A 50,057-nucleotide genomic window follows, 5' to 3' on the forward strand; every position below is an offset into this window, starting at 1 on the left:
CTCGCCCCGGAGCCGAGGCTGTGCTCGCCACCCAGCTGGGAGGCGTCGAGCTTCATCCAGCTCTTGCCGTCCATCTGCTCGGTCATCGACTCACCGCCGATGTACAGCGTCTTGCCGACCAGGCGCATCTCCACCGGGCCGGTCATCTCCGGGTCGTCGGGCACGGTGATCTTCATGCTCATGGCCTGCGGCTTCATGCTCATCGCCGCCTCGGCCTCGACCCGGCCGTCGCCGGGGACCTCGCCCTTCATCCGGTAGCGGAGGGAGGTGATGTCCTCCGTCTTCTCCGCCGCCCTGGCGACAGCCGCGGCGGGCGTCATGGCCGGCGCCTGCTCGGTACCACAGCCGACCGCACCGCCGAGGACCAGTGCCGCGAGCCCGGCTCCCGCCACCCCGCCCCGCGTACGTACAGAAAGACCCATCGATTCCCCCCAAGGAACACATGGCCGATTCTCAACAGGGCTGGAGCCTATCCCAGGGGCCCCGGGAGGTCCCCCGAATTCCCTGGGCCACAGGAGGGCTCACCCGGGCTTCAGCAGGTCCTTGACGTCCTGGGTGTCGGCGGCCGGGGGTTCCTCGGCGGTGACCTCGGCGCCGTAGTCGCTGTAGTAGGCGGTCTGGGTGAGCTCGCCGCTCGTCATGCGGCCCTTCTCGACCTTCTTGACCAGCAGGTCCCGGTCGTTGACCCATATGTCGACGGTCTGTGTGGTGACACCGGCGTCGCCGACGTCGACCGTGCCGGAGTAGTGCGTGGTGCGCTCGCCACGTATCCGTTCCTCGCCGACCGTGCGCACGTCGTCCGATTCCAGCAGCAGCCGTACCGACTCGTCGGGGGTGGTCTGCCGCAGCTGCTTCTCGAGGTACGCGCCGGAGCTGCCGGCCAGCTGCTCCAGGTCGTCGTACGCGTACTTCAGCCAGTGTCTGCCGCCCGCCTGCGCGGCGAACTCGTCGCCCATGCGGGCGTAGTAGGCGTCGGGCAGATAGCGGGCCTCCATCGACGCGCTGCCGAGGCGGCGCATCGTGTCGGCCATCGTGCCGCCGGTGTAGGTGATCGTCAGGGTGCCGGTGATGTCGTCGCCCCAGCCGAGGACGCCGTCGGCGGTCATGGACATCATCGTGCCCATGGTCGTGGTGGACTCGACGCGGGCGGAGTCGGCCCGGTCGGTGGACCGCTCGGCGGAGCGCAGCTCGGCCATCGGGCGGGCCTGGGCGACACCGGTCGCGCTGTCGCGGGTCGGGCTGTCGTCCGGGGCGGGGCGGCCGGCGGGGTCCGTTGAGGTGCAGGCAGCCATGCCGGTCAGCGCGGTCGCCGCCGCGATCGCGAGGGCCACGCGGCGCACGCCGGTGCGCAGGCTGGTGCTCGTCATTCGTCCCCCCTGTGCGAGATGCGAGTCCCGTCCAAGAACGCTAACCCAGGGCACTGACAGCCGTGCCCGGTAGCGGAAAGGGAACGGGCCCCGCACCTCGGAAGGTGCGGGGCCCGTGACCGGTTGGGGTGAGCCTGAGGGCTCAGACCGCAGCCGGGTCCTCCTCGACGAGGAGGTTGCGGGTGCGGTTCGGGTCGACCGGGATGCCGGGGCCCATCGTGGTGGTGATGGCGGCCTTCTTGATGTAGCGACCCTTGGCGGCGGACGGCTTCAGACGGAGGATCTCCTCCAGCGCGGCGCCGTAGTTCTCCACCAGCTTGGTGTCGTCGAACGACGCCTTGCCGATGATGAAGTGCAGGTTCGAGTGCTTGTCGACGCGGAACTCGATCTTGCCGCCCTTGATCTCGGTCACGGCCTTGGCCACGTCCGGGGTCACGGTGCCGGTCTTCGGGTTCGGCATCAGACCACGCGGGCCGAGGACACGGCCGAGGCGGCCGACCTTGCCCATGAGGTCCGGGGTGGCGACGACGGCGTCGAAGTCCAGACGGCCCTTCGACACCTCGTCGATCAGCTCGTCGGCGCCGACGATGTCGGCGCCCGCGGCACGAGCGGCCTCGGCACGGTCACCGGTCGCGAAGACCAGGACCCGGGCGGTCTTACCGGTGCCGTGCGGGAGGTTCACGGTGCCACGGACCATCTGGTCGGCCTTGCGCGGGTCGACACCCAGACGGAAGGCGACCTCGACGGTGCCGTCGAACTTGGTCGTGGAGGTCTCCTTGGCGAGACGGACGGCCTCGAGCGGGGCGTACAGCTTTTCCCGGTCGACCTTGGCGTCCGCAGCGCGGAGAGACTTGCTGCGCTTGCTCACTACTGCTCCTGGGGATTCTTAGGAGTCGTGGTCCGGGCCGAGCAGGCCCTGCCACTTCTGCTTCGGGGAGGTTGGGGCTCAGCCCTCGACCGTGACGCCCATGGAACGGGCGGTGCCGGCGATGATCTTCTCGGCGGCGTCCAGGTCGTTGGCGTTGAGGTCGGGCATCTTGGTGGTGGCGATCTCGCGGACCTGGTCGCGGGTGATCTTCGCGACCTTGGTCTTGTGCGGCTCGCCGGAGCCCTTCTCCACACCCGCGGCCTTGAGGATCATCTTGGCGGCCGGCGGGGTCTTGGTCACGAAGGTGAAGGAACGGTCCTCGTAGACCGTGATCTCCACCGGGATGACCCAGCCACGCTGCGACTCGGTCGCGGCGTTGTAGGCCTTGCAGAACTCCATGATGTTGACGCCGTGCTGACCCAGCGCGGGGCCGACCGGCGGAGCCGGGTTGGCGGCACCGGCCTGGATCTGGAGCTTGATGAGCCCCGTGACCTTCTTCTTCTTGGGAGGCATGCTCTCTCCGGGTCCTTAGTGAGAGTTTTTCAGCCGTCCGGTCCGGATCATCCGGATGGAGGCATACCGCACAACGATAACGGGTCGGTGTGCAGGTTCTGAAATCGATCAGGTCACAGGGGGTTCGGCGGCCCTCGCGCGACGCAGTTTGACCGTCCAGGCGACGGCGCCGGACAGCGAGGTCAACGCCAGGAGGCCGGTGAAGACGGCCTGGTAGCGGGTCTCGCGGACGCTCACCTGGTGCGCGAGCACGACACGCTGCGGATCGTCGGCACGGTAGACGATGTCGACGCGCTCGCCGTCGAGCCGGCGCCTGGCACTCGTACCGACCGGCAGCGAGGCCACGACCCGCTCCCCGCCGGCCTGGAACTCCACCCGGCAGTTGCCCGGCCTGCACGAGCCCGAACCGGTGCGGAGCGTGCCGACGCCCTGCGTCCCGTTCGCCGCCAGGTCGGCGACCAGCCGGCTCATGGGCAGCATCACGAACACGGTCACCGCACCGAAGACCAGCGCGAACAGCAGACACACAACCCGGAACACACGGGCCTGGGTGGTAGGCCGCATGGGTTCCGGGTTGCCCGCCAGCCATTCCGCACCGGACGGTACGGCCGGCACAGAGGTCAGTTCTTCTGGATCTGGTCGAAGGAGAGCTCGACCGGGGTCTCCCGGCCGAAGATCTCCACCAGGCCCTTGACCTTCTTGGAGTCGGCGTTGATCTCGTTGATCGTGGCCTGGAGCGTGGCGAACGGGCCGTCGGTGACGGTGACCGAGTCGCCGACCTCGAAGTCCAGCACCTGGACCTCGACCTTGCGCTGCGGCGCCGGCTTGCCCTCGGCCTCGGCGGCCTCGCGGGCGGCCTTCTCCTCCGCCTCCGGGGCGAGCATCTTGACGATCTCGTCCAGGGTCAGCGGGTACGGGTCATAGGCGTTGCCGACGAAGCCGGTGACGCCCGGCGTGTTGCGGACGACGCCCCAGGACTCGTTCGTCAGGTCCATGCGCACCAGGACGTACCCGGGGAGCTTGTTCTGGCGGATGGTCTTGCGGTCGCCGTTCTTGATCTGGACGACCTCTTCCTGCGGCACCTCGGCCTGGAAGATGTAGTCCTCGACGTTCAGCGAGACGGCGCGCTGCTCCAGGTTGGTCTTCACGCGGTTCTCGTAGCCGGCGTAGGTGTGGATGACGTACCACTCGCCGGGCAGGGTGCGCAGTTCCTCGCGGAGCTTCTCCACGGGGTCGAGCTCGGACTCGGGCTCCCCCTCGCCCTCCTCGGAGGGCTCCTCCTCGACGTGCACGGCGGCTTCCTCCGCGGGCTCGTCCGCGGCGGCGTCGGCAGCCTCAGCCTCATCCAGGTCCTCGTCCGCACCCTCGACGATGTCGAGCTCGTCTTCCACGGACTCGACCGGCTCGATGGCGTCGTTCACGTTCGGGTCAGACACGGTGGCTGCTTCTTCCTGGATACATAGGGGTGGAACGCGCGAAAGGGGCGCCCGTGACGGCGCCCTTCGCTCTTGGCTCAGCCGAAGACGTACTTGGCGGCGTGGTCGAGCCCATAGTCAATCACGGTCACCAGGCCGATCATGATGACGACGAAGATGATCACGACGGTCGTGTACGTCGTCAGCTGGTTGCGCGAGGGCCAGACGACCTTGCGGAGCTCCGCGACGATCTGCCGGTAGAAGAGCGCAAGGCGCTTCAGCGGGCCCTTCTTGGCGCGCTTGCCGCCCTTACGGGTCTTCTTCTGGGACTCCGGCGCCTCGTCCTGGGCATCAGGCGTGTCGAGGGAGCCCACGGCGTCCGTCATTCGTCCTCACCTGATCCCGGGTCGTGGCCGTGCCGCGCCCGGTCTGAGCCGCACGGCGGTGCATTGCTGTACGTACCTGCGCACACATCCTGGCGGTGTGTGTAGCAGGGCCGGAGGGACTTGAACCCCCAACCGCTGGTTTTGGAGACCAGTGCTCTACCAATTGAGCTACGACCCTTTGTCTGCCCACCAACGTACCGCATACGACCGGGTGCTCGGTGTGCACCTGGTGTGTGCGGGCTGCTGTGGGCCAACGAGGTGAGAGTGTACGTGGTCCTGAGCCGGTCGTCGAACAGAAAGTGCCCGTAGGGGGCTTGGCGGATGGAAGACGGGTGGCAGAAGGGTGGTGGACGGCCGGAAGATCTCCGGCGGGGTCGGCCGGAGATCGCCGGTGGATCCTCCAAGGTCAGGCGCCCCGGGCCGGCCGGGCTCCGGAAGATCGCCCAGGCCATCCCACCCGTCCGCACTGTTGTTCAGGTGTTGACCCCCTGCCGTTCAGTCCGTGAAACCCATGTGCCGGGCTCGTTTCCGGTCTGGAACGATGAGGTACATGAGCGCTGCAACCCCTCCCACCGAGCGCCGGGTCTCCGCCCGCATCGGCGCGATCTCCGAGTCCGCCACCCTCGCCGTGGACGCCAAGGCCAAGGCCCTGAAGGCCGCCGGGCGTCCGGTGATCGGCTTCGGCGCCGGCGAGCCCGACTTCCCGACTCCGGGCTACATCGTCGAGGCCGCGATCGAGGCCTGCAAGAACCCCAAGTACCACCGCTACACACCGGCCGGCGGCCTGCCCGAGCTGAAGGCCGCGATCGCCGTGAAGACGCTGCGCGACTCGGGCTACGAGGTCGACGCCTCGCAGATCCTCGTCACCAACGGCGGCAAGCAGGCCATCTACGAGGCGTTCGCCGCGATCCTCGACCCGGGTGACGAGGTCATCGTCCCGGCGCCGTACTGGACGACGTACCCGGAGTCGATCCGGCTGGCCGGCGGTGTCCCGGTCGAGGTCGTCGCCGATGAGACGACCGGCTACCGCGTCAGCGTGGAGCAGCTGGAGGCGGCCCGCACCGAGAAGACCAAGGTCGTGCTGTTCGTCTCCCCGTCGAACCCGACGGGCGCCGTGTACAGCGAGGCCGAGACCGAGGCGATCGGCCGCTGGGCCGTCGAGCACGGTCTGTGGGTGCTGACCGACGAGATCTACGAGCACCTGGTCTACGGCGACGCGACCTCCGCGTCGCTGCCGGCGGTCCTGCCGGAGCTGCGCGACAAGTGCATCGTGGTCAACGGCGTCGCGAAGACGTACGCGATGACGGGCTGGCGCGTGGGCTGGATCATCGGCCCGAAGGACGTGGTCAAGGCCGCGACGAACCTCCAGTCGCACGCCACGTCGAACGTCTCGAACGTGGCGCAGGTGGCCGCGCTGGCCGCCGTCTCCGGCGATCTGGACGCCGTGGCGAAGATGCGCGAGGCCTTCGACCGGCGCCGCAGGACCATCGTGCGGATGCTGAACGAGATCGACGGTGTGGTGTGCCCGGAGCCCGAGGGCGCCTTCTACGCCTACCCGTCGGTGAAGGCGCTGCTCGGCAAGGAGATCCGCGGCAAGCGTCCGCAGGACACGGTCGAGCTGGCCGCGCTGATCCTGGAGGAGGCCGAGGTCGCGGTGGTTCCGGGCGAGGCCTTCGGCACGCCGGGCTATCTGCGGCTGTCGTACGCCCTGGGTGACGAGGACCTCGTCGAGGGCGTGAGCCGGATCCAGAAGCTGCTGGCAGAGGCGCGCGACTGACGTTACCGGGCTTCATGCGCGCGTGGCGGGCCGTTTCCCCTGTGGGGAGGCGGCCCGTTTCTTCGTGCGAGCAAGACCACTCAAGGGGAAAGCGCTACCGGGACGGCAGGGCCGTACGGCAGGATCCTGGGATGGAACGTGTACGTGATGTCTCCGCCCTCCCGAAGGCCCATCTGCACCTGCACTTCACCGGGTCGATGCGATCCGCCACTCTGCTGGAACTCGCCGACAAGCACGGGGTGCGACTGCCCGACGTGCTGACCGAGGCCCTGGTCAGCGGGGAGCCGCCGAAGCTGCGGGCGACGGACGAGCGGGGCTGGTTCCGCTTCCAGCGGTTGTACGACGCGGCCCGCTCGTGCCTCAGGGAGCCGGAGGACATCCAGCGGCTGGTGCGGGAGGCGGCGGAGGAGGACCTGAAGGACGGCTCGGGCTGGCTGGAAATCCAGGTGGATCCGACGTCGTACGCCCCCCGTCTGGGTGGTCTGATCCCCGCGCTGGAGGTCATCCTGGACGCGGTGGACACGGCGGTGCGGGAGACCGGGCTCGGCATGCGGGTCCTGGTGGCCGCGAACCGTATGAAGCACCCGCTGGACGCCCGTACGCTGGCCCGGCTGGCGGTCCGCTATGCCGACCGGGGCGTGGTCGGCTTCGGCCTCTCGAACGACGAACGGCGGGGCATGGCACGGGACTTCGACCGGGCCTTCGCCATCGCCCGGGACGGCGGTCTGCTCTCGGCCCCGCACGGTGGCGAGCTGACGGGCCCGGCCTCGGTCCGCGACTGCCTGGACGACCTGCACGCCAACCGGGTGGGTCACGGCGTGCGGGCGGCCGAGGATCCACGGCTCCTGAAGCGCCTGGCCGACCGGGGCGTCACCTGTGAGGTGTGTCCGGCGTCGAACGTGGCGCTCGGCGTGTACGACAAACCGGAGGACGTCCCGCTGCGCACCCTTTTCGAGGCGGGCGTACCCATGGCGCTGGGCGCCGACGACCCTCTGCTCTTCGGCTCCCGTCTGGCGGCGCAGTACGAGCTCGCCCGGGAACATCACGGCTTCAGCGACGCGGAGCTGGCGGAACTGGCACGCCAGTCGGTACGGGCTTCGGCGGCACCGGAGGACGTGCAGGCGAAGCTGCTGGCGGGCGTGGACGACTGGCTGACCGCCTGAGCTTGTTCCGCAGGCGCGAACGGGCCGGCGCTCAGCCCGCGATCCCGGCTTCCCGCAACCGGGCCGCCCTAGAGGCTGACGCCGACCGTCACCGGTTCGTTGACCAGCGTGATGCCGAACGCCTCATGGACTCCGGCGACGACCTCGCGGGCCAGCGCCAGCAGATCCTCCGTGGTGGCGTCGCCTCGGTTGGTGAGAGCGAGGGTGTGCTTGGTGGAGATACGGGCCGGGCCCGCGCCGTAGCCCTTGGTGAAGCCCGCCTTGTCGATCAGCCAGGCCGCGGAGGTCTTGGTGTGCCCCTCCCCCGCCGGATAGGCGGGCGGCTCGACACCGTCGCCGAGCCGCTCCCGCACGCGCGCGTGGAACGCGGCGAACCCCGCGTCGGTCAGGATCGGGTTGGTGAAGAAGGAGCCGGCCGACCAGGTGTCGTGGTCCTCGGGGTCCAGGACCATGCCCTTTCCGGCGCGCAGCTTCAGCACGGCCTCGCGGGCGTCGCCGAGCGGGACGCGGTCGCCGGGCTCGACGCCCAGGACGCGTGCGGTCTCGGCGTACTTCAGCGGCGCCGACAGCCCGCCCGCGTCCTCCAGCTCGAAGCGGACGCGCAGGACGACGTACCGCTCGGGGTCGGCCTTGAAGCGGCTGTGCCGGTAGGAGAAGGCGCACTCGGCGTTGGTCAGGGTGACCGTCTCGCCCGCCCGGCGGTCGTAGGCGATGACCTCGGTGATCGTCGAGGAAACCTCCTGGCCGTACGCCCCGACGTTCTGGATCGGCGTCGCGCCCGCCGAGCCGGGGATGCCGGCCAGGCACTCGATGCCCGCGAGTCCGGCCTCGACCGTGCGGGCAACGGCGTCGGTCCACACCTCGCCGGCGGCGAGCTCCAGCCGCGTGCCGGTGAGTTCGAAGCCGCGCGTGGCGATGCGCAGGGCGGTGCCGTCGAACCCCTTGTCCGAGATGACCAGGTTCGAACCGCCGCCGATGAGCAGCAGCGGCGTACCCGCGGAGTCGGCCTCGCGGACGGCGTCGATCACTTCGGCGTCCGTCGTCGCGGTGACCAGCCGGGTCGCGGGGCCGCCCAGCCGGAGGGTGGTCAGCGGGGCGAGAGGGGCGTCGTGGAGTTCCTGCACGCGCTCAAGACTACGAGACGGCACTGACAGCCCGGCGCCCCTGCCTCTCGCCTCGCCCGCCCCGCTCAGGCCAGCCGCACGACCGCCCGCGACATCCCGAGCACCTTCTGCCCGTCGCTGGTGGCCGTCAGGTCCACCCGTACGGTGCTGTCGTCGAGCTTGGCCGCGACCTTGCCCGAGACCTCGATCACGGCCCCCTTGTCGTCGTTCGGGACGACGACGGGCTTGGTGAAGCGGACGCCGTACTCGACGACCGCTCCCGGATCACCGGTCCAGTCGGTGACCACGCGGATCGCCTCGGCCATGGTGAACATGCCGTGCGCGATGACGTCCGGCAGTCCGACTTCCTTGGCGAACTTCTCGTTCCAGTGGATCGGGTTGAAGTCCCCGGAGGCCCCCGCGTACTGGACGAGGGTGGCGCGCGTCACGGGGAAGCTCTGCGCGGGCAGTTCGGTGCCGACCTCGACGTCGGCGTATGCGATCTTGGCGGTCATCTGCTCACGCCTCCTCGGCCGCGCGGGCCACCAGCTTGGTCCAGGCGGTGACGACGTGCTCGCCGGCCTCGTCGTGCACCTCGCCGCGGATCTCCAGGACGTCGTTCCCCGCGAGGGACTTGATCGACTCGATGGTCGAGGTGACCGTCAGCCGGTCACCGGCCCGCACCGGACGGCCGTAGGCGAACTTCTGGTCGCCGTGCACGACCCGGCTGTAGTCCAGGCCGAGCTGCGGGTCGGCGACGACCTGGCCCGCAGCCTTGAAGCTGATCGCGAACACAAAGGTCGGCGGGGCGATCACATCGGGGTAACCGAGGGCCTTGGCGGCCTCCGGGTCCGTGTAGGCCGGGTTGGCGTCACCCACCGCCTCCGCGAACTCACGGATCTTCTCCCGGCCCACCTCATAGGGCTCGGTGGGCGGGTAGGTCCGCCCCACGAAGGACTGGTCGAGCGCCATGGCTCGGCACCTCCTGGTGTCTGCTGTGGTTGACCGGTGGACGACGGCCTTCTTACGGCGTCCGCTTGCGGGCACCGTGCCCGGTCAACCGTATAAAAGGGGGCTGTGCCCGATTGCGCTCGACGCCACGCTGGCCGAAAGGGTGACCGAAAAGCCGCGAGGCCACCCCCTCGAACTGCGGGGTGGCCTCGTGGCAAAGATCTGAAAGATCTGAATCTTCGAGATGTACGAGCCTGGTCAGCGCGTCTCGCGGTGCGCCGTGTGCGCGTTGCAGCGCGGGCAGTGCTTCTTCATCTCGAGACGGTCCGGGTTGTTACGCCGGTTCTTCTTGGTGATGTAGTTCCGCTCCTTGCACTCCACGCAGGCCAGCGTGATCTTCGGGCGGACGTCGGTGGCAGCCACGTGAGTGCTCCTTGACGAACGGGTAGGTTAGTTCAACGCAAGAAAGAGTAGCCGATCGAAGGACCGACCCCGCAATCGGCTACTGTCAGTAGCGGTGACCGGACTTGAACCGGTGACACAGCGATTATGAGCCGCTTGCTCTACCGACTGAGCTACACCGCTGCGGTGTGATCAGGCCCCGTCTTGCGACGGGAACCCCTCACACCAGAGCCCCAAAACGGAATCGAACCGTTGACCTTCTCCTTACCATGGAGACGCTCTGCCGACTGAGCTATTGGGGCGAGCGATGAAGACATTACACGCTCGGCCGCCGTTCACCCAAATCCGTTTCCCGGCCCCAGCCCCGCCGCGAAAACGGATCTCTCAGCAGCCCAGCGAGCCCTCTCCCGCACTGCTCAGGTTCGGCGGGCCACACCGGTACGACTTTTACGCTCCTCCCCGCCGGGGACCGACCGCCGTCCTAGGCTCGACTCACTCTGCGTGATCTTGGCCACATACGCACCCCGTGCCGCACATCACGAGCCCTGATCCCCTGAGCCCCCCGAGCCCCCCGAGCCCCTGGAACGCGATGCCCGACAGCCAGCCGCAGCCGCCCGACCCCTCGTCGTCCCCGTCGGACCCGGGGCAGCACGCCGCGGCCTCCCTGCTGCTGTGCGGGGCGCGGCTCACCGACGGCCGGACCGTGGACGTCCGGGTGGGCGGCGGGCGGATCGAGGCGGTCGGTACGGCCGGCAGCCTGGGCAGTGCCCGCGGCCGCTGTGCGCGCGTGGACCTCGGCGGGTATCTCCTCCTGCCTGCCCCGGCCGAACCCCACGCTCACGCGGACACCGCGCTGTCCGCCGACGGCGGCCCGGTCTCGTACGAACCCGAGGACATCCAGCGCCGGGCCACGGAGGCCGCCCTGCTGCAACTCGGGCACGGGGCGACCGCGCTGCGGGCACATGTGCGTGTGGGCGACGTTCAGGGGCTCGGCGCACTGACCGCCGTCCTTCAGGCACGTCGTTCACTGCGCGGGCTCGCCGCGCTGGCGGCGGTCGCGGTGCCGCGGGTGCTGACCGGGGTGGCCGGGGCCGACGGGCTCGCCATGATGCGGGACGCAGTGAAGATGGGGGCCTCTGTGGTGGGGGGTTGCCCGGATCTCGATCCCGATCCGACGGGCTATGTCGAGACGGTCCTGGAGCTCGCCTCCGAACACGGCTGCCCTGTCGACCTGCACACCGACGCCACCGACCCGGCACGCCTCGCCCGCCTCGCCGCGATGGCCGGCGGGCTGCGCCCCGGCGTGACGATCGGCCCGTGCGGCGGCCTCGGCCGACTGTCCGCCGACGTGGCCGCGCGCACCGCCGACCAGTTGGCGGCGGCCGGAGTGACCGTCGTGTGCCTGCCACAGGGCGGCTGCGGCAGCGTCGACCGACGCGACACGGCTCCCGTGCGACTACTGCGCGCCGCCGGCGTTCGCGTCGCCGCCGGCAGCGGCGCCCTGCGGGACGTGTCCAACCCGGTGGGCCGAGGCGACCCACTGGAGGCCGCCTACCTGCTGGCCTCCCGTTACGGGCTGCGCCCCGAGGACGCCTACGACGCGGTGAGCGCCTCGGCGCGGGCTGTCCTAGGCCTGCCCGAGGTGCGCGTGGAGGCGGGCTTCCCGGCCGAACTGCTGGCGGTACGAGGGGATCAGCTCGCGGGTGCGCTGTCGCTGGCGTACAGCCGGATCGTGGTGCACCGGGGGCGCGTGGTGGCGCGGACGAGCTCCGTGCGGGAGTACTGCAACTGGGAGGCCACGGAGGCGGGGGCGGCTGCGGCGGAGCTGGGGTTGCCTCGGCAGGGGCGGAAGGAGCTGTCGTAAGTGGGTGAGGGGGAGGCGCGGGCGGGTGCGGGGCGCGTCGGTGGTGCAGGAGCGCGTTCGGGGGCGCGTATGTATGGAGGCGTATGCGCCCCGGCGCACACGCCCGCGCATCTGCTTCCGGAGCGCGCGCCGTGGGGTGGAGCTCGGGTCGTGGGGCGCACGCGGCCGTCCGGGCGTACGGTCGGAAACATGCGCATTGTCATCGCTGGTGGTCATGGTCAGATCGCGTTGCGGCTGGAGCGGCTGCTCACCGCGCGCGGTTACGAGGTGGCGGGCATCATCCGCCGCTCGGAACAGGGCGACGATCTGCGGGAGGCGGGTGCCGAGCCCGTCCTGCTGGACCTGGAGTCGGCCACGGTCGAGGAGGTCGCGGCGCATCTTCAGGGCGCGGACGCAGCCGTGTTCGCGGCCGGCGCCGGCCCGGGGAGCGGGGCGGCACGCAAGGACACCGTGGACAAGGGTGCGGCGATCCTGTTCGCGGACGCCGCGGTCCGGGCGGGCGTACGGCGCTTCCTGGTCGTGTCGTCGATAGGCGCGGACGCGAAGCACGAGGGCAACGAGGTCTTCGACGTCTACCTGCGCGCCAAGGGCGAGGCGGACAAGTACGTCCGCGGTCTGGACGCCCTGGACTCGACGATCCTGCGCCCCGGTTCGCTGACGGACGACCCCGGCACCGGCCTCGTACGCCTGGAGGCGCACACGGGCCGCGGTACGGTCCCGCGCGACGACGTGGCCGCGGTACTGGCCGAACTGCTGGAGACCCCGGCGACGGCCGGCCTGACCCTGGAGCTGGTCAGCGGGTCCGCTCCGGTGTCGGTGTCGGTGAAGTCGGTGGCCGGTAACTGAGGATCCGGGGCAGGAGACGAGCCGGGTCCCTGCCGCAACAGGAAAACCCCCTCCGCACCGCGTTTCCGCAGGTGGGGAGAGGGTCTTCCTCAGTGTGGCGGCGCCAGGATTCGAACCTGGGAAGGCTGAGCCGGCAGATTTACAGTCTGCTCCCTTTGGCCGCTCGGGCACACCGCCGGGTTTGCCGCCATTCGAACCCGCTTTCGGCGGAGCTCGCTGGCAACGACGTAAACAATACCCGATAGGCAGGGGTGCTTCGCACCCGACTATTCGGCGCTCGTGGGACGAGGGATGGCTAGGCTTGTCCGGATGCGGCCCGGGGCCGAGCCGGGCTCGGCTGTCGCCCTGCGTATGCCGCCCCGCACCGATACGCACCCGGATACAAGGAGCCACAGCACATGGCCGACTCCAGTTTCGACATCGTCTCGAAGGTCGAGCGGCAGGAGGTCGACAACGCCCTCAACCAGGCCGCCAAGGAGATCTCGCAGCGCTACGACTTCAAGGGCGTGGGTGCCTCGATCTCGTGGTCCGGCGACAAGATCCTGATGGAGGCGAACTCCGAGGACCGTGTGAAGGCCGTCCTCGACGTCTTCCAGTCCAAGCTGATCAAGCGCGGCATCTCGCTGAAGGCTCTGGACGCGGGCGAGCCCCAGCTCTCCGGCAAGGAGTACAAGATCTTCGCGTCGATCAAGGAGGGCATCTCTCAGGAGAACGCGAAGAAGGTGGCGAAGATCATCCGCGACGAGGGCCCCAAGGGCGTCAAGGCCCAGGTACAGGGTGAAGAGCTGCGGGTCAGCTCCAAGAGCCGGGACGACCTGCAGGCTGTGATCGCCCTTCTGAAGGGCCAGGACTTCGACTTCGCAATGCAGTTCGTGAACTACCGCTAGTCGGTCACCGTCCGGCATCGCGGCGCCGTGCGTGCAGCGCGTAGGGGTGGGCATCTGATGCCCCCTACGCGCTGCACGCACGTGTGTTCCTGGTCTGTTGTCGGCCAGGACGGGCTGTGTGCACGGGTCGGTTGCACTGGTCAGTAGGGTGCGGTACATGACACAGGCCGGTTCGGAACTGCGGCGCACCCTCGGCGTGGGCGACGCCGTGATCATCGGCTTGGGCTCCATGGTCGGGGCCGGGATCTTCGCCGCTCTGGGGCCCGCGGCCGAAGCGGCCGGTTCCGGCCTGCTGGTCGGGCTCGCCGTCGCCGCGGTGGTCGCGTACTGCAACGCCATGTCGTCCGCGCGGCTGGCGGCTCGGTACCCGGCCTCGGGCGGAACGTATGTGTACGGTCGCGAGCGGCTCGGGGAGTTCTGGGGGTATCTCGCGGGCTGGTCGTTCGTGGTCGGGAAGACGGCTTCCTGCGCGGCGATGGCACTCACTGTGGGCACGTACGTCTGGCCGGAGCAGGCGCACGCGATGGCCGTCGCGGCCGTGGTGGCGCTGACCGCGGTGAACTACGGCGGTGTCCAGAAGTCGGCCTGGCTGACGCGGTCGATCGTGGCCGTGGTCCTGGCTGTCCTCGCTTTCGTGGTGGTGGCGTGTCTGGGCTCCGAGGCGTCGGACGCGGGACGCCTCGACATCGGCGCCTCGGGTGGCGCGGGGGGCGTGCTGCAGGCGGCTGGTCTGCTCTTCTTCGCGTTCGCCGGGTACGCGCGGATCGCGACCCTCGGTGAGGAGGTACGGGATCCCGCGCGCACGATTCCCCGCGCGATCCCGCTGGCCCTCGGTATCGCGCTGGCGGTCTACGCGTGTGTGGCGGTGGCCGTCCTTTCCGTGCTCGGGTCGGAGGGTCTGGGGCAGGCGGGCGCGCCGCTGGCCGACGCGGTGCGGTCAGCCGGCGTGCCGGGGTTGGTGCCTGTGGTGCGGGTGGGCGCCGCGGTGGCCGCGCTGGGCTCGCTGCTCGCCCTGATCCTCGGCGTCTCCCGGACCACGCTGGCCATGGCGAGGGACCGGCATCTGCCGGGCGCGCTGTCCGCCGTGCATCCGCGTTTCCAGGTGCCGCACCGGGCTGAGCTGGCCGTCGGCGTGGTGGTTGCCGCCCTGGCTGCCACGGTGGATGTGCGGGGCGCCATCGGTTTCTCCTCCTTCGGTGTGCTGGCCTACTACGCGGTGGCCAATGCCTCGGCCTGGACGCTCGACGCGGCTCCCGCGAGGCGCGTGGTGCCTGCGGTGGGGTTGCTCGGCTGTGTCGTGCTGGCGTTCTCACTGCCGGGGACATCGGTGGTGGCCGGCGCGGGTGTGCTGGCGGTGGGAGTGGTCGCGTATGGCATACGGCACCGGATGGCTGCGCGGTAGGGGCGCCTCGGCGTCGCATGGCCGTGCATCGGCCAGCGCGTCGGATCGCCCCTCCCCATCAGGACGAACTGCGAGATCGTCCCGAAACGTTCCCGATCGCGCTACAAGGATGCTGCGGCCCTGCCTGAACGGCGTGACCGGCTGATACTTGTCTCGGCAGGCAGTTCCGGCAGCGACCTGGAAGGTGCCGATCATGAAGTTGTTCAACCTGCTGTTGAACATCCTGTGGCTGATCTTCTGCGGGATCTGGATGGCGATCGGCTATACCGTCGCCGCCCTGGTGTGCTTCATCCTGATCGTCACCATCCCGTTCGGCATTGCGTCGCTGCGTATCGCGGGCTTCGTGCTGTGGCCGTTCGGCAGGACGACCGTGGAGCGGCGGGATGCGGGGGCGCCGTCGTTCGTCGGGAACGTGATCTGGGTGATCTTCGCGGGCTGGTGGCTGGCCCTGGGGCACCTGATCACCAGCATCCCGCTGTTCGTGTCGATCATCGGGATCCCGTTCGGGTGGGCCAATCTGAAGCTGATCCCGATCTCGCTCATGCCGTTGGGTCGTGAGGTTGTTCCGACGGACCAGAGGTTCGGCGGTCGCTGAGCTCCGCCGGTCAGCCCATGACGGTCGGGGCCGTCCTCACGGGCGGCGGCCTGCCATCTGCTCGAGCCGGGTGATGCGCTCCGCCATGGGCGGGTGCGTGGAGAACATCCTGGACAGTCCCTGGCCCGGACGGAACGGGTTCGCGATCATCATGTGGCTGGCGGTCTCGATCCGGGGCTCGGGAGGCAGCGGAAGCTGCTTGGTGCCGGCCTCGAGCTTGCGCAGGGCACTGGCCAGGGCGAGCGGGTCGCCGGTCAGCTGGGCGCCGGACGCGTCGGCCTCGTACTCCCGGGAGCGGCTGATGGCCATCTGGATCAGGCCGGCCGCGAGGGGGCCCAGGATCATGATCAGCAGCATGCCGAAGATGCCGGGGCCGTCGTCGTCATCGGAGCGGCCGATCGGGATCAGCCAGGCGAAGTTGACCAGGAACATGATCACGGAGGCGAGGGCTCCGGCGACGGACGAGATGAGGATGTCGCGGTTGTAGACATGGCTCAGCTCGTGGCCGATGACGCCGCGCAGTTCACGCTCGTCCAGGATGCGCAGGATGCCTTCGGTGCAGCACACGGCGGCGTTGCGTGGATTGCGGCCGGTCGCGAAGGCGTTCGGCGCCTCCGTCGGGGAGATGTACAGGCGGGGCATCGGCTGGCGGGCCTGCGTGGAGAGGTCGCGGACCATGCGGTACAGGGCGGGCGCCTCGAACTCGCTCACCGGGCGGGCACGCATGGCGCGTAGCGCGAGCTTGTCGCTGTTCCAGTACGCGTACGCGTTCGTGCCCAGCGCGATCAGGACGGCGGCGACGAGCCCGGCACGCCCGAAGAAGCTGCCGATGACGATGATGAGTGCGGACAGTCCCCCGAGGAGTACTGCAGTCCTGAGCCCGTTGTGCCGGCGGTGCACGGTACGCCCTCCAAGTGGTGCAGCAGGGGAACCCTTTGCTTGCTGATCTCTGATCCCGCTGGTCCGTGGTGACAGGACCAGTGGAACCTCCCGATTTGGACAACGCCAGGCGGGAGCCACGAGTTCCCTTGCGCGGTCGGCCGCGCGCGTGGGCCCGTGCGGGTGACGGCGACCTGTTCGGCGTACTAGAAGAGCCCGGTGTCCGTGAAGCGCAGCACCAGCTGGGGCGCTCCGGACAGGCCGATGCCCAGGGCGGCGGTCAGGGCGATCGCGGCCGTGAGGGGGGCCGGGACGAGGTGCTTGGCGGGCTCGCCCTCGGGAGCGCGGAACAGCAGGGCCGTCCACTGGAGGTAGTAGAACAGCGCGATAACCACGTTGGCGGCCATGACCACGGCCAGCCAGCCGAGGCCCGCGTCGACGGCGGCGGAGAAGACGGTGACCTTCGCGAAGAGGCCGATGATGCCCGGCGGCAGTCCCGCCAGGCACAGCAGGAAGAAGGCCAGCAGCAGCGCGGTCACGGGGTTCGAGGCGTACAGGCCCCGGTAGTCGGTGATGCGGTTGAGGGTCTTCGTACGGCCCACCAGTGCGGCCACCGCGAAGGCGCCGAGGTTCACGGCGGCGTACATGAGCGCGTAGGCGACCGTGGAGCCGATCGACTGCTCGGCGTCGTCGGAGTACGCGGCGGCGGCGATCGGCACCAGAAGGTAGCCGGCCTGACCGACGGACGACCAGGCGAGCAGGCGAACCGCGCTGTACGCGCGCGTGCCCTGCTGGCGGAGGGCGCCGACATTGCCGACGGTCATGGTGAGGGCGGCCAGCGCGGCGAGTGCCGGGCCCCAGGCGTCGGCGTACGACGGGAAGGCGATCACCGTGACCAGGATCAGGCCGGAGAAGCCGACCGCCTTGCCGACGACCGACAGATACGCCGCAACGGGGAGCGGCGCACCCACATACGTGTCGGGCACCCAGAAGTGGAAGGGCACGGCGGCCGTCTTGAACGCGAAGCCGATGAGGGTGAGGACGACTCCGGTCTGCGCGAGCGTGTCGAGCTGTCCGTCGACGTCCTGGATGCGGTCGGCGATCTGGGTGAGGTAGAGGGTGCCGGTGGAGGCGTAGACGAAGCTGATGCCCATGAGGCTGACCGCGGTCGCGGTGACCGAGGACAGGAAGAACTTCAGGGCGGCTTCGGAGGACCTCTTGTCGCCGTGGCGGATGCCGACCAGGGCGAAGGCGGGCAGGGAGGCGACCTCCAGGGCGACGATCAGGGTCGCGAGATCGCGGGAGGCAGGCAGGAGGGCGGCGCCGGCCGCCGAAGAGAGCAGCAGGAACCAGAACTCCCCTTCGGGGAGTCCTCTGCGCGCGTCCTTCAGGGCGGTGACGGACAGGAGGGCCGCCAGGAGGGCGCCGCCGAGGACCAGGAACTGGATGACGAGCGTGAAGCGGTCCGCCGTGTAGCTGCAGACGTCGGGATCGCCGGTGAGGCAGAAGGTGGAGCGGTCGCCGTCCAGGAGGGGCAGCAGCATCAGTGCCGACACGGCGAGTCCGGCGACGGAGAGCCGGCCGAGGAGGGCCTTCCTGGCGTCGTCGACGAACAGGTCGGCGACGAGCACACCGAGTCCGACCACGGCCGCGATGGTGGGCGGCGCGATGGCGAGCCAGTCGACGGACTGGACCATGGACTGGGCCATCGGCTGTGCCAGGGAGCTCATCGGGTGCCTCCTGCAAGGAGCTGCTGCACGGCCGGGTCGGTCAGGCCGAGGAGGGCCTTCGGCCAGAGTCCGGCGACGACGGTGAGGGCGACGAGCGGGGTCCAGGCCGCGAACTCGTAGGTCTGCACATCGGCGAGTTCGGGTGCGTCCTGCGGTACGGCGCCCATGCAGACCCGGCGGACCACGACGAGCAGGTACGCGGCCGTCAGCAGCGTGCCGAACGCGGCGACCGCCATGAAGGTCAGGAAGGCGGGGCGGCTGAGGTCGGCGGCGGGCCGGAACGCGCCGAACAGCGCCAGCATCTCGCCCCAGAATCCGGCGAGGCCCGGCAGGCCGAGTGAGGCGACCGCGCCGAAGGCGAGCAGACCGCCGAAGCGCGGGGCCTTGCCGTACAGCGCGGCGCCGGTCTGTTCGGCCAGGGCGTCGAGGTCGGTGGTGCCGGTGCGGTCCTTCAGCGCGCCGACCAGGAAGAAGAGCAGGCCGGTGATGAGGCCGTGGGCGATGTTGGCGAACAGCGCGCCGTTCACACCGGTCGGCGTCATGGTCGCGATGCCGAGCAGGACGAAGCCCATGTGGCCGACGGAGGAGTAGGCGATGAGGCGCTTCAGATCGCCCTTCGCGCCCTGCTTGGCGAGGGCGAGGCAGGCCAGGGATCCGTAGATGATGCCGACGACGGCGAAGGCGGCGAGGTAGGGCGCGAAGGTGCGGAAGCCGTCCGGCGCAACCGGCAGCAGGATTCGGACGAAACCGTACGTGCCCATCTTCAGCAGGACGCCGGCCAGCAGGACCGAGCCGACGGTCGGCGCGGCGGTGTGGGCGTCGGGCAGCCAGCTGTGCAGCGGCCACATCGGCGTCTTGACCGCGAGCCCGACTCCGATCGCCAGAACGGCGATGACCTGCACGGATGTGGTCAGCGACCGGCCGTTGTCAGTGGCGAGTGCCACCATGTCGAATGTGCCCGCCGTGATTCCGATCAGGAGCAGGCCGAGCAGCATGACCACGGAACCGAGCAGCGTGAAGAGGATGAACTTCCAGGCGGCCTGCGTCCGCCCCTCGCCGCCCCAGCGGGCGATGAGGAAGTACATCGGGATCAGGACCATCTCGAAGGCGAGGAAGAACAGCAGCAGGTCGAGCACGGCGAAGGTGGCGAGGGTGCCGGACTCGAGGAGGAGCAGCAGAGCGACGAACGCCTTCGGGGTCGGGCCCGCGGGCATCCTGAAGTACGAGTAGAGCGCGCAGAGGAAGGTCAGCAGCGCGGTCAGCACCAGAAGGGGGAGGGAAATGCCGTCGACGCCGAGGTGGATACGCACGTCGAGTGCGGGGATCCAGCTGATGTCTGTGCCGGCCTGCATCTTCGACGGCTGGTCATGGTCGAAGCCCAGCGCGAGGACGATCGCGGCGATGAGGACCGCGCCGGTCACGGTGACGCCGTGCCGTAGCACGGCCTGCTCGGGCGACTTCCCCTTCAGCCCGGGCGGGGCCGGCAGGAGAGCGGCGGCGGCACCGAGGAGCGGGCCGACGACAATGAATGCCAGAAGGAACTGCATCACGGACTCGCTGATATCGATCACGCCTGCTCACGCTCCCGTGGCGACGAGGACGGCGGCGACCACCAGGACGACGGTGCCGGCGAGCAGCGCGCTCACATAGGTCTGCACATTGCCGGTCTGGGCGCGCCGTACGGCGGCACCGAGCCAGCGGGGCAGGGCACCCGCGCCGCGCACGTAGGTGTCGACGACCTCGCGGTCGAGGAAGCGGACGAGACCGGCGCCGGCCCGGACGGGGCGGACGAACAGCGCCGAGTACACGGCGTCCATGTGGAAGCCGACGGCCGCGTGGCGGTGCAGCGGGCCGAGCAGCAGGCGTGCCGGGTCCGCCGGGTCGGGCGCGTGGGCCACGCCTCCGTACACGGGTTCGTGGCTCGCGATGGCCTCGGCCTCGACCTGCGCGGCGTCGCCCTCGGGGTGGGCCGCGACCGCGCCCAGGGGCACGCGGGCCGCCAGCTCGGTGGTGTGCCGCCAGGCGGCGTAGGTGACGATGCCCCCGACCAGGGCCAGACCGGTGCCCAGGACGGACGTGGTGAGGGTCGGGGTCAGCTCACCGCCGTCGAACCAGCCGGGCAGCGACTGGTACGCCAGTCCGCCGAGGGCGAGGGAGGGGGCGGCGAGCACCCACAGGACCACGGTCATCGTCAGGGGCTGCCTGCCGTGGTCCGGAGCCTCGGTGCCGTGGCCGCGGAAGGCGAGCAGCCACAGGCGGATGGCATACGCGGCGGTGAGCAGGGCCGTGAGCAGGCCGACGACGAGGACGATCCAGCCCGCGGCAGCGGGGGCGTGCTCGCTGTGGCCGGTGGTGACGTGTTCGGCGGCGCCGAGGACGGACTCCTTGGAGAAGAAGCCGCTGAAGGGCGGGATCGCGGCGAGTGCGAGGAGCGCCACGGTCATCGTCCAGTAGGCGTCGGGAACGCGGTCGCGCAGGCCGTGCATGCGGGACATGGCGGCCAGGGAGTTGGTGCCGGCGGCGTGGATGATCACGCCCGCCGCGAGGAACAGCAGCGCCTTGAAGGCGCCGTGCGAGAGGAGGTGGAAGACGGCGGCTCCGCGGTCGCCGACGGCCAGGGCGCCGGTCATGTAGCCGAGCTGGCCGATCGTCGAGTAGGCGAGAACCCGCTTGATGTCGTCCTGGGCGAGCGCGGCGAGGGCCGAGCCGGCCATGGTGACGGCGGCCATGGCGGCGAGGACGACCATCGCGGCCTGGGAGGCCTCGAACACCGGGAGGAGACGGGCGATGAAGTAGACACCGGCGGCGACCATCGTCGCGGCGTGGATCAGTGCGGAGACGGGGGTGGGGCCCGCCATCGCGTCAGGAAGCCAGGTGTGCAGCGGGAACTGTGCCGACTTGCCCGCCACGCCGGCCAGGAGCAGCAGGGCGATCAGTGTCGGGTGGTCGAGTCCGCCGTTCGCGACGGTGTCGAGAACACGGGTGATGCGGAACGACGCGGCGTCGGTGGCCAGCGCGAACAGACCGATCAGGAAGGGGACGTCACCGAGCTTGGTCACCAGGAAGGCCTTGAGGGAGGCGGCGCGGGCCTCCGGGGTCTCCCAGTAGTGGCCGACCAGGAAGTAGGAGCAGATGCCCATGACTTCCCAGCCGACCAGCAGCACCATCAGGTCGCCCGAGTAGACGACGAGCAGCATCGCGGAGGTGAACAGGGACACGAGCGCGGCGTACGAGGGGTAGCGCGGGTCGTCGCGCAGGTAGCCGGTCGAGTAGATCTGCACGCAGGTGGCCACGAACGCGACCAGGACGGCGACGAGGGCGGCGAAGCCGTCGATGTGCAGGGCCAGTTCGATCGGGACCGAGCCGGTGGGGGTGAGTTCGGTCGCGGCGTCGATCGCCTCGTCGCCGCCCTGGCGCACGGCGACCAGCACGGCGAGCACGAGCGACGCGAGCGTCGGCAGGACGGCGATCGGACGGACGAAGCCGGGAGCCGTGCGGCCGAGGAGCAGGCCCGCGGCTGCTCCCAGGAACGGAAGGAGGGGGACGAGGACGGCGAGGGTGGTCGTGGTCACGCGGTGGCCTCAGCCTTCTCGGCGGCCGACTCGGCCGCGGCAGCGTCGCCGGCGGATGCGTCGGCCTCGTGGCCCTCGGCGGTGTCGCGGAGCTTGTCGATGTCCGAGGTGCCGCGGTTGCGGTAGACCGCGAGGACGATCGCCAGGCCGATGCCGATCTCGGCGGCCGCGATGGCGATGGTGAACAGGGTCAGCGCCTGACCGGAGTGCAGGGTCTCCTCGGCGGTCCTGCTGAGCCAGACGTCGAAGGCGACCAGGTTCAGGTTGACGGCGTTCAGCATCAGCTCGACCGACATCAGGACCAGGATCGCGTTGCGGCGGGCCAGGACGCCGTACAGGCCGGTGCAGAACAGGAGGACGGAGAGGACGGCGGGATAGGCGAGGTGCATCAGCGGACACCGCCCTTGTCACTGCCCGGGGCTCTTCGGGTGCTCGGGAGGGGCGGGGAGCTCTCGGTGCCGGACTCGGCTGCCTTCGCCTTGCGGGACAGGACGATCGCACCGACGAGGGCGGCGAGGAGGAGGACGGAGAGGGCCTCGAAGGGAAGCACCCAGTTCTGGAAGAGGGCCTTTCCGGTGACCTCGGTGGAGCCGACGGGGGCGCCGTCCAGGTCGATCCAGGTCGTACGGAACGCGTCGACGACGACCCAGATCAGGGCGGCGGCCGAGGCGACGGCCACGGTGAGGGCGGCCCAGCGGTTGCCGGAGTCGGCGTCCGGGGAGCGGCCGATGGGGGCCTTGGTGAGCATCAGGCCGAACAGGAGGAGGACGACCACGGAACCGACGTAGATGAGGACCTGCACCCAGGCGATGAACTCGGCGGTGAGCAGCAGGTATTCGACGGCGAGACCGCCGAGGGTCACCACCAGCCACAGGGCGGCGTGCACCAGCTGTCTGGTGGTGACGGTGACGATCGCGGCGCCGAAGGTGACCAGGCCGACGAGGAGGAAGGCGATCTCGACTCCGGTCGGGGAGAGGAAGCCGTGCGCTTCCGCGGCCGTGGTGGTGGCCGTGGCGTGCGCCGTCGCGGCGGCTGCGGCGAGAGTCACGACTCACCTCCCTGCGGATCGGCGGGTTCGGCCGGCTCGGCCGGCTCGGCCTGCGCGGCCGCCAGTTTCTCGGCGGTCTTGCGGGCGGCGGCGATCTCCTTCGGTTCCTCCGCGCCGGGGTCGAGGGCGGGCGGGGCCGGGACCGTCCACATCCACTCGCGGAGCTTGTCGCGTTCGTGGGTGAGGTCACGGATGTCGGTCTCGGCGTACTCGAACTCCGGGGACCAGAACAGCGCGTCGAAAGGACAGACCTCGATGCAGATACCGCAGTACATGCACAGCGAGAAGTCGATGGCGAACCGGTCGAGGACGTTGCGGCTGCGCTCACGGCCGCCGGGCGTCGCCGCCGGGATCGTCTCCTTGTGGGAGTCGATGTAGATGCACCAGTCCGGGCACTCCCGGGCGCACAGCATGCAGACCGTGCAGTTCTCCTCGAACAGGCCGATCACACCGCGGGTGCGGGGCGGGAGGTCGGGCTGGACGTCCGGGTACTGCTCGGTGACGGTCTTCTTCGTCATCGTGCGGAGGGTGACGGCCAGGCCCTTGGCGAGGCCACTGCCAGGGATCGGAGCCATGGTTACTGGATCACCACCTTCACGACGCCGGTGAGGGCGATCTGGGCGAGGGAGAGGGGGACGAGGAGGGTCCAGGACAGCTTCTGGAGCTGGTCCTCGCGCAGGCGGGGGTAGGTCACGCGCAGCCAGATCACGAGGAACGCGAGGACGGCGGTCTTCAGCAGGGTCCAGACCCAGCCGAGGCCGTCGGCGCCCCAGGGGCCGTGCCAGCCGCCCAGGAAGAGGACAGTGGTCAGGCCGCACAGGACGATGATTCCGGCGTACTCGGCGAGGAGGAAGAGAGCGAAGCGCAGTCCGGTGTACTCGGTGTACGCGCCGAAGATGATCTCCGAGTCGGCGACGGGCATGTCGAACGGGGGGCGCTGCAGCTCGGCCAGCCCTGCCACGAAGAAGACGATCGCGCCGACGATCTGCCAGGGCAGCCACCACCACTCGAAGGCGTCCAGGATGCCGGGGAGGGAGACCGTGCCTGCCGCCATGGCGACGGAGGCGGCGGCGAGGAGCATCGGGAGTTCGTAGGCGAGAAGCTGAGCGGCGGTGCGCAGGCCGCCGAGGAGGGAGAACTTGTTGGCGGAGGCCCAGCCGGCCATGAGCGAGCCGAGGACACCGACGCCCATCACGGCGAGCACGAAGAAGATGCCCGCGTCGATGACCTCGCCGACCGCGCCCTCGCCGGGGCCGATCGGGATGGCGAGCAGGACCAGGAGGTACGGCAGGAGGGCTACAGCGGGCGCGAGCTGGAAGATACGGCGGTCCGCGCCGGTCGGGACCACGTCCTCCTTCTGCGCGAACTTCACGCCGTCGGCGACGAGTTGGGCCCAGCCGTGGAAGCCGCCGGCGTACATGGGACCGAGGCGGCCCTGCATGTGCGCCATCACCTTGTGCTCGGTCTGGCCGACGATCAGAGGGAAGGTGAGGAACACGCCGAAGACGATCAGGAGTCGCAGGGCGACGTCGAGCACATCGTTCACTGCCGGCCTCCTTCGAAGTCCTCGGGGTTGGGGGTCTGGGTTTCGTCGTCTGCCGGTTCCGTATCCGGCGTCGACTCCGCACGGTTCGCTTCGGGAGCCTCCGGCTTGGCAGTCCCCGGCCCCGTGTCCTTCTCCTCGCGCTCGTCGAACGCCGGACGTGCGTGGTGCCACGGCGCGTCGGAGCTGCGCGGGGTGGCGGTGTCGGGCCGGGTCTGCTCGGCGTCCGCGCCCTCCGCCCGCTGCGAAGCCGAGCCCTCACCGGCGCTCCGCGCACGCCGGGGCCCAGCAGCCGCGCCCGTCGCCCGCTGCGAAGCCGAGCCCTCGCTCGCGCTCCGCGCGCGGCGTGGGGATTCGGCGGGCGTGGAGGCGGGTGTCGGGCGCTGCGAAGCCGAACCCTCCGTGGCCGTGCGGGTGCGGCGTGCGGGGCGTTCGCCCGCGGGGCGGGCGGCGCCGCGCGCCGGACGGGCGGGGGCCGGGGGGAGCTGGCCCTTGAGCGGGCCCCATTCGTTCGGGTCGGGGACGCCCGGGGGCAGCATCTGGCGGCGCTTGGGGGTGCCGTGGGCCGCGGCCTCTCCCGGTTCCTTCGCCCCCGGCCACGCCTTGGCGACGCGGGAGGCGAGGACGAAGTCCTTGCGGAGCGGGTGGCCTTCGAAGGTCTCCGGAAGAAGGAGGTGGTCCAGGGCCGGGTGGCCCTCGAAGGTGACGCCGAACATCTCGTGGGTCTCGCGCTCGTGCCACGCCGCGCCCGCGTAGACGTCCACGGCGGAGGCGAGGACGGGGGTCTCGTGCGGGATTGTGGTGCGCAGCAGAAGGCGGCGTACGGGGGAGAGCGCGACGACGTGCGCCGAGATGCGGAAACCCGTGCCCGGCTCGTCGACCGCGCTCAGCCAGTCGAAGTAGGTGCAGCCCAGCTCGTCGCGGGCGGTGCGCAGCGCCGCGGTCCAGGTGGTCGCGGGTACGTCGACCGTCAGGACCTCGTACGACTCCTCGGCCGTGGCCTCCGCACCGAACAGCTGCTCGGCGGGGGCGGGCAGCCAGCCGACCGTGCTGCTCATCAGGCCTCCCCCGCACCGGTGCCGGCCGCGGCCGGCGGTTGGACCAGACCGCTCTGCAGCGCGGCCGCCGACGGGCGCGCCGTACCGTAGCGCTCGCCCAGCGACTCGCGGGCGATCTTCTCCTGGAGCTTCAGGATGCCCTGGAGCAGTGCCTCGGGGCGGGGCGGGCAGCCGGGGACGTAGACGTCGACGGGGATGATCTGGTCGACGCCCTTGGTGACGGAGTACGAGTCCCAGTAAGGGCCGCCGCAGTTGGAGCAGGCGCCGAAGGAGATGACGTACTTCGGCTCGGGCATCTGCTCGTACAGGCGTTTGATAGCGGGCGCCATCTTGTCGGTGACCGTGCCCGACACGACCATCAGGTCGGCCTGGCGCGGGCCCGGCGCGAACGGGATGACGCCGAGGCGGATGAAGTCGTGGCGGGCCATCGACGCGGCGATGAACTCGATGGCGCAGCAGGCGAGTCCGAAGTTGAAGACCCAGAGCGAGTAGCGGCGGCCCCAGTTCAGGACGACCTTCATGGGCTCGGGGGCGAGGCGCGCGAGGGCGCCGAGACGCTTCGGCTCCGGGAGCAGTACGGGCTCGGGAGGAGTCACCGAGGGGGTCGCTTCTGGCGTCACGTCCATGCCAGGACACCCTTCTTGTAGGCGTACAGCAGTCCCACGGCCAGGAAGCCGAGGAAGAGGAACATCTCCACGAGGGTCGTCGCCCCGTAGCCGGGGGCGGCGAAGACCGTTGCCCACGGGAAGAGGAAGATCGAGTCGACCGCGAAGATCACGTACAGGAAGGCGTAGACGTAGTAGCGGACCTGGGTGTGCGCCCAGCCCTCGCCCACGGGGTCGACGCCGCACTCGTACGTCAGGAGCTTCTCGGGGGTGGGGACGACAGGGCGCAGCAGTCGGCCGGCGCCGAACGCGATGGCGACGAACAGCACGCCGATGGCGGCGAGCAGTCCGACGACCGAATAGGACTGGAAGTAGTCGGCCGCGACGACTGCGGTCCGTTCGACGGTCGGTTCCCGCACGTCCGTCCCTCGCTCCCCTGACCTCGACCCGATGACCTTGCGATGACCTTGCGGTATCTGTACGCAACGTGAGTCTAGGGCCTGTTAAAGCGGCGGTAAGCAGCTCATCATCGCCTTGAGCGGCCGGGGTGGGGTTTTCCTCAGCAGAACCTGGCGGTCCACCTCATGGCGCGGCCGCGCGCCGCCGGGCACGCTGGCCCATGTGACCGAGAATTTCCCCGCGCCGAGCCCGGCGCCCGCCGACCCCGACGACCGGGTGCCGCCGCCCCGCTTCGCCTACGACGTGCACACCTGGAAGGAGATCGCGCATCTCCTGGCCAATCTGCCGATGTCGCTGCTGGGCTTCGTCTACGTGGCGACGGCGCTGTTCACCAGCGCCTTCCTGACCGTCACGGTGATCGGGTTCCCGCTGCTCGCGGCAGCACTGATGGGCGCGCGGCAGCTGGGCAAGCTGGAGCGGGCGCGGGCCAGGAAGCTGCTCGGGGTGCGGGTGGACGAGCCGAGTCCGCTGCCGTTGCGGGGCGGCAGAGGCTTCTTCACGCAGCTGTGGATGATGCTGAAGGACCCGGTGGGCTGGCGGACCATCCTGTACGACTTCATGCGGCTGCCCTGGGGCATTCTCACCTTCGTCATCACGCTGACCTCGCTGTTCGTGCTGTGGCCGGTGCTGCCGTTCATAGCCCGCGGGCTGGCCAACGCGGACCGGGCGATGGTGCGCGGGCTGCTGTCGCCCTCCGACGAGCTGGAGCGGCGGATCGCCGAGCTGGAGTCGGACCGGGGGGTCGTGGTCGACACGGCCGCCGCCGATCTGCGCCGCATCGAGCGTGACCTGCACGACGGGGCGCAGGCCCGCCTGGTCAACCTGGCGATGGGGCTCGGCCTGGCCAAGGAGAAACTGCTGGAGGGCCAGGCCGACGAACTGGTGGCGGCGATGGTCGAGGAGGCGCACGGCGAGGTGAAGCTGGCGCTGCAGGAGCTGCGGGACCTGGCGCGCGGGATCCATCCGGCGGTCCTCACCGACCGCGGCCTTGACGCGGCGCTCTCCGCGGTCGCCTCGCGCTGCACGGTGCCGGTGAAGGTGACCGTCGACCTGGAGTCGCGACCGGCCGAGGCCATCGAGGGCATCGCCTACTTCACCGTCTCCGAGCTGCTGCAGAACGTCAGCAAGCACAGCCGGGCCACGTCCGCCTCCGTCGACGTGTGGCGGACGGAGGAACGGCTGCTCATACAGGTGAGGGACAACGGCCGCGGGGGTGCGCGACTCGACGGTGGTACGGGGATGCGGGGGCTCGCCGAGCGGCTGGACGCCGTCGACGGTCTGTTCGTCATCGAGTCGCCGCGGGGCGGGCCGACGCTCATCACGGCCGAGCTGCCCTGGCGCGACCGGCAGCCGCGGCGCGCATAGGCGCGGGCGCGGAAGGTAGGGAAAACCCCCCGTTCGAGACGCCGACGGACTCCATGGTCCGCCCGCCCGCCGCCCAGCAGGGTGGAGATACGACGGCACGACCGCCGCAGAGGCACAACGAGCAGGACGAGGAGACGGGGAGTAGGCCGATGGCCACGGAGTACGGACAGGGGTACGGATCCCACATCGGGCGGCTCGAGCGGCGGCATCGGCTGCCGGCCGGGCTGCGGGCGCCGTTCGAGGCGCGCAGCTGGCGTGAGTTCGCGTATGTGCTGCTGAGCCTGCCGATGGGCGTGCTGATGTTCACGTACGCCGTCACGATGCTCGCGCTCGGTGCGGGGCTGCTGGTGACGTTCCTCGGCATTCCGGTGCTGGCGGCGGGGCTCGCGGGGTGCCGGGGGCTCGGGGCGCTGGAGCGGGCGCGGGCGCGCGGACTGCTCGGGCTGGAGGTGGCCGATCCGGAGCCGCTGCGGGTGCGCAGGAGCGGCCTGATGGGGTGGATCGGCGCCGTCCTGAAGAGCGGCACGTCGTGGCGGCATCTGCTGTACGCGGTGCTGCACTTCCCGTGGGCGGTGTTCTCCTTCGTCGTCGCGGTGAACTTCTGGGCGTACGGCTGGGCGCTGCTGACGTATCCGCTGTGGTTCTGGCTGTTCCCCATGTACGGCGGACAGGACGGGCTCCAGCTGTACGGCGACGAGACACATCACGTCTATCTCGACAACCCGTTCGAGATCACGGTGACGGCGCTGGTGGGGCTGCTGTTCACGCTGGCCACGCCGTGGATCGTGCGGGCGTTGACCCTGGTGGACCGGCTGCTGGTGCACGGGCTGCTCGGGCCGTCGCGGCTGGCGACGCGGGTGGTGGAGCTGGAGTCCGACCGGGGCGTCGTCGTCGACACGGCGGCGGCGGATCTGCGGCGCATCGAGCGCGATCTGCATGACGGGGCGCAGGCCCGGCTGGTGGCGCTGGCGATGGATCTGGGGTTGGCGAAGGAGAAGCTGAGCCAGGATCCGCAGGCGGCGGCACAGATGGTGGACGAGGCGCACGGTGAGGTGAAGACGGCGCTGCAGGAGCTGCGGGACCTGGCGCGCGGGATCCATCCGGCGGTCCTCACGGACCGTGGCCTGGACGCAGCGCTCTCCGCGGTCGCCTCGCGGTGCACGGTGCCGGTGCAGGTGGAGGTGGACCTGGCGTCGCGGCCGGCGCCGGCGATCGAGGGGATCGCGTACTTCACGGTGTCGGAACTGCTGCAGAACATCAGCAAGCATGCGCGGGCGAGCTGGGCGGCGGTGGATGTGTGGCGGTCGGAGGACCGGCTGATGCTGCAGGTCATGGACAACGGCGTGGGCGGGGCCGGTGCCGGTGCGGGCGGGGGATCCGGGCTGGCCGGGCTGGCGGAGCGGTTGGATGCCGTGGACGGGATCCTCGTGGTGGACTCGCCGGCCGGCGGGCCCACCCGGATCACCGCGGAACTCCCTTGGCGGGGGTGAGCGCCCTCCCCCTCCCGGTGCAATCCCGCCCCCGTCCGAAAGCTGGAATGCTTGACTGGTCGTACGGGCCGAGTCGGGCAATGGGGGGCCGAGGATCGTGGAGGACAGGGTGCGGGTGGTCATCGCCGAGGACTCGGTGCTGCTCAGGGAGGGCCTGACCCGGTTGCTGACCGACCGTGGGCACCAGGTCGTCGCCAGAGTCGGGGATGCGGAGGCGTTGATCAAGACCATCACGGATCTGAACGCCGAGGGGACCCTGCCGGACGTCGTGGTGGCCGATGTGCGGATGCCGCCGACGCACACCGACGAGGGCGTCCGGGCCGCGGTGCAGCTGCGGAAGGAGCATCCCGGGCTCGGTGTGCTCGTGCTGTCGCAGTACGTGGAGGAGCGCTACGCCACCGAACTGCTGGCCGGATCCAGCCGCGGGGTCGGGTACCTGCTGAAGGACCGGGTGGCCGAGGTGCGGGAGTTCGTGGACGCGGTGGTGCGGGTCGCCGAGGGGGGCACCGCCCTCGATCCGGAGGTCGTGGCGCAGCTGCTCGGGCGCAGTCGTAAGCAGGATGTGCTCGCGGGGCTCACCCCGAGGGAGCGTGAGGTGCTGGGGCTGATGGCCGAGGGGCGGACCAACTCGGCCATCGCCAAGCAGCTGGTGGTGAGCGACGGCGCCGTCGAGAAGCACGTCAGCAACATCTTCCTGAAACTGGGCCTGTCCCCGAGCGAGGGGGATCACCGGCGGGTTCTGGCCGTCCTGACGTACTTGAATTCCTGACGAGTACGGGCCGGGCCGCGCATCCAACGGGGTACGGGCTGCGTCTTAAGCGGGGTACGGCCCGCGTCTCAAGCGGTGTTCTTCATGCGAATGACCGAGGGAAGGCAAGCCGTGCCGACGTAGGGTTGGTCCTGGGAGAGCCTGCGGGAAGGCCACTCCCAGACAGCCGCCTCGAAGGAGGTCCAGTTCAGTGACGAGCCAGGTCAGTAGCCAAGCGGAGCAGGCCGACGGAGCCGTCGTGGGAGAGCAGCGCAAAGCGGCCGGCGTCAAGGACGTCCGCCGTCTCGACCGGGTGATCATCAGGTTCGCGGGGGACTCGGGTGACGGTATGCAGCTCACCGGTGACCGCTTCACGTCGGAAACGGCGTCCTTCGGCAACGACCTGTCGACCCTGCCGAACTTCCCCGCCGAGATCCGGGCGCCCGCCGGGACCCTGCCCGGGGTGTCGTCCTTCCAGCTCCACTTCGCCGACCACGACATCCTCACCCCCGGTGACGCGCCGAACGTGCTGGTGGCGATGAACCCGGCGGCCCTGAAGGCCAACGTCGGCGACCTGCCGCGCGGCGCGGAGATCATCGTCAACACGGACGAGTTCACCAAACGGGCGATGCAGAAGGTCGGGTACGCGACCAGCCCGCTCGAGGACGGCTCGCTCGACGGATACCACCTGCATCCGGTACCCCTGACCACCCTGACCGTCGAGGCGCTGAAGGAGTTCGACCTCACCCGGAAGGAGGCCGAGCGCAGCAAGAACATGTTCGCCCTCGGCCTGCTGTCCTGGATGTACCACCGGCCCACCGAGGGCACCGAGAAGTTCCTGCGGTCCAAGTTCGCGAAGAAGCCCGACATCGCGACCGCCAACATCGCCGCGTTCCGCGCGGGCTGGAACTTCGGCGAGACGACCGAGGACTTCGCCGTCTCCTACGAGGTCGCACCGGCCGTCAAGGCGTTCCCGGTCGGCACGTACCGCAACATCTCCGGGAACCTGGCCCTGTCCTACGGTCTGATCGCCGCGAGCAAGCAGGCCGACCTGCCGCTGTTCCTCGGCTCGTACCCGATCACCCCGGCCTCGGACATCCTGCACGAGCTCAGCAAGCACAAGAACTTCGGTGTGCGGACCTTCCAGGCCGAGGACGAGATCGCGGGCATCGGCGCGGCGCTGGGCGCGGCCTTCGGCGGTTCGCTCGCCGTGACCACGACGTCGGGGCCGGGTGTGGCGCTCAAGAGCGAGACCATCGGGCTCGCGGTCTCGCTGGAGCTGCCGCTGCTGGTCGTCGACATCCAGCGCGGCGGGCCGTCGACCGGACTGCCGACGAAGACCGAGCAGGCCGACCTGCTGCAGGCGATGTTCGGACGCAACGGCGAGGCGCCGGTGCCGGTGATCGCGCCCCGCACCCCCGCCGACTGCTTCGACGCCGCCCTGGAGGCGGCCCGGATCGCGCTGACGTACCGCACCCCGGTGTTCCTGCTGAGCGACGGCTACCTCGCCAACGGCTCCGAACCGTGGCGCATCCCGGAGCTGGACGAGCTGCCCGACCTCGGGGTCCAGTTCGCGCAGGGCCCGAACCACACGCTGGAGGACGGCAGCGAGGCCTTCTGGCCGTACAAGCGGGACCCGCAGACCCTGGCCCGCCCGTGGGCGATCCCGGGCACGCCGGGTCTGGAGCACCGCATCGGCGGCATCGAGAAGCAGGACGGCACCGGCAACATCTCCTACGACCCCGCCAACCACGACTTCATGGTCCGCACCCGTCAGGCCAAGGTCGACGGCATCGAGGTGCCGGACCTCGAGGTCGACGACCCGCACGAGGCGAGCACGCTGGTGCTGGGCTGGGGGTCGACGTACGGACCGATCACGGCCGCGGTCCGCCGTCTGCGCACCGCCGGCAGGTCGGTCGCGCAGGCCCATCTGCGGCACCTCAACCCCTTCCCCCGGAATCTCGGTACGGTGCTGCAGCGTTACGACAAGGTGGTGATCCCCGAGATGAACCTCGGTCAGCTCGCCACGCTGATCCGGGCGAAGTACCTGGTCGACGCCCACTCGTACAACCAGGTCAACGGGATGCCGTTCAAGGCAGAACAGCTCGCCACGGCGCTCAAGGAGGCCATCGATGGCTGAGACGTCCACGGAAGGCACGGGCACGATCGAGGCGCTTTCGCTCGTGCCCAAGGCCGAGGCCAGGCAGTCCATGAAGGACTTCAAGTCCGATCAGGAAGTGCGCTGGTGCCCCGGCTGCGGTGACTACGCGATCCTCGCCGCCGTGCAGGGCTTCATGCCCGAGCTGGGCCTGGCGAAGGAGAACATCGTCTTCGTCTCGGGCATCGGCTGCTCCTCCCGTTTCCCGTACTACATGAACACCTACGGGATGCACTCCATCCACGGCCGCGCCCCCGCCATCGCCACCGGACTCGCGTCCTCCCGGCGCGATCTGAGCGTGTGGGTCGTCACCGGTGACGGCGACGCGCTGTCGATCGGCGGAAACCACCTGATCCACGCCCTGCGCCGCAACGTCAACCTCAAGATCCTGCTGTTCAACAACCGGATCTACGGCCTGACCAAGGGTCAGTACTCCCCCACCTCCGAGGTCGGCAAGATCACCAAGTCGACGCCGATGGGATCGCTGGACGCGCCGTTCAACCCGGTGTCGCTGGCCCTGGGCGCGGAGGCGTCGTTCGTCGCGCGGACCGTCGACTCCGACCGCAAGCACCTCACCGAGGTACTGCGCCAGGCCGCGGCCCACCCGGGCACGGCCCTGATCGAGATCTACCAGAACTGCAACATCTTCAACGACGGCGCGTTCGACGCCCTGAAGGACAAGCAGCAGGCCGAGGAGGCGGTGATCCGGCTGGAGCACGGGCAGCCGATCCGTTTCGGCCGGGACAACGCGCGTGGTGTCGTACGGGACCAGCAGACCGGCGACCTCAAGGTCGTCACGGTGACGCCGGAGAACGAACACCAGGTGCTCGTGCACGACGCCCGTTCCGACTCCCCCACCACCGCCTTCGCGCTGAGCAGGCTCGCCGACCCGGACACCCTGCACAACACGCCCATCGGCGTCTTCCGCGCCGTCGACCGGCCGGTCTACGACACGCAGATGGCCGACCAGCTCGACACGGCCATCGAGCAGAACGGCAAGGGCGACCTGGCCGCACTGCTGGCCGGCGGCGACACCTGGACGGTCGTCGGCTGAGCACCGTAGGTGCACAGGGGCCCGGGTCTCAGGCCCGGGCCTCGTCGTATGCCCGCCGCGCCTTCACCACGTCGTCCATCCGCTTCTGTGTCCACAGCGCCAGTCCCTGCACCTGCTCCGCCGCCTCGCGGCCGATCTCGGTCAGGGAGTAGTCGACGCGCGGCGGGATCACCGGCTTGGCGTCCCGGTGCACCATGCCGTCCCGCTCCAGGGTCTGCAGCGTCTGGGTGAGCATCTTCTCGCTGACCGGGCGGACCTCGCTGATCGCCCGGCGCAGCTCGCTGAACCGGTGCGGGCGCTCCAGGAGACACGTCAGCACCAGCACACCCCAGCGGCTGGTGACGTGCTCCAGGACCAGGCGATGCGGGCACATCGTCTCGCCGTCGGGCTTCCAGCCGCTTGCCGTTCCACTCTCCGCCATGCAGGTACCTTACTTCAAAGTGGGTACTTTCCAATAGTTAGCGCCACTCCTAGGGTGAGTGCCATACCAACCCGTACTCACCCGTACACAGGAGTCACCTCATGAGCATCGTCGTCACCGGAGCCACCGGACAGCTCGGCCGGCACGTCATCGAGCAGTTGCTGGAGAAGGTTCCGGCCGACCAGGTCGTCGCCGTCGTCCGCGACGAGGCCAAGGCGGCCGACTTCGCGACCCGTGGCGTACGGCTGGCGGTCGCGGACTACAACGCGCCCGAGACCTTCGACGGGCTGTTCTCCGCCGGCGACAAGGTCCTGCTGATCTCCGGCAACGAGTTCGACAAGGGCCGCGTCGGCCAGCACAAGGTCGTCATCGAGGCCGCCAGGGCGGCCGGTGTCGCGCTGCTCGCCTACACCAGCGCCAACGGCAGCCTGACCGCCGCCCTCGCCGACGACCACCGCGGCACCGAGGAGGCGGTCCTGGCGTCCGGCGTGCCGTACGCGCTGCTGCGCAACGGCTGGTACCACGAGAACTACACGGAGAACCTCGCCCCGGTACTGGAGCACAACGCGGTCGTCGCCGCCGCCGGTGCGGGCCGGGTCTCCTCCGCCTCCCGCGCCGACTACGCGGCCGCCGCCGTTGCCGTGCTGACCGGCGAGGGGCACGAGAACAAGACGTACGAGCTGGGCGGCGACGAGGCGTGGAGCTTCGCCGAGTACGCGGCCGAGCTGAGCCGGCAGACCGGCAAGGAGATCGCCTACAACGCGGTCACGACCGAGGCGCTCATCGGCATCCTGACCGGCGCCGGCCTGCCCGAGCCGCTGGCCGCGATCCTCGCGGGCGTGGACGCCTCCATCGAGAAGGGCGAGCTGGTCGTTTCGACCGGCGACCTGTCCCGCCTGGCCGGCCGTCCGACCACCCCGCTCTCCGAGGCCATCACCGCCGCGCTCAAGGGCTGAACCGGCACAGCGGACCCCGTCCGTCATGACCGTATAGCGATACGGGCATGACAGGCGGGGTGGCTCGGCGCTACCTTCGTTCAGGCGAGGCTGACGCACGAAGGAGGAGCCGGTGGCCGGGAAGTCCAGGGGCGAGCAGCGCATAGGTCTGCTGAACGGCTTCGCGGCATACGGGATGTGGGGCCTCGTCCCGCTCTTCTGGCCGCTGCTGAAGCCCGCCGGGGCGCTCGAGATCCTCGCCCACCGGATGGTGTGGTCCCTCGTTCTCGTGGGCGCCGCCCTGCTCGTCATACGGCGCTGGGGCTGGGCCGGTGAGCTGTTGCGGCAGCCGCGCCGACTGGCGCTCATCGCGGTCGCCGCGGCCGTGATCACCGTCAACTGGGGCATCTACATCTGGGCCGTGAACAGCGGGCAGGTGGTCGAGGCCTCCCTCGGGTACTTCATCAACCCCCTCGTCACCATCGCGATGGGCGTACTGCTCCTGAAGGAGCGGCTGCGGCCCGTGCAGTGGGCGGCGGTCGGGATCGGCTTCGCGGCGGTTCTCGTCCTCACCGTCGGCTACGGCCGGCCGCCGTGGATCTCGCTCATCCTCGCCTTCTCCTTCGCCACGTACGGCCTGGTGAAGAAGAAGGTCAACCTCGGCGGACTGGAGTCGCTGGCCGCCGAGACCGCGATCCAGTTCCTGCCGGCGCTGGCCTATCTGCTGTGGCTGACGGCCGACGGCGGCTCCACGTTCGCCACCGAGGGCGCGGGGCACGCGGCGCTGCTCGCCACGACCGGTGTCGTCACCGCACTCCCGCTGGTCTGCTTCGGTGCGGCCGCGATCCGCGTGCCCCTGTCCACGCTGGGGCTGTTGCAGTACCTGGCCCCCGTGTTCCAGTTCCTGCTCGGTGTCCTCTACTTCCGCGAGGCCATGCCGCCCGAGCGCTGGGCCGGGTTCGCGCTGGTCTGGCTGGCGCTCACGCTGCTCACCTGGGACGCGCTGCGTACCGCGCGCCGGTCGGCTCGCACGCTCAGGGCCGAGACCAGGGTGCCCAGCACCACCATCGCGACGGGCACCGTCAGCGCCGTACGGAACGCGGAGAGCGTCGCCTCCGGGCCAAAGCCGCTGGACGCCAAGCCGTAGACCGCGGTCACCGCGGAGATCCCGATCGCGGACCCGAACTGGGTGGCGGTGTTCAGCAGCCCGCCGGCCAGCCCCTGCTCCTCCTCCGCGACCCCGTCCGTCGCCGCGATGGTCAGCGGCCCGTACGCCAGGGCGAACGCCGTGCCCGCGAGGATCAGCGTCGGGAACATCACGGCGTACGACCAGTCCAGGCCGACCGGCAGGAACAGCCCGTAGGCGACGACCGCCAGCACGAAGCCGCCGAGGATCACGCGGACGTTGCCGTAGCGGGCGACCAGCTTCGGGGTGAGCGTCGGGGCGAGCACGGCGTCGCAGCCGAGGACGACCAGCGCGACCGCGGTCTGGAGGGACGACCAGCCGCGCAGCTCCTGCAGATACAGCGTGACCACGAACTGGAAGCCGAAGAAGGCCCCGACGAAGAGCAGTGCCCCCAGGTCGGCCCGCACCACGGACCCCTTGCGCAGGATGCCCAGCCGGACCAGCGGGGCGGCGGCCCGCCGCTCGACGGCGACGAAGGCGCCGCCCAGCGCCGCCGCGGCGAGCACAGCGAGGGCGGTCAGCGGCCAGTCGTGCAGACCGTGTTCCAGGCGTACGACGGCGTAGGCGGCCAGCAGCATGGCGCCGGCGGCGGTGACCGCGCCGAGCAGATCGAAGCCGCCGCGCACCCGCGGGGCACCGTCCGCCGCGGGCACCAGCCGCACCGCCGCGACCAGCAGCGCCCCCGCCAGCAGCACCGGCGCGAAGAACACCCACCGCCAGCCGAGCTGGGTGAGCAGTCCGCCGATGACCAGGCCCAGCGAGAAGCCGCCGGCCGCCGTGCCGGCGAAGACCAGCAGGGCCTTGTTGCGCTGCGGGCCCTCCTCGTACGACGTCGTGATCAGCGACAGCGCGGCCGGGGTCATGAACGCCGCGGCGACGCCGGTGACGAAGCGGGCGACGACCAGCATCCAGCCGTCGGTCGCGAATCCGCCGAGCCCGGAGAAGAGGAGGAAGACGGTCAGCCAGGTCAGGAACATCCGGCGGCGGCCGAGCAGGTCGGCGGCCCGCCCGCCGAGCAGGGTGAAGCCGGCGTAGCCGAGGACATAGGCGCTCATCACCCAGGCCGCCGTTCCCGTCGACAGGCCCAGTTCGGACCGGATGGTGGGGATCGCGACCGCCATCATGGCGACGTCGATGCCCTCCAGGAAGATCGTTCCGCACAGCACGAGCAGCAGGGCCCAGGCGCGGGTGCCCATGGGGACTCCTCAGGTAGGCGAAGACAGAGTCGGTTACGGAACTGAGGGTCGGTTCCCTCTTGTAACCACAGCCAGCCTGCGGCAGCATCGACAGACATGGAAGTAGGCACTTCGAAGTCACCGAGTAACTGCGCGAGCACCGTGGACTACGGCGACGCCGACCCCTTCCAGTGGGACACCCGGGAGGGCTGCGAGGTACGGCAGATCCTCGACCGCGTCGCCGACAAGTGGTCCCTGCTGGTCATCGCCCTGCTGGAGAACCGCCGACTGCGCTTCACCGAGCTGCGCCGGGAGATCGACGGCGTCAGCCAGCGGATGCTGACGGTCACCCTGCGCCAGCTGGAACGCGACGGCCTGGTCCGACGCACCGTGCACCCGGTCGTACCGCCACGGGTCGACTACGAACTCACCCCGCTCGGCGGCACACTGCACGCCACGATCCAGTCACTGGTCAGATGGACCGAGGACCACCAGCGGGAGATCGCCGCGGCACGAGCGGCATACGACGCACGAGAGGCCGGGGCCGAGACCGAGAAGGAGCTCAAGGTTTCATGACCGACACGACATCAGCGCCGGCACCCGTGCACTGGAAGCTCGTCATCGACTGCCACGACCCGCACGCACAGGCCGACTTCTGGGCCGCCGCGATCGGCTACGAGGTCGAGGACAACAGCGCCCTGATCGAGCGGCTGCTGCAGCTGGGCGCCCTGCCCGTCGCCGCCACCGTCGACTTCCACGGCCGCCCCGCCTTCCGGGACCTGGTCGCCGTACGGCATCCGGAGGACCCGGTCGAGGAGGAGAGCGGCACCGGGCTGGGACGGCGGCTGCTGTTCCAGCGCGTCCCCGAGCCCAAGTCCGGCAAGAACCGGCTCCACCTGGACCTGCACCCCGCTCGGGGGCAGCGGGCCGACGAGGTGGAGCGGCTGCGCGGGCTGGGGGCCAGTGTGCTGCGCGAGGTCAAGGAACCCAGCGGGGAGTGGGTCGTGATGCAGGATCCGGAGGGGAACGAGTTCTGCGTGCACTAGGGACTGGTGTCCTCTGCATCACGCTCCGGTTGCCCGTCCCGCCCGGTTCGCCAGGCGGCCCATGCGGGCGCGGGCGGACTCCAGTTCCTCGATGTCGTCGGCAGCCGGGCCGCCCTCGGTGACCAGCTCGGTCCACAGGCCGATCAGGTCCCGCCCCAGCTCCAGCCCGAGCTCGGGGTCGCGTACGGCCCGCCAGGCGGTGTCCGCGCTCTGGACGTTGCCGTAGGCGGCCTCCGCGTCCCGCAGGCGGCGGTGGATGTGCACCACGTCGAGGGAGAGGCGGAAGGACCGGACCGGTTCGGCCGCCAAGTAGGCGACGTACGCAGTGAGTTCGCGCAGCCGGAGCAGCTCGGGGTGGTCCGGCGCCAGCGTCGCCGACGCCTCCGCCAGGGTCTGCTCGGCCAGCTCCGCCGCGGCCTCGATCCGGCCCGCCTTCACGGCCTCGCCGATCCGGGCGATCGGCTCGGCGAGGACGGCGGAAGCAGGGTCGTTGTGCTCCTCGGCGTTCTCAGGGTTCCGGGGGTTCCAGGGTGCGTCACCGAGGATGGCCTCGGCGACGGCGTCGAAGCCCCGGGGCGGGGTGGGCTTCGGGTCGGGGTCCGACGCCGACGATGCAAACGACTCCGGGTGCGGCTTGGCATCCATCACCGGCGGGGGGCCGAACTCGCCCGTCGGCGCGGCGACGGCCGAACCGGGGACGGCGCCCTCGGGCACCGCCCGCAACGGAAAGGTGGGCACCGCATCACCCAAGGGCTGCGGCTCCGTCACCGCCCGCAACGGGAACGTCGGCGCCACCTCACCCGACGGCGACGACTCCGGCACCGCCCGCATCCGGAACGTCGGCGCGGACCCGGCCTGCGGCTCGGCGGAGGTGCGGAACACCTGCGTGGGGCGGTCGGGGGCGGGGGGATGCGGGGGATGCGGTGGGGCCGTCGGTGCCGGGTCCGGTGCGGTGTGCGGCGGCACGGGCGCGGGCTCCTGCGAGGGCTGCGGCTCCGCCGCCCCTGTCCGCACCGGCTCCCCCGTGTACCGGCTGGAGCCGTCCGGGTGGACCTGGAGGGGGACGACGTAGCCGATGCGTTCGTCGTGGACCCTGGCGAGGACGGGTCGGCCGGTGGCGAGGGCGACGCGGTGAAGGTGATTCAGGACGGCGTGCTGGAGTTCCTCGCCCGGCGCGACGACGACCGGGACACCGCCGATCGAGGCGCTGCCGGCGCCCGGCACGTGAACGTCGATCGCCGACACCGCAGAGGCGGCCTGGTGCTGCTGTTCCCGCTTCTTCTCGCGGCTGAGTCGAGACATCCGTTCCCTCACTCGCTGGCGTCCGCACGTCGGCGAACCCGTACTCCCGAGTCTCGCCGCTCCCCCACGGTGCTCGCGTCACCGGCGCGTCACAGGCTCGTCCCAAGAACGGGTACCCCCGTCACGCAGCCGTCCACCGAGCCGCGAAGATCGATGAGGTGACGACAGAGAGGAGCAGGCATGCGGACGGGCGCGCAGCAGGGGCCGGAGATCTGGATCCGGGGACCGGTGGCCGTACCGGAACCGGAACCCGCCCGCACCTCCGGCACGGTCCGGCGTTTCTCCTGGGTCGGCACGCACGGCGGGTCGGGAGTCTCCACGCTGGCCGCGGTCTACGGCGGTCAGGACTGCGGGCGTGACTGGCCCGGCCCCGGTGATCCGCCCTCGGTGCTGCTCGTCGCCCGGACGCACGCGGCGGGGCTGGCGGCCGTCCTGCACGCCCTGGAGATCTTTCGGCGCGGCGAGGCTCCGGCCGGGCTGGACCTGGACGCCGTCGTGCTGGTCGCGGACGCGCCGGGGCGGCTGCCGCGACCGCTGGCACAGCAGACCAAGCTCATCGAGTCGGTCGTCGACGTGTACCGCGTGCCCTGGGTGCAGGCCTGGCGTCTCGGCGACCTGAGCGGCCGCCCGCCCCGGGAGACCGAGGCGCTGGCCCGGCTGACGAGGGCGGCTCGCTGACCCCTTGAGCAGGTCCCTGGAATGGCCCCTGGACGAGATTGCTTGCGTGTGCATAAAATGCACGTGCGTGCAATTGGCGCCTGCCGACCATCTGGGATCTGGGGGAACCATGACCCGCCGCTTTCTGTTCGTGCTGGGCAGCAGCCGCAGCGAGGGCAACACCGAACTGCTGGCCCGCAGGGCCGCCGAGCAACTCCCCGCGGACGTCGAGCAACAGTGGATCAGCCTCGCCGAGCGCCCGCTGCCCGACTTCGTGGACCTCCGGCACGACAGCGACCACATCCGCCCCACGGAGGGCGATGTGGCCCTCCTGCTGGATGCCACGCTCGCGGCGACGGACATCGTGATCGCGTCGCCGCTCTACTGGTACTCGGTGTCCGCCCACACCAAGCGCTACCTGGACTACTGGTCCGGCTGGCTTCGCACCCCCGGCCTCGACTTCAAGGCCACGCTGGCCGGGCGCACCCTCTGGGGGGTCACCGCCCTCGCGCACGAGGAGAGCGAGGTCGCCGACCCACTGATCGGCACCCTCAACCACTCGGCCGCCTACATGGGAATGCGCTTCGGTGGGGTCCTGCTCGGCAACGGCAGCAAGCCCGGAGACGTACTCGACGACGCCGAGGCCCTCGCCCGCGCGAAGACCTTCTTCACGCAGGAACCGCCGCTCGCCCGCTTCCCGTACCAGGGCTCCTAGGACCCGAGCATCTACGCGGTGACGTCTTTCGTCGTGAACCGCGCCCAGGCCGCCGAGCCGAACACGGCCGCGTACAGGCCCTGGAGGCCGAGGTTGCGCACCAGGTCGTCCCAGTAGACCGGTTCGCGCATCAGGTCGGCGAAGGACAGCCAGTAGTGGGAGAAGAAGTACGGGTGGAGCGCGTGCAGTTGGGGGATCTGGTCGAGGATCTGGACGGTGATCAGCAGCCCGACCGTCGTCGCCATCGCCGCGATGCCACTGTTGGTCAGCGTCGAGACGAACAGCCCGAGCGCCGCGATCCCGATCAGTGACGCAGCGACGACCAGGGCGATCAGCAGGGCCCGGCCCAGTCCCTCGGCGAAGCTGATCCGCGTACCGGAGATGGTCGTCAGGTCGCCGAGCGGGAAGAGCAGCGCGCCGACCGTCAGTGCCGAGACGGCGACGACGAGGGTGGCCGCCAGGCAGAAGGCCATCGTGGTCGCGTACTTGGTGAGCAGCAGGCGGGTACGGCCGGCGGGGGCGACCAGGAGGTAGCGCAGGGTTCCGGCGTTCGCCTCGCCGGCGATCGCGTCGCCCGCGACGACGCCGACGGCCATCGGCAGGAAGAACGGGAGGGTCGCGGCGAGGGCGGTGAAGACGAGGAACAGTCCGTTGTTGGTGATCTGCGTGATGAACGCCGGACCCCCGCCGCCCTCCGGGCCGCCTCCGCCCAGCGTCGAGCCGTCACTCGTCTCGATCTTCACAGCGATGCCGACCAGGACCGGGACGGCGGCGAGCACACCGAGCAGCGCGAGCGTGCGCCAGCGGCCGAAGGTGACGGTGAGTTCGCTGCGCAGCAGACCGAAGGTCCACAACGGGCTGCGGCGGGAGCCGATGGCCTCAACCTGCGACATCGAAACCCTCCCCCGTCAGCGCCACGAACGCGTCCTCCAGGGAGGCCCGTTCCACCCCGAAGCCGCGGACCCGCACCCCCGCCGTCACCAACGCGGCGTTCAGGTCGGCGAGTTCCCCGTCCGGAGGTTCACCGGTCACCCGGTCATCCTCGACGATGACGTCCGCGACCCCGCGTTCCTTCAGCACCCGCGCCGCGTCGCCGGTGTCCGGCGTGGTCACCACCAGCCGGCCTCGGATGCCCGCCGCCAGGTCCGTCACCGCGCCCTGGGTGATCAGTCGGCCCTGCGCCATCACCGCGGCGTGCGTGCACACCTGCTCGATCTCGTCGAGGAGATGCGAGGACAGGAACACGGTGGTGCCGTCGGAGGCCAGCTCCCGGATCAGGGCGCGGATCTCGCGCATGCCCTGCGGGTCGAGCCCGTTGGTCGGTTCGTCGAGGACGAGCAGGCGCCGGGGCTGGAGCAGCGCGGCCGCGAGTCCGAGCCGCTGCTTCATGCCCAGGGAGTACGCCTTCGCCTTCTTGCCGGCGGCCGCCGCGAGCCCAACCCGGTCCAGCGCCGCGGCGACGCGGGTCCGCCGGGTGCGTGGATCGGCGGCCGGGTCGGCGGAGTCGTAGCGCAGGAGGTTGTCGCGGCCGGAGAGGAAGCCGTACAGGGCCGGGCCCTCGATGAGGGCGCCCACGTGCGGGAGCACGGCGCGCGTGGCCCGGGGCATGGGCCGCCCCAGCACGTGCGCCGTGCCCGACGTGGGCTCGATCAGGCCCATCAGCATGCGGATGGTGGTGGTCTTGCCGGAGCCGTTGGGGCCGAGGAAGCCGAAGACGCTGCCCGCCGGGACGGTCAGATCGAGCCCGTCGACGGCGAGCTGTCCGCCGCGGTAGCGCTTGGTCAGGGCGCGGGTGTGGATGACGCTGTCACCCGCGCCCTGCTCTGCCGTGGCGGACGATTCGCCCATCGTCTCCCCGATTCGTCGTGCGCGTACGGTACTTACTGCCCCTTCCGTACGGTACTCACTGCCCGGAGTCGGCCGCCTTCACCAGCGCGTCCTTGGTGACCGCACCGACGTAGACCTTGCCGTCGTCCGTGATCAGGGCGTTGACCAGACGGGTCTTGAAGACCGTGCCCGAGCCGAACTTGCCCTTCACCTCGTCGCCGAGCGAGCCCAGGAAGCTGCCCATGTCGCCGCCGGCGGCGTCGGAGGGCATGCCGCCCTCGGCGCCGGTGTCGAGGACGGCGACGGAGTTCCAGCCCTCGCCGATGACGTTCAGTCCGTCGAGGCCCTTGCCGAGGTCCTCCTCGGACTTCCGCTCGTGCTCCGGTGCCGCCTCCAGGCTGTCGCCCTCGGTCACCTTCGCACCCTTGGGCGGGGCGAAGTCGAAGGTCGACGCGGCCGGCGCGGCAAAGCTGACCTGTGTGAAGCCCGCGTCCACCACGGCGGCACCGCCGCTCGCCGGGGTCAGCGTGAACTTCAGTGGCAGCCCGGTCTCCGCATCCACCGCCACACTGATCGCGCCCACCGTGGAACCGGACTGCTTCGGCTCGATGAGCAGCTTGTACGCGTCGCGGCCGGCCACCTGGGCGGTGCCGTCGACGGTCACGGACGTCGTGTCGTCCACCGCCTTCAGGGCCTCCTCGGTGAGGTCCTTGGGCGTGGCCGGCACCTCCTCGGACGCCTTGCCGTCCGCGGCCTCGGTGGCGGTGCCGTGGTAGACCTCGTTGGACGCGCTGTCGTAGCCCCACACGTCCTTGCCGTTGTGGATCAGGCTGTACTCGGCGGCGTTCTCCAGCAGCGACAGCTTCTGCCTGTCCGGGCCGTCGGCCGCGACGCGCAGCGTGTGCGTGCCGGACGCCAGCTCGGTCAGCTTGGCCGACGGGTCGGCCGCAGAACCCTCGCCGTCCGAGGGGGTCGCGCCGGACGTCAGCCCGCTCTCCAGGCCGCCCAGGTCGGGCAGCCCCAGATCGGTGCTGATCTTCACCGTGCCGGACAGCTGCTGTACGTCCGACTCGGCGATCTTCTCGATGAGTTGCTGTGCGCTGATCTCCGGCAGATCGGGGCTGCCGGAGTCGGCGATCGCGGGGACGAGCCCGATGGTCCCCGCAGCCACCCCCAGGACCGCCGCCGGGACGACGTACCGCGCGGCCTTGCGCCGCCGCGCCGCGCGCAGCTCTTCGGCCTGCGCCGCGGTCGTGCTGTCGTCGGATTCGTACGGTGCCATGTGTGCCTTACCTCCGTCGTCGGCGGCGGCTGTCCGTCACTTCGCGTCCTCGCACTCGTCCACCTGAGCCGCCATTCTCACCCGAATAGGTGAGGAGTGGTGTGTTCCGTGGTCTCCATCTGACCAAACCGGATGCGAAGAAGCGTCAGACCGCGGGCTCAACTCCGCGTACTGCTGCGGTATGACACAAGCGAGCGGCGCCTCCCCCGACCCGTAGGGGTCGTAGGGGAGGCGCCGCCTCGATGCCGGGTCTCCGGCGATCCGCTGGCCAGGCCCTATCCCGCGCGGTGCACCACCGCGTCGCACAGTTCGATGAGCGCTGCCTTGGCATCGCACTCCCGCAGCGGCGCAAGCGCCGACCGCGCCTCCTCCGCGTACCGCACGGTGTCCCGCCGTGCCTGCTCCAGCGCGGGGTGCGCCCGCAGCGCGGCCAGCGCCTGCGCATGCCGGGCGTCGTCCGTCAGGTCGGAGTCCAGCAGCTCGCACAGGGCGATGTCCTCGGCCAGCCCCAGCCGGGCCGCGCGCTCGCGCAGCCGCAGCACGGGCAGGGTCGCGATGCCCTCCCGCAGATCCGTCCCCGGCGTCTTCCCGGACTCGTGGGAGTCGGACGCGATGTCCAGGACGTCGTCGGCGAGCTGGAAGGCGACGCCCAGTCGTTCGCCGTACTGGGTCAGGACGTTCACGAGCGACTCGTCGGCGCCCGACATCATCGCGCCGAAGCGGCACGAGACCGCCACCAGCGACCCCGTCTTGCCGGCCAGTACGTCCAGGTAGTGCTCGACCGGGTCGCGCCCGTCCGACGGCCCGGCCGTCTCCAGGATCTGACCGGTGACCAGCCGTTCGAACGCCTCCGCCTGCACCCGCACGGCCTCCGGACCGAGGTCGGCCAGGATGTGCGAGGCACGGGCGAAGAGGAAGTCGCCGGTGAGGACCGCGACCGAGTTGCCCCAGCGGGCGTTCGCGCTCGGTACCCCGCGCCGCACCTCTGCCTCGTCCATCACGTCGTCGTGGTACAGCGTCGCCAGGTGGGTCAGCTCCACGACCACGGCCGAGGGCACGACCCCGGGCGCGTACGGGTCACCGAACTGCGCGGCGAGCATCACCAGCAGCGGGCGGAACCGCTTGCCTCCGGCCCGCACCAGGTGCTGCGCGGCCTCCGTGATGAACGGGACCTCGCTCTTGGTGGCTTCGAGCAACCCTTCCTCGACAGCCGCCAATCCGGCCTGGACATCGGCTTCCAGAGCCTGGTCCCGCACGCTCAGCCCGAACGGCCCGACGACGGTCACGAGGGGTCTCCTGTCTGCTGGTGTCTACCGGCGGTTACGCGGTTTGTCGATACGTCGCTGCCTTCACTCAAGTCAGCGTATCCGGTCACGTTTCGATCACCGAGGGCGCCCGGGGTTACAGGCCGGGCTGTATCGGATCACGAGCGGTATGTTTTCGATCAGTTGATACGAGAAGTTATTTATCGACTTAAGCCGAATAGGTGAGCTTTGTCCGGTAATACCCCCGCCACGCCGTCTCGCCTCCGGCCATTCGGGTGACCGGCTCCCTCCCATCACACCTGAGGGAAGCGCATCCCATGCACACCTGATTAATAGGCACTTGAGCTCATTGTCCGATTTACCACTCTTGCGCTCGTGCGTGACATGACTCACCTTCACCCGTTCACAGGTTCCACGCGGTCGCCAATCATCCGGCTTTCCCGGCTTGCGAGTTGAGCCTTGGCATACGCAAAGGATCAAGCTGACAAAACACCCCAGACAAAGATCAAACAGCATGTTGTGTGAACCCGCTACTTGTTTCCGACATGTGCTCTCGCATACGTTCCGGGCCAGTCGGGCGGACGCCGAATCCTGCCGCCGCCCGGTACCACCGATGACGAGACCACTCACGCACGGCAGGAGCGGGGGACCCAGGTAAGTCGCCGCGCCGGACGTCGTACGACGCACCGGAACGGCTTGGGGTGAAGTTGCGCTCGCAAGGGCGCGGCCGGGCACCTCCCAGCCCGAACCCGACAGCTCACCTCGCAGGCGAAGGAGAGGAACAAGCCCATGCCTGCAAACGGTCAGCCCCGCCGCACCCGCACTGCCCGCATAGCCCGCAAGCTCGCGGTCGCCGGCACCGGCGCGGCCGTGCTCGCCCTGCCGCTCATCGGTGCGAGCACCGCATCGGCCGCCACCCCCGCCGCGGTGACCGCGAAGACCGCCACCACGGCGTACTCCGACAACCTCGACGGCTGGATCCGCGAGTCGCTCGCGATCATGGCGCAGCACGGAATCCCGGGCTCCTACAACGGCATCTACCGCAACGTCATGCGCGAGTCGTCCGGCAACCCGGCCGCCATCAACAACTGGGACTCCAACGCGGCCAAGGGCACCCCGTCCAAGGGCCTGCTCCAGGTCATCGACCCCACCTTCGCCGCGTACCACGTGCCCGGCACGCCGTACGACCCGTTCGACCCGGTCGCCAACATCACCGCCGCCTGCAACTACGCGGCCGACCGCTACGGCTCGATCGACAACGTCTTCGGCGCCTACTGAGCCCTTCGCGCCTACTGAACCTTCGTACCCACCGAGGCCCTGCGCCCGCTGAGCCGCTGCGGGCGCAGGGCCTCGGTGAGGAGCCGTTCGAGGACGACGGCGATGCCGTCGTCCTCGTTCGAGAGGGTGATCTCGTCGGCCACCGCCTTCAGTTCGGGGTGCGCGTTGGCCATGGCGACGCCGTGGGCGGCCCAGTCGAACATCGGGATGTCGTTGGGCATGTCTCCGAAGGCGATGGTGTCCTCGGGGCGCAGCCCCAGATGCCGGGCCGCCAGCGCCAACCCCGTCGCCTTGGTGATGCCGGACGGCTGAAGCTCGACCGTCCCGGGCCCCGACATGGTGACCGTCGCGAGCGAACCCACCACCGAACGGGCCACCGACGCCAACTCGTCGTCGGACAGGGCGGGATGACGCAGCAGCACCTTGCTGATGGGCTCGCACCACAGGTCGTCACGCCGGCCGACCCGTACCGCCGGCAACGTCGGGTGCGGCATCCGATACCCCGGCTCGATGAGCGTCAGGCCGTCGACGCCGTCCTGGTCGACGGCCGCATACACCGTACCGACCTCCGCCTCGATCTTGCCGAGCGCGGTCTCGGCCAGTTCCCGGTCCAGGGTGACCGACCACAGCAGACGGTCCACGCCGGCGTCGTACAACTGCGCGCCCTGCCCGCACACCGCGAGCCCCCCGCCACCCAGGAACTTCAGCAGCGGCCGCACCCTGGGCGCCGGCCGTCCTGTCACCACCAGATGCCGGGCACCGGCCGCCGAGACCCGCGCGAGCGCGGTGAGCGACCGGTCGGAGACCGTGTCGTCGCCGCGCAGCAGCGTTCCGTCCAGGTCGGTGGCGATGAGGGCGTACGCGGTGCGCTCGGCATATGCGATGGGTGCGGCCATGATCAGAGAATACGGACACCACACCCACGCCGTTCATCCCCAACTCCCTTCCACCTGTCCACATTTCAGTGGTCCGACTCCTCGGCGCCGGCCACCGGCCGGGCGAAGGCGCGTTGCGGACAGCGGGTCACGGACAGCGGGACGAGGTCACGGATATGCATGACTCCCCCATTCCGGACATTGCGAACTCTTTGCGCGCTTAAGTCACTGCCCAAGACGGCCGCCGCAGCCGTAACGTGTGCCGCGACCGCATGGACCGCACGTACGAAAGTGAGGCAGCACCCCGATGCCCCCCTTCGATGTCCCCGAGGGCGACCCCTTCGGTCCGCACAACCTTCCGTACGGCGTCTTCTCACCCGCCGGGTCCACCGAACGCACCGTCGGCGTCCGCCTCGGCGACCACGTCCTCGACGCCGGCGCGGCAGCACTGGCACTCGGCTCCCCTTATGCCGCCCTGCTGGCCCGGCCCACCCTGAACCCACTGCTCGCCGCCGGCCGCACCGCCTGGTCGGACGTCCGGCGCGCGCTGACCGCCTGGGTGACGGTGCCGTCCCACCGCGAAACCCTCGCGCCCCTGATGCACCCCCTCTCCTCGGTGACCCTGCACCTGCCCTTCGAGGTCGCGGACTACGTCGACTTCTACGCCTCAGAGAACCACGCCCGGAACGTCGGCCAGATCTTCCGCCCCGACGCCGCCGACTCACTCACCCCCAACTGGAAGCATCTGCCGATCGGTTACCACGGCCGCTCCGGCACGGTCGTCGTCTCCGGCACGGATGTCATCCGCCCCTCCGGCCAGCGCAAGGCCCCGACCGACCCCGCGCCCGTCTTCGGGCCGTCCGTCCGCCTGGACATCGAGGCGGAGGTCGGCTTCGTCGTCGGCACCCCGTCCCCGTTGGGCCGACCCGTTCCGCTGGCCGGCTTCCGCGACCACGTCTTCGGCCTGTGCCTCCTCAACGACTGGTCCGCGCGCGACATCCAGGCCTGGGAGTACGTCCCCCTCGGCCCCTTCCTCGGCAAGTCCTTCGCCACGTCGGTGTCGGCCTGGATCACCCCGCTGGACGCGCTGGACGAGGCACGAGTGGCCCCACCGCAGCGCACCCATCCCCTCCTGCCGTACCTGGACGACACGGACGACGAACCCGGCGGCTACGACCTGCGCATCTCCGTCGCTCTCAACGGTCACGTCATCTCGGAACCCCCTTTCTCCACCATGTACTGGACGGCCGCCCAGCAACTCGCCCACATGACCGTCAACGGCGCATCCCTGCGCACCGGCGACCTGTACGGCTCGGGCACGGTGAGCGGCCCGACCGAACGCGAACGCGGCTCCCTCCTCGAACTGACCTGGAACGGTCGGAACCCACTCGAACTCCCCGACGGCAAGCGGACGTTCCTGGAGGACGGGGATGTCGTGACGCTGTCGGCCTGGGCACCGGGGGCGGGCGGAGTCCGGGTGGGGTTGGGGGAGGTGAGCGGGAGGGTCGTCGCGGGCTGAGCTGTGGGGTGGCGGGTGGTGAGCTTTTCGGGCAAACGCCGGTTCGAGCGCTGACTCCGGGTGCCCGGCGCCGTCATACTGGCGGTGGGTGGTGTGCGCGAGGCGGGACGCGGGACGCGGTCGGCAGGCGCGGCCGCTGCCCCCACCGCACGACCCGAGCCGCCCTTACTCCCGACCAGGATCCGGAGCCCGTGGCATGACCGTCTGCCTGCTCCTGCTGAGCGTCGTCGCCCTGACGGCCGCTGTACCGGCCCCCCGTGCGCTGACCCGGGCCGCGTGGCCCGAACGGGAGCCCGTGGTCGGGCTGTGGGTATGGCAGTGCCTGGTCGCCACCGTCCTGCTGTGCTGTCTGGCCGCCCTCCTCCTGGGCGCGGCCGCCGTCTTCCAGACCGTCCGCGACCAGGTCTTCGCTCCCGCACCGCCTCATGTCACCGCGGCGTACGACCTCTCCGCCGCGCCGCCCTGGGCCGCCGCGCTCACCCTGCTGCTGGCCTGCGGTGCCGCCTGGACCACCGCGATGCTCACCCGGGAGCTGGTCGAGGCCCGGCGGCGCCGCACCCAGGCCCGCGCCCACCTGCGCGAACGCGCCCCCGACCTGCCCGCCGGCCTCCCGGCCGCCCGCGGCCCGCTGCTCGTCCTGGAGGACGAGTACCCCGATGCCTGGTGGCTGCCGGGCCACCCGCCCCAGCTGGTCGTCACCACCGGCGCCCTGCACCGCCTCACCGACCACCAGTTGGACGCCGTCCTCACCCATGAACGCGGACACGCCCGCGCCCACCACGACTGGCTGCTGCACCTCTCGACCGCCCTTGCCACCGGCTTCCCCCGCGTTCCACTGTTCGCCCACTTCTGCGACCAGACCCGCCGTCTGGTCGAACTCGCCGCCGACGACACCGCCTCCCGCCGCTGCGGCCACCTCACCACCGCCCTGGCGCTGATCGAGCTGAACCAGCACCGCGGAGTCCTGTCCTGCGCCTCCAGCCACCGCCTCCTCGGCGAACGCGTAGACCGCCTTCTGCAACCCCCGCCCCGCCTTGGCCGCCGCCACCGTGCCCTGACGACCACGGTGGCCGCCCTGGTCCCCCTGGTGCCGCTCCTGATCACGTTCGCCCCGGGCCTGACGGCGTTGGGGTAAGGGCGCAGGAGGGACGGTGGACGGCACCCCAAGCCCTGTCCAGCGGTCCGCCTATATCCAGTCGTCCGGCTCCGGCCCCTCGGGCGGCTCGGGCCAGTCGTCCGGCCCGCCCTGGTCGGCCGCGGTTCCCGGAACCGGTGGTGCACCTGCGTCGGCCTGCCCGGCCGGGGCACCGGGCGGCCCCCCCAGGG

Annotated in this window: 49 protein-coding genes, 4 tRNA genes, 2 pseudogenes and 1 riboswitch; of the genes and pseudogenes, 21 read left to right on the forward strand and 34 right to left on the reverse strand. The window is 70.4% G+C overall.

What is annotated here, in order from left to right; genetic code table 11:
- The 8 genes and pseudogenes from ACTWQJ_RS02370 to ACTWQJ_RS02405 form a co-directional block, all read right to left on the reverse strand.
- Positions 1-422: pseudogene (locus ACTWQJ_RS02370) on the reverse strand (DUF1396 domain-containing protein); the annotation flags it as partial.
- Between the two features lie 99 nt (positions 423-521).
- A complete protein-coding gene (locus ACTWQJ_RS02375) occupies positions 522-1,367 on the reverse strand; it encodes a hypothetical protein (RefSeq protein ID WP_443304944.1) in 846 nt (281 codons plus the stop codon).
- A gap of 142 nt (positions 1,368-1,509) precedes the next feature.
- Complete coding sequence (rplA, locus tag ACTWQJ_RS02380) at positions 1,510-2,235, reverse strand: 50S ribosomal protein L1 (protein ID WP_129799294.1); 726 nt, start codon at positions 2,233-2,235, stop codon at positions 1,510-1,512.
- A 78-nt stretch (positions 2,236-2,313) separates the two neighbouring features.
- Positions 2,314-2,748: a 50S ribosomal protein L11 gene (gene rplK, locus ACTWQJ_RS02385; protein ID WP_004927359.1), complete on the reverse strand. Its 435-nt coding sequence runs from the start codon at positions 2,746-2,748 to the stop codon at positions 2,314-2,316.
- Positions 2,749-2,856: 108 nt separating this feature from the next.
- A complete protein-coding gene (locus ACTWQJ_RS02390) occupies positions 2,857-3,312 on the reverse strand; it encodes a hypothetical protein (protein WP_443304946.1) in 456 nt (151 codons plus the stop codon).
- A gap of 56 nt (positions 3,313-3,368) precedes the next feature.
- A complete protein-coding gene (gene nusG / locus ACTWQJ_RS02395; RefSeq protein WP_409470243.1) occupies positions 3,369-4,184 on the reverse strand; it encodes a transcription termination/antitermination protein NusG in 816 nt (271 codons plus the stop codon).
- 77 nt (positions 4,185-4,261) lie between these two features.
- On the reverse strand, positions 4,262-4,549 hold the full coding sequence (secE, locus tag ACTWQJ_RS02400; protein WP_224738974.1) for a preprotein translocase subunit SecE: 288 nt from the start codon (positions 4,547-4,549) through the stop codon (positions 4,262-4,264).
- A 105-nt stretch (positions 4,550-4,654) separates the two neighbouring features.
- Positions 4,655-4,727: transfer RNA gene (locus ACTWQJ_RS02405), tRNA-Trp, on the reverse strand.
- Between the two features lie 372 nt (positions 4,728-5,099).
- Between ACTWQJ_RS02405 and ACTWQJ_RS02410 the strand changes: the two genes are divergently transcribed.
- Together ACTWQJ_RS02410 and ACTWQJ_RS02415 are read left to right on the forward strand one after the other, a co-directional pair.
- Complete coding sequence (locus ACTWQJ_RS02410; protein ID WP_443304947.1) at positions 5,100-6,326, forward strand: pyridoxal phosphate-dependent aminotransferase; 1,227 nt, start codon at positions 5,100-5,102, stop codon at positions 6,324-6,326.
- 131 nt (positions 6,327-6,457) lie between these two features.
- Complete coding sequence (locus ACTWQJ_RS02415; RefSeq protein WP_224738976.1) at positions 6,458-7,489, forward strand: adenosine deaminase; 1,032 nt, start codon at positions 6,458-6,460, stop codon at positions 7,487-7,489.
- 68 nt (positions 7,490-7,557) lie between these two features.
- On the opposite strand, the gene ACTWQJ_RS02420 is transcribed toward ACTWQJ_RS02415, so the two are convergent.
- The 6 genes from ACTWQJ_RS02420 to ACTWQJ_RS02445 all read right to left on the reverse strand — a co-directional run bounded on the left by ACTWQJ_RS02420 (position 7,558) and on the right by ACTWQJ_RS02445 (position 10,247).
- Positions 7,558-8,613, reverse strand: coding sequence for a UDP-N-acetylmuramate dehydrogenase (locus tag ACTWQJ_RS02420; RefSeq protein WP_443304948.1), 1,056 nt, complete (start codon positions 8,611-8,613; stop codon positions 7,558-7,560).
- 65 nt (positions 8,614-8,678) lie between these two features.
- Positions 8,679-9,107 (reverse strand): MaoC family dehydratase, encoded by a 429-nt coding sequence (locus ACTWQJ_RS02425; RefSeq protein WP_224738978.1) that lies wholly within the window; start codon positions 9,105-9,107, stop codon positions 8,679-8,681.
- Between the two features lie 4 nt (positions 9,108-9,111).
- On the reverse strand, positions 9,112-9,564 hold the full coding sequence (locus tag ACTWQJ_RS02430) for an FAS1-like dehydratase domain-containing protein (RefSeq protein WP_443304949.1): 453 nt from the start codon (positions 9,562-9,564) through the stop codon (positions 9,112-9,114).
- Between the two features lie 237 nt (positions 9,565-9,801).
- Positions 9,802-9,966, reverse strand: coding sequence for a 50S ribosomal protein L33 (rpmG, locus tag ACTWQJ_RS02435; RefSeq protein WP_003948671.1), 165 nt, complete (start codon positions 9,964-9,966; stop codon positions 9,802-9,804).
- An 89-nt stretch (positions 9,967-10,055) separates the two neighbouring features.
- Positions 10,056-10,128 (reverse strand) — tRNA-Met (locus tag ACTWQJ_RS02440).
- 46 nt (positions 10,129-10,174) lie between these two features.
- Positions 10,175-10,247, reverse strand: a tRNA-Thr gene (locus tag ACTWQJ_RS02445).
- Positions 10,248-10,534: 287 nt separating this feature from the next.
- Between ACTWQJ_RS02445 and ACTWQJ_RS02450 the strand changes: the two genes are divergently transcribed.
- Together ACTWQJ_RS02450 and ACTWQJ_RS02455 are read left to right on the forward strand one after the other, a co-directional pair.
- The gene (locus ACTWQJ_RS02450) at positions 10,535-11,809 is read left to right on the forward strand and encodes an amidohydrolase family protein (RefSeq protein ID WP_443304951.1); all 1,275 of its coding nucleotides are present in this window, start codon (positions 10,535-10,537) and stop codon (positions 11,807-11,809) included.
- A gap of 189 nt (positions 11,810-11,998) precedes the next feature.
- On the forward strand, positions 11,999-12,655 hold the full coding sequence (locus ACTWQJ_RS02455; RefSeq protein WP_443304952.1) for an SDR family oxidoreductase: 657 nt from the start codon (positions 11,999-12,001) through the stop codon (positions 12,653-12,655).
- 95 nt (positions 12,656-12,750) lie between these two features.
- Here ACTWQJ_RS02455 and ACTWQJ_RS02460 read toward each other — a convergent pair.
- Positions 12,751-12,832 (reverse strand) — tRNA-Tyr (locus ACTWQJ_RS02460).
- 221 nt (positions 12,833-13,053) lie between these two features.
- On the opposite strand from ACTWQJ_RS02460, the gene ACTWQJ_RS02465 reads away from it, so the two are divergent.
- From ACTWQJ_RS02465 to ACTWQJ_RS02475, 3 genes are all read left to right on the forward strand, one after another.
- Positions 13,054-13,542: a YajQ family cyclic di-GMP-binding protein gene (locus tag ACTWQJ_RS02465; protein ID WP_409470250.1), complete on the forward strand. Its 489-nt coding sequence runs from the start codon at positions 13,054-13,056 to the stop codon at positions 13,540-13,542.
- Between the two features lie 157 nt (positions 13,543-13,699).
- Positions 13,700-14,944, forward strand: coding sequence for an APC family permease (locus ACTWQJ_RS02470; RefSeq protein ID WP_443304953.1), 1,245 nt, complete (start codon positions 13,700-13,702; stop codon positions 14,942-14,944).
- Positions 14,945-15,137: 193 nt separating this feature from the next.
- The gene (locus tag ACTWQJ_RS02475; protein ID WP_443304983.1) at positions 15,138-15,539 is read left to right on the forward strand and encodes a YccF domain-containing protein; all 402 of its coding nucleotides are present in this window, start codon (positions 15,138-15,140) and stop codon (positions 15,537-15,539) included.
- Between the two features lie 36 nt (positions 15,540-15,575).
- On the opposite strand, the gene htpX is transcribed toward ACTWQJ_RS02475, so the two are convergent.
- The 11 genes from htpX to ACTWQJ_RS02530 all read right to left on the reverse strand — a co-directional run bounded on the left by htpX (position 15,576) and on the right by ACTWQJ_RS02530 (position 26,393).
- Positions 15,576-16,439 carry a zinc metalloprotease HtpX gene (gene htpX / locus ACTWQJ_RS02480; RefSeq protein ID WP_443304954.1) on the reverse strand — a complete coding sequence of 288 codons (864 nt, stop codon included), beginning with the start codon at positions 16,437-16,439 and terminating at the stop codon, positions 15,576-15,578.
- Positions 16,440-16,624: 185 nt separating this feature from the next.
- On the reverse strand, positions 16,625-18,148 hold the full coding sequence (locus ACTWQJ_RS02485; protein ID WP_443304955.1) for an NADH-quinone oxidoreductase subunit N: 1,524 nt from the start codon (positions 18,146-18,148) through the stop codon (positions 16,625-16,627).
- Positions 18,145-19,719, reverse strand: coding sequence for an NADH-quinone oxidoreductase subunit M (locus ACTWQJ_RS02490; protein ID WP_443304956.1), 1,575 nt, complete (start codon positions 19,717-19,719; stop codon positions 18,145-18,147). The genes ACTWQJ_RS02485 and ACTWQJ_RS02490 overlap by 4 nt, the downstream gene beginning before the upstream one ends.
- A gap of 6 nt (positions 19,720-19,725) precedes the next feature.
- Complete coding sequence (locus tag ACTWQJ_RS02495) at positions 19,726-21,720, reverse strand: NADH-quinone oxidoreductase subunit 5 family protein (protein ID WP_443304957.1); 1,995 nt, start codon at positions 21,718-21,720, stop codon at positions 19,726-19,728.
- Positions 21,717-22,109, reverse strand: coding sequence for an NADH-quinone oxidoreductase subunit NuoK (gene nuoK, locus ACTWQJ_RS02500; protein WP_443304958.1), 393 nt, complete (start codon positions 22,107-22,109; stop codon positions 21,717-21,719). Before nuoK ends, ACTWQJ_RS02495 begins: the two co-directional genes overlap by 4 nt.
- Positions 22,109-22,768, reverse strand: a complete 660-nt coding sequence (locus ACTWQJ_RS02505) for an NADH-quinone oxidoreductase subunit J family protein (RefSeq protein ID WP_443304959.1) — start codon at positions 22,766-22,768, stop codon at positions 22,109-22,111. Before ACTWQJ_RS02505 ends, nuoK begins: the two co-directional genes overlap by 1 nt.
- Positions 22,765-23,343 (reverse strand): NuoI/complex I 23 kDa subunit family protein, encoded by a 579-nt coding sequence (locus ACTWQJ_RS02510; RefSeq protein WP_443304960.1) that lies wholly within the window; start codon positions 23,341-23,343, stop codon positions 22,765-22,767. The genes ACTWQJ_RS02505 and ACTWQJ_RS02510 overlap by 4 nt, the downstream gene beginning before the upstream one ends.
- A gap of 2 nt (positions 23,344-23,345) precedes the next feature.
- Positions 23,346-24,314, reverse strand: coding sequence for a complex I subunit 1/NuoH family protein (locus ACTWQJ_RS02515; protein WP_443304961.1), 969 nt, complete (start codon positions 24,312-24,314; stop codon positions 23,346-23,348).
- Positions 24,311-25,369 carry an NADH-quinone oxidoreductase subunit C gene (locus ACTWQJ_RS02520; protein ID WP_443304962.1) on the reverse strand — a complete coding sequence of 353 codons (1,059 nt, stop codon included), beginning with the start codon at positions 25,367-25,369 and terminating at the stop codon, positions 24,311-24,313. Before ACTWQJ_RS02520 ends, ACTWQJ_RS02515 begins: the two co-directional genes overlap by 4 nt.
- Complete coding sequence (locus tag ACTWQJ_RS02525; protein WP_443304963.1) at positions 25,369-25,995, reverse strand: NADH-quinone oxidoreductase subunit B; 627 nt, start codon at positions 25,993-25,995, stop codon at positions 25,369-25,371. The genes ACTWQJ_RS02520 and ACTWQJ_RS02525 overlap by 1 nt, the downstream gene beginning before the upstream one ends.
- Positions 25,986-26,393 (reverse strand): NADH-quinone oxidoreductase subunit A, encoded by a 408-nt coding sequence (locus ACTWQJ_RS02530; RefSeq protein WP_129799316.1) that lies wholly within the window; start codon positions 26,391-26,393, stop codon positions 25,986-25,988. The genes ACTWQJ_RS02525 and ACTWQJ_RS02530 overlap by 10 nt, the downstream gene beginning before the upstream one ends.
- A 202-nt stretch (positions 26,394-26,595) precedes the next feature.
- Here ACTWQJ_RS02530 and ACTWQJ_RS02535 point away from each other — a divergent pair, with 202 nt between their 5' ends.
- The 5 genes from ACTWQJ_RS02535 to ACTWQJ_RS02555 all read left to right on the forward strand — a co-directional run bounded on the left by ACTWQJ_RS02535 (position 26,596) and on the right by ACTWQJ_RS02555 (position 33,248).
- Positions 26,596-27,798: a sensor histidine kinase gene (locus tag ACTWQJ_RS02535; protein ID WP_443304964.1), complete on the forward strand. Its 1,203-nt coding sequence runs from the start codon at positions 26,596-26,598 to the stop codon at positions 27,796-27,798.
- Positions 27,799-27,947: 149 nt separating this feature from the next.
- Complete coding sequence (locus ACTWQJ_RS02540) at positions 27,948-29,288, forward strand: sensor histidine kinase (protein ID WP_443304965.1); 1,341 nt, start codon at positions 27,948-27,950, stop codon at positions 29,286-29,288.
- A 109-nt stretch (positions 29,289-29,397) separates the two neighbouring features.
- The gene (locus tag ACTWQJ_RS02545; protein WP_443304984.1) at positions 29,398-30,057 is read left to right on the forward strand and encodes a LuxR C-terminal-related transcriptional regulator; all 660 of its coding nucleotides are present in this window, start codon (positions 29,398-29,400) and stop codon (positions 30,055-30,057) included.
- Positions 30,058-30,247: 190 nt separating this feature from the next.
- Positions 30,248-32,176, forward strand: coding sequence for a 2-oxoacid:acceptor oxidoreductase subunit alpha (locus ACTWQJ_RS02550; RefSeq protein WP_443304966.1), 1,929 nt, complete (start codon positions 30,248-30,250; stop codon positions 32,174-32,176).
- A complete protein-coding gene (locus ACTWQJ_RS02555) occupies positions 32,169-33,248 on the forward strand; it encodes a 2-oxoacid:ferredoxin oxidoreductase subunit beta (RefSeq protein ID WP_385266537.1) in 1,080 nt (359 codons plus the stop codon). Before ACTWQJ_RS02550 ends, ACTWQJ_RS02555 begins: the two co-directional genes overlap by 8 nt.
- Positions 33,249-33,276: 28 nt before the next feature.
- On the opposite strand, the gene ACTWQJ_RS02560 is transcribed toward ACTWQJ_RS02555, so the two are convergent.
- Entirely contained in the window at positions 33,277-33,669 is a 393-nt protein-coding gene (locus ACTWQJ_RS02560) for a winged helix-turn-helix transcriptional regulator (RefSeq protein ID WP_443304967.1), read from the reverse strand.
- Between the two features lie 101 nt (positions 33,670-33,770).
- Between ACTWQJ_RS02560 and ACTWQJ_RS02565 the strand changes: the two genes are divergently transcribed.
- Together ACTWQJ_RS02565 and rarD are read left to right on the forward strand one after the other, a co-directional pair.
- Positions 33,771-34,625 carry an NAD(P)H-binding protein gene (locus ACTWQJ_RS02565; RefSeq protein ID WP_443304968.1) on the forward strand — a complete coding sequence of 285 codons (855 nt, stop codon included), beginning with the start codon at positions 33,771-33,773 and terminating at the stop codon, positions 34,623-34,625.
- 175 nt (positions 34,626-34,800) lie between these two features.
- Positions 34,801-35,538: pseudogene (rarD, locus tag ACTWQJ_RS02570) on the forward strand (EamA family transporter RarD); the annotation flags it as partial.
- Here the strand turns inward: rarD and ACTWQJ_RS02575 are convergent.
- A complete protein-coding gene (locus ACTWQJ_RS02575; RefSeq protein WP_443304969.1) occupies positions 35,523-36,986 on the reverse strand; it encodes an MFS transporter in 1,464 nt (487 codons plus the stop codon). The pseudogene rarD and the gene ACTWQJ_RS02575 sit on opposite strands and share 16 nt — an antisense overlap.
- 96 nt (positions 36,987-37,082) lie before the next feature.
- Between ACTWQJ_RS02575 and ACTWQJ_RS02580 the strand changes: the two genes are divergently transcribed.
- The gene (locus tag ACTWQJ_RS02580) at positions 37,083-37,541 is read left to right on the forward strand and encodes a winged helix-turn-helix transcriptional regulator (RefSeq protein ID WP_443304970.1); all 459 of its coding nucleotides are present in this window, start codon (positions 37,083-37,085) and stop codon (positions 37,539-37,541) included.
- Positions 37,538-38,011 carry a VOC family protein gene (locus ACTWQJ_RS02585; protein WP_443304971.1) on the forward strand — a complete coding sequence of 158 codons (474 nt, stop codon included), beginning with the start codon at positions 37,538-37,540 and terminating at the stop codon, positions 38,009-38,011. The genes ACTWQJ_RS02580 and ACTWQJ_RS02585 overlap by 4 nt, the downstream gene beginning before the upstream one ends.
- Positions 38,012-38,029: 18 nt before the next feature.
- Here ACTWQJ_RS02585 and ACTWQJ_RS02590 read toward each other — a convergent pair whose 3' ends face one another.
- Complete coding sequence (locus ACTWQJ_RS02590; protein WP_443304972.1) at positions 38,030-39,313, reverse strand: tetratricopeptide repeat protein; 1,284 nt, start codon at positions 39,311-39,313, stop codon at positions 38,030-38,032.
- Positions 39,314-39,493: 180 nt separating this feature from the next.
- On the opposite strand from ACTWQJ_RS02590, the gene ACTWQJ_RS02595 reads away from it, so the two are divergent.
- Positions 39,494-39,991, forward strand: a complete 498-nt coding sequence (locus ACTWQJ_RS02595) for a DUF6668 family protein (protein ID WP_443304973.1) — start codon at positions 39,494-39,496, stop codon at positions 39,989-39,991.
- Positions 39,992-40,100: 109 nt separating this feature from the next.
- Positions 40,101-40,685 carry a flavodoxin family protein gene (locus tag ACTWQJ_RS02600; protein WP_443304974.1) on the forward strand — a complete coding sequence of 195 codons (585 nt, stop codon included), beginning with the start codon at positions 40,101-40,103 and terminating at the stop codon, positions 40,683-40,685.
- Between the two features lie 11 nt (positions 40,686-40,696).
- Here ACTWQJ_RS02600 and ACTWQJ_RS02605 read toward each other — a convergent pair whose 3' ends face one another.
- The 4 genes from ACTWQJ_RS02605 to ACTWQJ_RS02620 all read right to left on the reverse strand — a co-directional run bounded on the left by ACTWQJ_RS02605 (position 40,697) and on the right by ACTWQJ_RS02620 (position 45,080).
- Entirely contained in the window at positions 40,697-41,578 is an 882-nt protein-coding gene (locus tag ACTWQJ_RS02605) for an ABC transporter permease (RefSeq protein ID WP_443304975.1), read from the reverse strand.
- A complete protein-coding gene (locus ACTWQJ_RS02610) occupies positions 41,565-42,533 on the reverse strand; it encodes an ABC transporter ATP-binding protein (RefSeq protein ID WP_443304976.1) in 969 nt (322 codons plus the stop codon). The genes ACTWQJ_RS02605 and ACTWQJ_RS02610 overlap by 14 nt, the downstream gene beginning before the upstream one ends.
- 55 nt (positions 42,534-42,588) lie before the next feature.
- Complete coding sequence (locus tag ACTWQJ_RS02615; protein WP_443304977.1) at positions 42,589-43,794, reverse strand: LolA family protein; 1,206 nt, start codon at positions 43,792-43,794, stop codon at positions 42,589-42,591.
- Positions 43,795-44,069: 275 nt separating this feature from the next.
- Entirely contained in the window at positions 44,070-45,080 is a 1,011-nt protein-coding gene (locus ACTWQJ_RS02620; RefSeq protein WP_224740033.1) for a polyprenyl synthetase family protein, read from the reverse strand.
- A gap of 592 nt (positions 45,081-45,672) precedes the next feature.
- Positions 45,673-45,845: riboswitch (cyclic di-AMP (ydaO/yuaA leader) on the forward strand.
- A 3-nt stretch (positions 45,846-45,848) separates the two neighbouring features.
- Here ACTWQJ_RS02620 and ACTWQJ_RS02625 point away from each other — a divergent pair.
- Positions 45,849-46,337 (forward strand): transglycosylase SLT domain-containing protein, encoded by a 489-nt coding sequence (locus ACTWQJ_RS02625; protein WP_443304979.1) that lies wholly within the window; start codon positions 45,849-45,851, stop codon positions 46,335-46,337.
- A gap of 11 nt (positions 46,338-46,348) precedes the next feature.
- Here ACTWQJ_RS02625 and ACTWQJ_RS02630 read toward each other — a convergent pair whose 3' ends face one another.
- Positions 46,349-47,233, reverse strand: a complete 885-nt coding sequence (locus ACTWQJ_RS02630; protein ID WP_443304980.1) for an HAD family hydrolase — start codon at positions 47,231-47,233, stop codon at positions 46,349-46,351.
- A gap of 286 nt (positions 47,234-47,519) precedes the next feature.
- Here ACTWQJ_RS02630 and fahA point away from each other — a divergent pair, with 286 nt between their 5' ends.
- A complete protein-coding gene (gene fahA, locus ACTWQJ_RS02635) occupies positions 47,520-48,731 on the forward strand; it encodes a fumarylacetoacetase (protein WP_443304981.1) in 1,212 nt (403 codons plus the stop codon).
- Between the two features lie 196 nt (positions 48,732-48,927).
- Positions 48,928-49,866, forward strand: coding sequence for a M56 family metallopeptidase (locus ACTWQJ_RS02640; protein WP_443304982.1), 939 nt, complete (start codon positions 48,928-48,930; stop codon positions 49,864-49,866).
- The last annotated feature ends 191 nt before the right edge of the window (positions 49,867-50,057 follow it).

Source organism: Streptomyces sp. KR55, from assembly GCF_052245645.1.
Taxonomy (GTDB): Bacteria; Actinomycetota; Actinomycetes; order Streptomycetales; family Streptomycetaceae; genus Streptomyces; species Streptomyces flavusporus.

Bases quoted from the DNA above. Each gene is read 5' to 3' on its own strand.
- ACTWQJ_RS02375 (WP_443304944.1), bottom strand. From the start codon at position 1,367: ATGACGAGCACCAGCCTGCGCACCGGCGTGCGCCGCGTGGCCCTCGCG.
- rplK (WP_004927359.1), bottom strand. From the start codon at position 2,748: ATGCCTCCCAAGAAGAAGAAGGTCACGGGGCTCATCAAGCTCCAGATC.
- ACTWQJ_RS02390 (WP_443304946.1), bottom strand. From the start codon at position 3,312: ATGCGGCCTACCACCCAGGCCCGTGTGTTCCGGGTTGTGTGTCTGCTG.
- secE (WP_224738974.1), bottom strand. From the start codon at position 4,549: ATGACGGACGCCGTGGGCTCCCTCGACACGCCTGATGCCCAGGACGAG.
- ACTWQJ_RS02410 (WP_443304947.1), top strand. From the start codon at position 5,100: ATGAGCGCTGCAACCCCTCCCACCGAGCGCCGGGTCTCCGCCCGCATC.
- ACTWQJ_RS02415 (WP_224738976.1), top strand. From the start codon at position 6,458: ATGGAACGTGTACGTGATGTCTCCGCCCTCCCGAAGGCCCATCTGCAC.
- ACTWQJ_RS02425 (WP_224738978.1), bottom strand. From the start codon at position 9,107: ATGACCGCCAAGATCGCATACGCCGACGTCGAGGTCGGCACCGAACTG.
- ACTWQJ_RS02430 (WP_443304949.1), bottom strand. From the start codon at position 9,564: ATGGCGCTCGACCAGTCCTTCGTGGGGCGGACCTACCCGCCCACCGAG.
- ACTWQJ_RS02450 (WP_443304951.1), top strand. From the start codon at position 10,535: ATGCCCGACAGCCAGCCGCAGCCGCCCGACCCCTCGTCGTCCCCGTCG.
- ACTWQJ_RS02455 (WP_443304952.1), top strand. From the start codon at position 11,999: ATGCGCATTGTCATCGCTGGTGGTCATGGTCAGATCGCGTTGCGGCTG.
- ACTWQJ_RS02465 (WP_409470250.1), top strand. From the start codon at position 13,054: ATGGCCGACTCCAGTTTCGACATCGTCTCGAAGGTCGAGCGGCAGGAG.
- ACTWQJ_RS02470 (WP_443304953.1), top strand. From the start codon at position 13,700: ATGACACAGGCCGGTTCGGAACTGCGGCGCACCCTCGGCGTGGGCGAC.
- ACTWQJ_RS02475 (WP_443304983.1), top strand. From the start codon at position 15,138: ATGAAGTTGTTCAACCTGCTGTTGAACATCCTGTGGCTGATCTTCTGC.
- ACTWQJ_RS02485 (WP_443304955.1), bottom strand. From the start codon at position 18,148: ATGAGCTCCCTGGCACAGCCGATGGCCCAGTCCATGGTCCAGTCCGTC.
- nuoK (WP_443304958.1), bottom strand. From the start codon at position 22,109: ATGCACCTCGCCTATCCCGCCGTCCTCTCCGTCCTCCTGTTCTGCACC.
- ACTWQJ_RS02510 (WP_443304960.1), bottom strand. From the start codon at position 23,343: ATGGCTCCGATCCCTGGCAGTGGCCTCGCCAAGGGCCTGGCCGTCACC.
- ACTWQJ_RS02520 (WP_443304962.1), bottom strand. From the start codon at position 25,369: ATGAGCAGCACGGTCGGCTGGCTGCCCGCCCCCGCCGAGCAGCTGTTC.
- ACTWQJ_RS02525 (WP_443304963.1), bottom strand. From the start codon at position 25,995: ATGGACGTGACGCCAGAAGCGACCCCCTCGGTGACTCCTCCCGAGCCC.
- ACTWQJ_RS02540 (WP_443304965.1), top strand. From the start codon at position 27,948: ATGGCCACGGAGTACGGACAGGGGTACGGATCCCACATCGGGCGGCTC.
- ACTWQJ_RS02555 (WP_385266537.1), top strand. From the start codon at position 32,169: ATGGCTGAGACGTCCACGGAAGGCACGGGCACGATCGAGGCGCTTTCG.
- ACTWQJ_RS02560 (WP_443304967.1), bottom strand. From the start codon at position 33,669: ATGGCGGAGAGTGGAACGGCAAGCGGCTGGAAGCCCGACGGCGAGACG.
- ACTWQJ_RS02565 (WP_443304968.1), top strand. From the start codon at position 33,771: ATGAGCATCGTCGTCACCGGAGCCACCGGACAGCTCGGCCGGCACGTC.
- ACTWQJ_RS02575 (WP_443304969.1), bottom strand. From the start codon at position 36,986: ATGGGCACCCGCGCCTGGGCCCTGCTGCTCGTGCTGTGCGGAACGATC.
- ACTWQJ_RS02580 (WP_443304970.1), top strand. From the start codon at position 37,083: ATGGAAGTAGGCACTTCGAAGTCACCGAGTAACTGCGCGAGCACCGTG.
- ACTWQJ_RS02585 (WP_443304971.1), top strand. From the start codon at position 37,538: ATGACCGACACGACATCAGCGCCGGCACCCGTGCACTGGAAGCTCGTC.
- ACTWQJ_RS02590 (WP_443304972.1), bottom strand. From the start codon at position 39,313: ATGTCTCGACTCAGCCGCGAGAAGAAGCGGGAACAGCAGCACCAGGCC.
- ACTWQJ_RS02595 (WP_443304973.1), top strand. From the start codon at position 39,494: ATGCGGACGGGCGCGCAGCAGGGGCCGGAGATCTGGATCCGGGGACCG.
- ACTWQJ_RS02600 (WP_443304974.1), top strand. From the start codon at position 40,101: ATGACCCGCCGCTTTCTGTTCGTGCTGGGCAGCAGCCGCAGCGAGGGC.
- ACTWQJ_RS02605 (WP_443304975.1), bottom strand. From the start codon at position 41,578: ATGTCGCAGGTTGAGGCCATCGGCTCCCGCCGCAGCCCGTTGTGGACC.
- ACTWQJ_RS02610 (WP_443304976.1), bottom strand. From the start codon at position 42,533: ATGGGCGAATCGTCCGCCACGGCAGAGCAGGGCGCGGGTGACAGCGTC.
- ACTWQJ_RS02615 (WP_443304977.1), bottom strand. From the start codon at position 43,794: ATGGCACCGTACGAATCCGACGACAGCACGACCGCGGCGCAGGCCGAA.
- ACTWQJ_RS02625 (WP_443304979.1), top strand. From the start codon at position 45,849: ATGCCTGCAAACGGTCAGCCCCGCCGCACCCGCACTGCCCGCATAGCC.
- ACTWQJ_RS02630 (WP_443304980.1), bottom strand. From the start codon at position 47,233: ATGGCCGCACCCATCGCATATGCCGAGCGCACCGCGTACGCCCTCATC.
- fahA (WP_443304981.1), top strand. From the start codon at position 47,520: ATGCCCCCCTTCGATGTCCCCGAGGGCGACCCCTTCGGTCCGCACAAC.
- ACTWQJ_RS02640 (WP_443304982.1), top strand. From the start codon at position 48,928: ATGACCGTCTGCCTGCTCCTGCTGAGCGTCGTCGCCCTGACGGCCGCT.